Source organism: Rhizobium sp. BK181, from assembly GCF_014193305.1.
Classification (GTDB): domain Bacteria; phylum Pseudomonadota; class Alphaproteobacteria; order Rhizobiales; family Rhizobiaceae; genus Rhizobium.
In genome coordinates this window covers 55341-113011 of the sequence record NZ_JACHZA010000015.1, presented here as the reverse complement: position 1 = coordinate 113011, position 57671 = coordinate 55341, and the positions used below count along the sequence as shown (strand labels likewise).

48 protein-coding genes (2 of these 48 cut by a window edge) are annotated in these 57671 nt (G+C 60.5%); 29 read left to right on the top strand and 19 right to left on the bottom strand.

Annotation, left to right across the window (positions count from 1 at the left end):
- Window positions 1–1100, bottom strand: partial view of an NADP-dependent malic enzyme gene (locus tag FHT77_RS24885; protein ID WP_183757492.1) — the beginning only. Its footprint begins 1213 nt before the window's first position; only the first 1100 of its 2313 coding nucleotides appear in the window; its start codon is at window positions 1098–1100; its stop codon lies beyond the left edge, outside the window.
- A gap of 226 nt (window positions 1101–1326) precedes the next feature.
- Between FHT77_RS24885 and FHT77_RS24880 the strand changes: the two genes are divergently transcribed.
- A complete protein-coding gene (locus FHT77_RS24880) occupies window positions 1327–2151 on the top strand; it encodes a UDP-2,3-diacylglucosamine diphosphatase (RefSeq protein ID WP_114712829.1) in 825 nt (274 codons plus the stop codon).
- Window positions 2152–2311: 160 nt separating this feature from the next.
- On the top strand, window positions 2312–3532 hold the full coding sequence (locus FHT77_RS24875; protein ID WP_183757491.1) for an MFS transporter: 1221 nt from the start codon (window positions 2312–2314) through the stop codon (window positions 3530–3532).
- Here FHT77_RS24875 and dgcA read toward each other — a convergent pair.
- Window positions 3484–4467, bottom strand: coding sequence for an N-acetyl-D-Glu racemase DgcA (gene dgcA / locus FHT77_RS24870; protein WP_183757490.1), 984 nt, complete (start codon window positions 4465–4467; stop codon window positions 3484–3486). The genes FHT77_RS24875 and dgcA overlap by 49 nt on opposite strands.
- A 99-nt stretch (window positions 4468–4566) precedes the next feature.
- Here dgcA and FHT77_RS24865 point away from each other — a divergent pair, with 99 nt between their 5' ends.
- The 4 genes from FHT77_RS24865 to FHT77_RS24850 are packed head-to-tail and all read left to right on the top strand — an operon-like array spanning window position 4567 to window position 8602.
- Window positions 4567–5736 carry an MlaE family lipid ABC transporter permease subunit gene (locus tag FHT77_RS24865; RefSeq protein WP_183757489.1) on the top strand — a complete coding sequence of 390 codons (1170 nt, stop codon included), beginning with the start codon at window positions 4567–4569 and terminating at the stop codon, window positions 5734–5736.
- A gap of 9 nt (window positions 5737–5745) precedes the next feature.
- Entirely contained in the window at window positions 5746–6591 is an 846-nt protein-coding gene (locus tag FHT77_RS24860; protein ID WP_183757488.1) for an ABC transporter ATP-binding protein, read from the top strand.
- 9 nt (window positions 6592–6600) lie between these two features.
- Window positions 6601–7971 carry an MlaD family protein gene (locus FHT77_RS24855; protein ID WP_183757487.1) on the top strand — a complete coding sequence of 457 codons (1371 nt, stop codon included), beginning with the start codon at window positions 6601–6603 and terminating at the stop codon, window positions 7969–7971.
- A gap of 22 nt (window positions 7972–7993) precedes the next feature.
- Window positions 7994–8602, top strand: coding sequence for an ABC-type transport auxiliary lipoprotein family protein (locus tag FHT77_RS24850; RefSeq protein ID WP_183757486.1), 609 nt, complete (start codon window positions 7994–7996; stop codon window positions 8600–8602).
- A 179-nt stretch (window positions 8603–8781) separates the two neighbouring features.
- Here FHT77_RS24850 and FHT77_RS24845 read toward each other — a convergent pair whose 3' ends face one another.
- Window positions 8782–15447: a hypothetical protein gene (locus tag FHT77_RS24845; protein ID WP_183757485.1), complete on the bottom strand. Its 6666-nt coding sequence runs from the start codon at window positions 15445–15447 to the stop codon at window positions 8782–8784.
- A 468-nt stretch (window positions 15448–15915) separates the two neighbouring features.
- Between FHT77_RS24845 and FHT77_RS24840 the strand changes: the two genes are divergently transcribed.
- Window positions 15916–16284: an Hpt domain-containing protein gene (locus tag FHT77_RS24840; RefSeq protein ID WP_183757484.1), complete on the top strand. Its 369-nt coding sequence runs from the start codon at window positions 15916–15918 to the stop codon at window positions 16282–16284.
- Between the two features lie 204 nt (window positions 16285–16488).
- The gene (locus FHT77_RS24835) at window positions 16489–16809 is read left to right on the top strand and encodes a 2Fe-2S iron-sulfur cluster-binding protein (RefSeq protein WP_027511814.1); all 321 of its coding nucleotides are present in this window, start codon (window positions 16489–16491) and stop codon (window positions 16807–16809) included.
- Between the two features lie 290 nt (window positions 16810–17099).
- On the opposite strand, the gene FHT77_RS24830 is transcribed toward FHT77_RS24835, so the two are convergent.
- The gene (locus FHT77_RS24830) at window positions 17100–17726 is read right to left on the bottom strand and encodes a DUF922 domain-containing Zn-dependent protease (RefSeq protein ID WP_183757514.1); all 627 of its coding nucleotides are present in this window, start codon (window positions 17724–17726) and stop codon (window positions 17100–17102) included.
- Between the two features lie 98 nt (window positions 17727–17824).
- Here FHT77_RS24830 and folP point away from each other — a divergent pair, with 98 nt between their 5' ends.
- From folP to folK, 3 genes are read left to right on the top strand one after another with little or no spacing between them, the layout of a single operon-like run.
- Window positions 17825–18691: a dihydropteroate synthase gene (gene folP, locus FHT77_RS24825; protein ID WP_183757483.1), complete on the top strand. Its 867-nt coding sequence runs from the start codon at window positions 17825–17827 to the stop codon at window positions 18689–18691.
- Window positions 18688–19056: a dihydroneopterin aldolase gene (gene folB, locus FHT77_RS24820; RefSeq protein ID WP_183757482.1), complete on the top strand. Its 369-nt coding sequence runs from the start codon at window positions 18688–18690 to the stop codon at window positions 19054–19056. Before folP ends, folB begins: the two co-directional genes overlap by 4 nt.
- Window positions 19049–19567 (top strand): 2-amino-4-hydroxy-6-hydroxymethyldihydropteridine diphosphokinase, encoded by a 519-nt coding sequence (folK, locus tag FHT77_RS24815; RefSeq protein ID WP_183757481.1) that lies wholly within the window; start codon window positions 19049–19051, stop codon window positions 19565–19567. The genes folB and folK overlap by 8 nt, the downstream gene beginning before the upstream one ends.
- Before the next feature lie 52 nt (window positions 19568–19619).
- Here the strand turns inward: folK and FHT77_RS24810 are convergent, their stop codons facing one another.
- From FHT77_RS24810 to FHT77_RS24795, 4 genes are all read right to left on the bottom strand, one after another.
- Complete coding sequence (locus tag FHT77_RS24810) at window positions 19620–20171, bottom strand: hypothetical protein (protein WP_183757480.1); 552 nt, start codon at window positions 20169–20171, stop codon at window positions 19620–19622.
- 210 nt (window positions 20172–20381) lie between these two features.
- Window positions 20382–21461, bottom strand: coding sequence for a YcjF family protein (locus FHT77_RS24805; RefSeq protein WP_183757479.1), 1080 nt, complete (start codon window positions 21459–21461; stop codon window positions 20382–20384).
- Window positions 21458–22933: a YcjX family protein gene (locus tag FHT77_RS24800; RefSeq protein ID WP_183757478.1), complete on the bottom strand. Its 1476-nt coding sequence runs from the start codon at window positions 22931–22933 to the stop codon at window positions 21458–21460. Before FHT77_RS24800 ends, FHT77_RS24805 begins: the two co-directional genes overlap by 4 nt.
- Window positions 22934–23009: 76 nt before the next feature.
- Window positions 23010–23507 (bottom strand): SixA phosphatase family protein, encoded by a 498-nt coding sequence (locus FHT77_RS24795; RefSeq protein ID WP_183757477.1) that lies wholly within the window; start codon window positions 23505–23507, stop codon window positions 23010–23012.
- Window positions 23508–23780: 273 nt separating this feature from the next.
- Between FHT77_RS24795 and dksA the strand changes: the two genes are divergently transcribed.
- Window positions 23781–24200 (top strand): RNA polymerase-binding protein DksA, encoded by a 420-nt coding sequence (dksA, locus tag FHT77_RS24790; protein ID WP_007532954.1) that lies wholly within the window; start codon window positions 23781–23783, stop codon window positions 24198–24200.
- 71 nt (window positions 24201–24271) lie between these two features.
- On the opposite strand, the gene FHT77_RS24785 is transcribed toward dksA, so the two are convergent.
- Complete coding sequence (locus FHT77_RS24785) at window positions 24272–25297, bottom strand: flagellar biosynthetic protein FliO (protein WP_183757476.1); 1026 nt, start codon at window positions 25295–25297, stop codon at window positions 24272–24274.
- A gap of 286 nt (window positions 25298–25583) precedes the next feature.
- Between FHT77_RS24785 and cckA the strand changes: the two genes are divergently transcribed.
- Window positions 25584–28184: a cell cycle histidine kinase CckA gene (gene cckA / locus FHT77_RS24780; protein ID WP_183757475.1), complete on the top strand. Its 2601-nt coding sequence runs from the start codon at window positions 25584–25586 to the stop codon at window positions 28182–28184.
- A 30-nt stretch (window positions 28185–28214) separates the two neighbouring features.
- On the opposite strand, the gene FHT77_RS24775 is transcribed toward cckA, so the two are convergent.
- Window positions 28215–29141 carry a pseudouridine-5'-phosphate glycosidase gene (locus FHT77_RS24775; RefSeq protein ID WP_183757474.1) on the bottom strand — a complete coding sequence of 309 codons (927 nt, stop codon included), beginning with the start codon at window positions 29139–29141 and terminating at the stop codon, window positions 28215–28217.
- Window positions 29142–29169: 28 nt separating this feature from the next.
- A complete protein-coding gene (locus tag FHT77_RS24770; protein ID WP_183757473.1) occupies window positions 29170–30114 on the bottom strand; it encodes a carbohydrate kinase family protein in 945 nt (314 codons plus the stop codon).
- A gap of 240 nt (window positions 30115–30354) precedes the next feature.
- Here FHT77_RS24770 and recA point away from each other — a divergent pair, with 240 nt between their 5' ends.
- The 3 genes from recA to FHT77_RS24755 all read left to right on the top strand — a co-directional run bounded on the left by recA (window position 30355) and on the right by FHT77_RS24755 (window position 35247).
- Window positions 30355–31443: a recombinase RecA gene (gene recA, locus FHT77_RS24765; protein ID WP_016554154.1), complete on the top strand. Its 1089-nt coding sequence runs from the start codon at window positions 30355–30357 to the stop codon at window positions 31441–31443.
- Between the two features lie 156 nt (window positions 31444–31599).
- Window positions 31600–34260 carry an alanine--tRNA ligase gene (gene alaS, locus FHT77_RS24760; protein WP_183757472.1) on the top strand — a complete coding sequence of 887 codons (2661 nt, stop codon included), beginning with the start codon at window positions 31600–31602 and terminating at the stop codon, window positions 34258–34260.
- Window positions 34261–34395: 135 nt separating this feature from the next.
- Window positions 34396–35247, top strand: coding sequence for a GyrI-like domain-containing protein (locus FHT77_RS24755; RefSeq protein ID WP_183757471.1), 852 nt, complete (start codon window positions 34396–34398; stop codon window positions 35245–35247).
- 1 nt (window position 35248) lies between these two features.
- On the opposite strand, the gene FHT77_RS24750 is transcribed toward FHT77_RS24755, so the two are convergent.
- The 3 genes from FHT77_RS24750 to FHT77_RS24740 all read right to left on the bottom strand — a co-directional run bounded on the left by FHT77_RS24750 (window position 35249) and on the right by FHT77_RS24740 (window position 37712).
- Window positions 35249–35869, bottom strand: coding sequence for a glutathione S-transferase family protein (locus FHT77_RS24750; protein ID WP_183757470.1), 621 nt, complete (start codon window positions 35867–35869; stop codon window positions 35249–35251).
- A 102-nt stretch (window positions 35870–35971) separates the two neighbouring features.
- Window positions 35972–36418: a GNAT family N-acetyltransferase gene (locus tag FHT77_RS24745; RefSeq protein WP_183757469.1), complete on the bottom strand. Its 447-nt coding sequence runs from the start codon at window positions 36416–36418 to the stop codon at window positions 35972–35974.
- 82 nt (window positions 36419–36500) lie between these two features.
- Complete coding sequence (locus FHT77_RS24740) at window positions 36501–37712, bottom strand: NADP-dependent isocitrate dehydrogenase (RefSeq protein ID WP_113365402.1); 1212 nt, start codon at window positions 37710–37712, stop codon at window positions 36501–36503.
- A 186-nt stretch (window positions 37713–37898) separates the two neighbouring features.
- On the opposite strand from FHT77_RS24740, the gene FHT77_RS24735 reads away from it, so the two are divergent.
- The 12 genes from FHT77_RS24735 (at window position 37899) to FHT77_RS24680 (ending at window position 51115) form a co-directional block, all read left to right on the top strand.
- Entirely contained in the window at window positions 37899–38429 is a 531-nt protein-coding gene (locus tag FHT77_RS24735; protein ID WP_183757468.1) for a hypothetical protein, read from the top strand.
- 164 nt (window positions 38430–38593) lie between these two features.
- Window positions 38594–40558: an FUSC family protein gene (locus FHT77_RS24730; RefSeq protein WP_183757467.1), complete on the top strand. Its 1965-nt coding sequence runs from the start codon at window positions 38594–38596 to the stop codon at window positions 40556–40558.
- A gap of 58 nt (window positions 40559–40616) precedes the next feature.
- Window positions 40617–41447 (top strand): RNA methyltransferase, encoded by an 831-nt coding sequence (locus tag FHT77_RS24725; protein ID WP_183757466.1) that lies wholly within the window; start codon window positions 40617–40619, stop codon window positions 41445–41447.
- Complete coding sequence (gene murI, locus FHT77_RS24720; RefSeq protein ID WP_183757465.1) at window positions 41428–42228, top strand: glutamate racemase; 801 nt, start codon at window positions 41428–41430, stop codon at window positions 42226–42228. Before FHT77_RS24725 ends, murI begins: the two co-directional genes overlap by 20 nt.
- 114 nt (window positions 42229–42342) lie before the next feature.
- Window positions 42343–43470 carry an MFS transporter gene (locus FHT77_RS24715; protein ID WP_183757464.1) on the top strand — a complete coding sequence of 376 codons (1128 nt, stop codon included), beginning with the start codon at window positions 42343–42345 and terminating at the stop codon, window positions 43468–43470.
- 91 nt (window positions 43471–43561) lie between these two features.
- Window positions 43562–45076: an ATP-binding protein gene (locus FHT77_RS24710; protein WP_183757513.1), complete on the top strand. Its 1515-nt coding sequence runs from the start codon at window positions 43562–43564 to the stop codon at window positions 45074–45076.
- Window positions 45077–45229: 153 nt separating this feature from the next.
- Window positions 45230–46687, top strand: coding sequence for an alkaline phosphatase (gene phoA / locus FHT77_RS24705; RefSeq protein ID WP_183757463.1), 1458 nt, complete (start codon window positions 45230–45232; stop codon window positions 46685–46687).
- Between the two features lie 255 nt (window positions 46688–46942).
- On the top strand, window positions 46943–47560 hold the full coding sequence (rpsD, locus tag FHT77_RS24700; protein ID WP_183757462.1) for a 30S ribosomal protein S4: 618 nt from the start codon (window positions 46943–46945) through the stop codon (window positions 47558–47560).
- Between the two features lie 69 nt (window positions 47561–47629).
- The gene (locus FHT77_RS24695; RefSeq protein ID WP_183757461.1) at window positions 47630–48559 is read left to right on the top strand and encodes a glutaminase; all 930 of its coding nucleotides are present in this window, start codon (window positions 47630–47632) and stop codon (window positions 48557–48559) included.
- A 59-nt stretch (window positions 48560–48618) separates the two neighbouring features.
- Complete coding sequence (gene ttcA, locus FHT77_RS24690; RefSeq protein ID WP_183757460.1) at window positions 48619–49503, top strand: tRNA 2-thiocytidine(32) synthetase TtcA; 885 nt, start codon at window positions 48619–48621, stop codon at window positions 49501–49503.
- A gap of 30 nt (window positions 49504–49533) precedes the next feature.
- Window positions 49534–50358: an inositol monophosphatase family protein gene (locus tag FHT77_RS24685; RefSeq protein ID WP_183757459.1), complete on the top strand. Its 825-nt coding sequence runs from the start codon at window positions 49534–49536 to the stop codon at window positions 50356–50358.
- 157 nt (window positions 50359–50515) lie between these two features.
- Window positions 50516–51115, top strand: coding sequence for a LysE family translocator (locus tag FHT77_RS24680; RefSeq protein ID WP_246720158.1), 600 nt, complete (start codon window positions 50516–50518; stop codon window positions 51113–51115).
- A gap of 59 nt (window positions 51116–51174) precedes the next feature.
- Here the strand turns inward: FHT77_RS24680 and FHT77_RS24675 are convergent, their stop codons facing one another.
- The 3 genes from FHT77_RS24675 to grxD all read right to left on the bottom strand — a co-directional run bounded on the left by FHT77_RS24675 (window position 51175) and on the right by grxD (window position 54175).
- A complete protein-coding gene (locus tag FHT77_RS24675) occupies window positions 51175–52455 on the bottom strand; it encodes a multidrug effflux MFS transporter (protein WP_183757457.1) in 1281 nt (426 codons plus the stop codon).
- A 35-nt stretch (window positions 52456–52490) separates the two neighbouring features.
- Window positions 52491–53696 (bottom strand): multidrug effflux MFS transporter, encoded by a 1206-nt coding sequence (locus FHT77_RS24670; RefSeq protein WP_183757512.1) that lies wholly within the window; start codon window positions 53694–53696, stop codon window positions 52491–52493.
- A 143-nt stretch (window positions 53697–53839) separates the two neighbouring features.
- Entirely contained in the window at window positions 53840–54175 is a 336-nt protein-coding gene (gene grxD, locus FHT77_RS24665; RefSeq protein ID WP_016554134.1) for a Grx4 family monothiol glutaredoxin, read from the bottom strand.
- Window positions 54176–54460: 285 nt separating this feature from the next.
- On the opposite strand from grxD, the gene FHT77_RS24660 reads away from it, so the two are divergent.
- Complete coding sequence (locus tag FHT77_RS24660) at window positions 54461–55612, top strand: hypothetical protein (protein ID WP_183757456.1); 1152 nt, start codon at window positions 54461–54463, stop codon at window positions 55610–55612.
- A gap of 21 nt (window positions 55613–55633) precedes the next feature.
- Here FHT77_RS24660 and FHT77_RS24655 read toward each other — a convergent pair whose 3' ends face one another.
- Window positions 55634–55867: a BolA/IbaG family iron-sulfur metabolism protein gene (locus tag FHT77_RS24655; RefSeq protein ID WP_183757455.1), complete on the bottom strand. Its 234-nt coding sequence runs from the start codon at window positions 55865–55867 to the stop codon at window positions 55634–55636.
- 19 nt (window positions 55868–55886) lie between these two features.
- A protein-coding gene (purL, locus tag FHT77_RS24650; protein ID WP_183757454.1) for a phosphoribosylformylglycinamidine synthase subunit PurL crosses the window boundary here: on the bottom strand, window positions 55887–57671 show its 3' portion. It continues 450 nt past the right edge of the window; the window shows 1785 of its 2235 coding nt (coding positions 451–2235); the start codon falls outside the window, past its right edge; its stop codon occupies window positions 55887–55889.

Sequence of the window (57671 nt, the reverse complement as noted above, 5' to 3'; positions counted from 1 at the left end):
GCCAATGCCGCGATGGCGCGCACGGCGGCCATCTTCATTTCCTCGTTGATCGTGACTGCGCCGCAATCCAACGCACCGCGGAAGATATAGGGGAAGCAGAGAACGTTGTTCACCTGGTTCGGGAAATCGGAACGACCAGTGCAGATCATCGCATCGGGACGCGCTGCCCGGGCGAGATCGGGCATGATCTCCGGCGTCGGATTGGCGAGCGCCATGATCAGTGGGTTTTCGGCCATCTGCGCCAGCAGTTCCGGCTTCAGCACGCCGGCTGCGGAAAGGCCAAGGAAAACATCGGCCCCACTGATGTTTTCGGCAAGCGTGCGGGTGTCGCTTTTCTGGGCGTAAACGCTCTTCCATTCGTCCATCAGTTCGGTGCGGCCCTCGTAGACCAAACCTTCGATGTCGTGGACCCAGATATTTTCGCGCTTGGCGCCCAGCGTAACGAGCAGATTGAGGCAGGCAAGGGCGGCAGCGCCAGCGCCGGAGGCAACGATCTTGACCTCGTCGATCTTCTTGTTCGCCAGTTCGAGGCCATTGAGGATCGCCGCGGCGACGATGATGGCAGTGCCGTGCTGGTCATCGTGGAAAACCGGGATCTTCATGGTCTCGCGAAGGCGGCGCTCGATCTCGAAACATTCCGGCGCCTTGATATCCTCGAGATTAATGCCGCCGAAGGTCGGCTCGAGCGAGGCTACCGTCGAAACCATCTGATCGACGCTCGATGCCTCGACTTCGATGTCGAAGACGTCAATGTTGGCGAATTTCTTAAAGAGGACGGCCTTGCCTTCCATGACCGGCTTTGAGGCGAGCGGGCCGATATTGCCGAGCCCGAGAACGGCGGTGCCGTTGGATATGACCGCTACGAGATTGGCGCGCGACGTGTAGTCGGCGGCCGTCTCCGGATTGTCGCGGATTGCGAGACAGGGTGCTGCAACACCGGGGGAATAGGCCAATGCCAGGTCGCGCTGGTTGCCAAGCGGCTTGATCGCCTGGATCTCGAGCTTGCCCGGACGCGGATAGCGATGGAAATAGAGCGCCTGCTCATCGAGGCTTCCACCTACCAAATTCTTTTCCGTCTTGGACTTTTCGTGATGATCCATCATCGCCTCCGGGCTGCCGCATGCTGTCTTGAAGTGTTTTCAATACATCAAACGGCATGGCGGAACAGTCGGAATTTCCATCGAAATGCGAAAACAACGCGAATCTCTCCTGACATCCGCGCAGGTCGACAGGAGCCGGGAAAATCAACCGGGAAAGCGGCATGTCATCTTCCTGAAACACGACTCTGGTTTTGGAGAGGCAGGTGAACGATGGGACACGAGCAGGATGCTTGTGAGGGACAACATGGATACGCGGCACTTCCGTACGCTTTTCATTTCCGATGTGCATCTCGGCTCCAAAGCCGCGAAGGTGGACTTCCTGTTGGATTTTCTCAAGCATCACGACGCGGACACGATCTTTCTTGTCGGCGATATCGTCGATGGTTGGCGGCTGAAGCGAAGCTGGTACTGGCCGCAGGATTGCAACGACGTGGTGCAGAAGCTGCTGCGCAAGGCGCGCAAGGGCACGCGGGTTATCTATATCCCGGGCAATCACGACGAATTCCTCCGTGACTTTCCAGGCACCCATTTCGGCGGCATCGAGGTTGCCGAGCGGATGATGCACGAAACGGCCGACGGCAAGAAATACCTGGTCCTGCATGGCGACGAGTTCGACGTCGTCGTCCGCAATGCGCGCCTTCTCGCCTATCTCGGCGACTGGGCTTACGACATGGCGATCATGATCAACATCGGCCTGGCAGCGATCCGCCGCAAGATGGGTATGCCCTACTGGTCGTTTTCGGCGTGGGCCAAGCTGCAGGTCAAGCACGCTGTCAATTTCATAGGCGAGTTCCAGCGCGTCGTCGCCGACGAAGCCCGCAAGCATGGCGCAGACGGGGTGATCTGCGGTCACATCCATCATGCCGTGATGGAGGACATGGATGGCATCCGCTATATCAATACTGGCGACTGGGTCGAAAGCTGCACGGCGATCGCCGAACATCAGGATGGCACCTTCGAATTGATCGAGTGGCGTTCAATGAGCGGAATACAGCCAATCCCGATGGCTATCGGTCACCGCGAAAAGGAAGTCGCGCCGCAGGCTGCCTAGTCGCGGCCTTTGCTCCCGCAATTCACAGTATGAATTTAGCCCGTTGTGTCTTTGCGACAGGCCCTATTTATTTTCTAAAACGTTTTCGATGGGCAAGTTCTTGCCATAGTCGCCCTTAGGTTGACGTGCTAGGCAGCGTTCAGTTTCCTGCAGGTCCATCATGATTCCCGCTCAAAATCCTCCGGCAAGTGAGGGCGCGCCACCGCGCTTTCGGCTTCTCAGTGCCTTGTCTTACTGTGCACCTTTGCTTGTCAATGGCGTTGCCTTGCCCTTCTTCCCGATGTGGCTTGCGCTGCACGAGTTCAACGATCATCAGATCGGCGTCATCCTGGCAGTGCCGATGGTCGTACGCGTGCTCGTTGCACCTATTGTCGCCATGTATGCCGACCGCATGAAGGAGCGGGCGGATGTATTGCTGTTTTCCGGAAGCCTGTCGCTGCTGACGGCGATTGCGCTTTACTGGACAAATACGTTCTGGCCAGTGCTGATCGTCTATACCATCCAGGGCGCGACTTTTGCCTGTTACGTCCCGGTCGTGGAATCGATCGTGATCTCGGGTGTAAGGCGCTGGGGGCTGGACTACGGGTCGATGCGGGTTTGGGGCTCGATCGCGTTTATTGTGTCCACCCTGATTGGCGGGCAGTTGATTGGGCATTGGGGCGGAGAGATGGTGCTGCCCGTGATGACCTTTGGTTTCGTCACGACAGTGGTCATGGCGATCTATTGTCCGCGGATTGGTCCGACACGCAGACGTGGCACGCCTGTCGATATTTCGGCGGCGACCGGGAGTTCGTTGCGTCAACCGCATCTGCTGGCCTTGCTGATCGGAGTCGCCATCCAGCAATCGAGCCACGCGGTTCTGCAGGCTTTTGCGTCGCTCTACTGGCGTGAACTCGGTTTTTCCGGCACGCAGATCGCCGTGCTGTGGAGCGCCGGTGTCGCGGCCGAGGTGACGGTGTTCTTTCTCTCGCGCCGGCTGAACCGTCGGTTCAGCGCCTGGACCTTGATCCGCTTCGGTGCGGCCGTCAGCGTCTGCCGCTGGATACTGTTTCCGATGCACTGGGGCTTCTGGGGCTTCTTTCTGCTCCAGTGCATGCATTCCTGCACTTATGCGTTCGTGCATACCGGCGTGCAACGACGGATCGTTGCCACCGTCCAGGAGACCCAGGAATCGTCGGCCCAGGGCGCCTATTTCTTCTACAACGGCATGTTCCTGGGGCTGATGACAATTGCCTCCGGCTACCTCTACGCCTGGCTCGGCCTCGCCAGCTATTACGTCATGGCAGTGGTCGCCCTAATGGGCCTCTGTCTTGTAGTCGCGGCTTATTATCTTCAGCCCCAGAGGGTGATCTCCGGCGGCCAGACGAGCGAGGCCGTGTAGCGCAAACCCGGGTCGCGGTCTCGAGCGAGAAGCAGCGGCCCGTCAAGGTCAACGAACTCGGCATCCTGCGCCAGCAGCACGGCAGGCGCCATTGCCAGTGACGTGCCGACCATGCAGCCGACCATGATTTTGAAATCAAGGCGTTGCGCCTCTTTCTTCATGGCCAGCGCCTCTGTCAGTCCGCCGGTTTTGTCGAGCTTGATATTGATCGCGTCGTAGCGGTCACGAAGGCTCGCAAGATCGCCGGTGTGGTGGACGCTCTCATCCGCGCAGACGAGGACCGGCCGGCGAATCTCTGCAAGAAGTTCGTCCTTGCCTGCCGGCAGCGGTTGTTCGACCAAAGCGATACCCGCTTCGGCAGCAATGCGTAAATGGTGCTCCAGCGTGACTTCCGGCCAGCCTTCATTGGCGTCGAGGATAATTGCCGTATCCGGCGCAGCGGCGCGAACAGCGCGGATTCGGCTTTCGTCGTCACCAGTGCCGACCTTGACTTTCAAGAGCGCGCGGCCGGCATTTGCGCGCGCCTGGTCCGCCATCACGTCGGGCTCGCCGAGGGAGATCGTGAAGGCGGTCGTCAGCGATTGGGGCTTGATCAGGCCGAGGCTCTTGGCGACCGTGTTGCCCGAACTCTTGGCCTCAAGGTCCCAGAGGGCGCAGTCCACTGCATTGCGTGCGGCTCCTGGCGGCATGGCGCGCTGTAGCTCCAGGCGCGTCAGGCCAGCCTCGATCAACGGCCTTGCCGCTTCGATCTGTGCGGCAACACTCTCCATCGTCTCGCCGTAACGGCGATAGGGAACGCATTCGCCCCGGCCGGCGATCAGGTGCTCCCGGATTGTGCAGAGGATCACGTCTGCTGACGTCTTGGCGCCGCGCGAGATCGTAAACGTGCCTGAAATGGGGAAGGATTCCGTCTGAATTTCAAGTGACCGTGGCATATTTGCAATCCTGCGCGCATGGAAATTTGGTGTGGCTTGGGTATATTGATCCGAAGCGGCGAACCGTCAGTTCGCGAGTCGGCAATGTCGCCGTAAGCCTTGAAAGACACAAGCGTTTTGAAGTCCGAAACCCGTAACGCCGCCTCACTGCATGTGGACGACCAAACCCATGGATCGGGTCAGCTCGTTCACATCGAGGGGAACTGGCGGAGCGCGAACCTGCATCTCGTCTTGCGCGACTTCGAGAAGCTTACCGCCGCTCGATCCGGCGAGGTGACCCTCGATCTGTCGGGCGTAACGGATATCGACACGGCGGGTGTCTGGCTGCTCTGCCGACTGAAGAAGCAAGTTGAGGGCGCGGGCGGCACCGTGCGCTTCGAAGGCAGCAACGAACATATCGACGAAATGATCGCGGAGTTTTCCGAGGAGCCGCCGCCGCCCGACCAGGAGCCGCAACGACGTCCGGGCTTGGCGGAACGTATCTTCGCACCGATCGGCAAGATCACCTTCGATATCTGGAACAACCTCGCGGCCGCTATGTATATCCTCGGCTCCGCCGTGCGCGGCGCCCAGATGAAGTTCGGGCGGGGTAGCGGCGTTTCGCCAGCGTCGATCGTCAACCAGATCGACCATATGGGCGTACGCGCGGTCCCGATCATATTGCTGATGTCGTTCCTGATCGGCGCGATCATCGCACAGCAGGGCGCCTTTCAGCTCCGCTACTTCGGCGCCGAAGTCTTCGTCGTCGATCTGGTTGGCATTCTGCAGCTTCGCGAAATCGGCGTGCTTCTGACGGCGATCATGATCGCCGGCCGTTCCGGTAGCGCCATTACCGCCGAAATCGGCTCGATGAAGATGCGCGAGGAGGTTGATGCGCTGAAGGTGATGGGGCTCAATCCCGTCGGTGTTCTCATTTTTCCGCGACTGGTTGCCCTCACTGTGGCGTTGCCGCTGCTGACCGTGATTGCGAACTTTGCTTCGCTCGCCGGTGCAGCCGTCGTCGCCTGGGCGTACTCCGGCATCACCTTCGCGAACTTCATCTCGCGCCTGCATGAAGCGATTACGCTGTCGACGGTCCTGTCCGGGATGATCAAGGCGCCGTTCATGGCGCTGGTTATCGGTATCGTAGCGGCGGTTGAAGGCTTAAAAGTAGGCGGCAGCGCCGAGTCGCTTGGACAGCACGTGACCGCTGCGGTCGTGAAGGCGATCTTCGTCGTTATCCTCATGGACGGGCTTTTTGCCATGTTCTATGCGGCCATCAATTTCTAAGGATTGTACGTGGACGGACAGCCTACACAGACCGGGAACAATGAAGGACGGGATGTCGTGCTGTCGGCGCGCGGCGTGACGGTCGCTTTCGGGTCCAAGGTCGTTCTCGACAATCTGAACCTCGATATCTATCGCGGCGAAATTCTTGGCTTTGTCGGCGCCTCGGGGACGGGCAAGTCGGTGCTGATGCGGACCGTGCTTCGGCTGCTGCCGCGCCGCTCGGGAAACATCAAGATTCTCGGCCAGGATTTCGACGAGCTCGACGAGCCGCAGCGCAATGCACTCGATATGCGGCTCGGCGTGCTCTTTCAGCAGGGAGCGTTGTTTTCGTCGCTGACCGTGAAGGAGAACATCCAGGTGCCGATGCGCGAGTATCTGGACCTGCCGCAGTCCCTGATGGACGAACTGGCAAAATTGAAGATTCGACTGGTTGGGCTCGCGGCGGATGCTGCCGACAAATACCCGTCGGAGCTTTCGGGCGGCATGATTAAACGTGCGGCGCTGGCGCGCGCCTTGGCGCTCGACCCAGAACTGGTGTTCCTCGACGAGCCCACGTCAGGGCTCGACCCGATCGGTGCCGCGGAATTCGACGAGCTTATAGCGAGACTTAGGGACACGCTCGGGCTGACCGTCTACATGGTCACCCACGATCTCGACAGTCTCTTCTCGGTCTGTGATCGCATTGCTGTGCTTGGCAAGAAGCGGGTACTGGTCGAGGGAACGATCGACGACATGCTGGCCTACGACGATCCGTGGGTTCAGGCCTATTTCAAAGGCAAGCGGGCGCGTTCGATCGTGCCGCAGAGTGGCCACGCCGGCGAGAACAGCCTGGCGCAAGATAGCCGCGGGAAGTGAGCGGATACCATGGAAACAAAAGCGAACTACACGATTGTCGGCTTCTTCACGGTGCTCGTTATCGCAGCGGCGTTCGGTTTCGTGTATTGGATGGCCGAATACGGGCGTGGCGGTCCGACGGCGGAGCTGATCGTCCGCATTCCGGGCTCCGCGAACGGTTTGAGCGTCGGCTCGCCGGTGCGGTTCAACGGCATTCAGGTCGGCTCGGTCAAGTCGCTATCGATCGACGCCGATGATCCGAGCTTCTCACTCGCCTTCACCGAGGTGCGAGTCGACGCGCCGATCTATCCATCGACAAAAGCCATCCTGGAAATCCAGGGCTTGACGGGTGCGGCCTATATCGAACTCTCGGGTGGCAAGATCGGCGAAAAAAACATCCTTCAGCAATCGATCGATAGCGGCAAGCGAGCGGTGATCGTGGCGGATCAGTCGAGTGTCACGAATCTGCTGGCGACAGCGGATAAGATTCTGGACCGCGCCAACGATGCCATCGGGCAGGTTCAGGGGTTTGTGAAGGATGCGCGCGGGCCGCTAACGAAGACATTGCAGAACGCCGAGACGTTCTCCGACGCCTTGGCCAAGAACTCCGGCAACATCGACTCGTTCCTGCAAAGTGTCGGGCAGCTGTCCGATACCATTCGCAAGGTCTCGGGTCGCGTCGACTCGACGCTTGAGGCAATCGAGGCGCTTGTGAAGGCCGTCGACGCGAAGAAGATCGATACCATTCTCAGCAATGCCGAGAAAGTTAGCCGCGACGTCGCGGATGCATCTGGCAACTTCAAGGGAGCGATCCAGAAGTTCCAGGAAACGGCGACGACCTACAACGACCTCGGCAAGAAGGCACAGGCGACACTCGACCGCGTGGATACGCTTGTAGCACAGATCGATCCGGCCAAGGTCAAAGGGTCCGTCGACGACATCTCGCAGGCGACCAAGGATGCGCGCACCGCTGTCGCCTCGATCAAGGACGTCGCGAATACGGTTGCTGCGCGACAGAAGGACATCGATCAGACAATCCAGAACGTGTCGCAAATGGCGAACAAGCTGAACTCGGCGTCCACGCGCGTCGACGGAATTCTAGTCAAGCTGGATGCGCTGCTCGGGACCGACAACACGCAGTCGCTTTTTGCGCAAGCGCGTGACACGCTTACCTCCTTCAAGAAGGTGGCCGACAACCTCAATTCTCGCATTGGCCCGATCGCCGACAATCTGCAGAAATTTTCCAGCGGTGGACTGCGGGATATGCAGTCGCTGATCAACGACACACGCTCCACCGTACAAAACCTTAGCAATGCGATCAGTGACTTCGACCGCAATCCGCAGCGGCTGATCTTCGGCGGCGATACTGTAAAGCAATATGACGGCCGGACGCGGCGTTAAAAGGGACATTAGGGGAGCGCATATGGCCGTATCGGATCTGGTTCAGCGTCGTTCGTGGCTATCGACAACCGCGATCGCGCTGCCGCTATTGGCAGGCCTTGCCGGCTGCGGAACCTCTGCAAAGAACGACACCTACGATCTATCCGGGTCGGTGACCGGCAGTGGACCAGCGGCGAAAGGCCGGCAAATCCTGGTGCAGCAGCCGACTGCACTGAAGGCGATCGACAGCGAGCAGATCGTCGTTCGGGTCGCTCCTTCGCAAATACAGTATCTTTCCAAGGCGCAATGGGGCGACAAGCTGCCGCGCATTGTTCAAGCGAAGCTGGTCGAGGCCTATGAGAACTCGGGCAAGGTCGGTGGCGTCGGTGTACCGGGCCAGGGGCTGGCTATCGACTACCAGCTCGTGACGGATATCCGGTCCTTTGAGATCGACACCACCAGTGGTAGCCGCGCGGTTGTCGAGATCTCAGCGAAGATACTGAATGATCGCAACGGTACCGTACGCACTCAGAAGGTGTTCAGACAGGTCGTGCCTGCCGGTGGCTCCAACGATGGCCTGGTGAAGGGCCTTGATCGTGCATTCTCGGCCGTAGCCGCTGAGATCGTCGCGTGGACGCTGCAGTCGATCTGATTCTTGCGTGGGCGCGGACGGCAAGCGCCGCAAGCCCATGGAGGCGTAGCCGCGACAAATAGACGGACTGTGCGGCTTGGCCTGAAGTCTAAAGAAGGTCTTAGCCGAATCTTTGCAAGGGCAACTTCCGGAAATGCAAATGGCCGCCAAAAGGCGGCCATTTTTGATTTCCGAGCGCCTTACTTCAGCCGTCCGGCTGCGTGGGCGAGCATCGTATAGACCTTGCCGGTGTCCGAGGTCAGATAGGACTGGGTGATCGTCTTGTCGCGATCGCCGCGGGAGACATCGGCAAGCAGCTTCTCGAAGTCAGCGATATAGCGATCGACGGCGGTGCGGAACTCCGGCTCGCGATCGTACTTGCGCTTGATCTCGTCGAAGGTCTGCTGGCCCTTGAGCGTATAAAGCCGGCGGGTGAATACATCACGCTCGCCACGCTGATAGCGACGCCACAGATCGACCGATGCGTCATGATCGATCGCGCGGGCGATATCCACGGAAAGCGAATTCAAGGATTCGACGACGTGGCGCGGGTTGCGGCTGTCGGACGTGCGGGCCGGCGCCGGAGCGGGTGTCTCTGCGCGCGGTGCCGGTTGCCGTGCTGGAGCCTCATCGGCTGCCTCTTCACGCGAGGCTCCGCGCAGGAGGTCGCTGATCCAGCCGCCGGTTGCCGGGGAGGCCGGAGCCGGTGCGGCCACAGGTGCCCGCTGCGGTGTTGTGGTGGCAGGCGCCGGCGGTGTCAGCGAGCCGCGTAGACCGAAGTTTTCGATCGGCGAGGGTGTCACGGCAGGAGTCGGAGCCGGGACCGCCGGAGGAGCCGGTTGGGGTGCCTGCTGGGCAACAGCGGGCTGGGCCGGACGCGGGGCAGGCTGAGGTTGCGGCTGCGGAATGGCACGCGGCGCAGGCTCGGAAATCTCCAGTTGCTGGGTCGAACGACCAACGATGTGGGAGATATCCTGCAGCGCCTTGATCTGCTCGGCGACGGCTCGGCGCATTGCGGCAGCGCTCTCCTTGGCTTCCTCGGGAAGGTCGAATGCACCGCGCTTCAACTCGCTGCGGGTCATATCGAGTTCCTTGCGGATATCGCCGGCGGAGCGGCGAATTTCCTCGGTAGCACCGGAGAAGCGGGCCACAGCCTCGTCGACTGCTTCGCGAAGCGATTCGCGCATCTGCTGGGCCGCGCCGTCGGATTGGCGACCGGCTTCGCCAAGCATGCGCTCGACTTCCGAGAGAGATGCTGTCAGGCCGCCGCGCAGGCGGTTGGAAAGCTCTCCGGAACGGCGCTCGGCATTGCCGAATGCACCGTCGATTGTTGCGTTGGCTTCCTCTCCGGCCTTTTCCAGCGCTGCACGCATGGTCGCGGCGGCTTCCTCCGCACGCTTTTCGGTTTCAGAGAGAACGCGGCCTATGTCGGAGAACGAAGACTGCACGCTTTCACGCAGCGTCCCGCTGACCTGGTTGGAGCGCTGCTCGGCGCGGTCAAAGGCGGATTCGACCATGCCACCCAGAGAGCGCATCGTCTTTTCGATTTCCTCCGAGCGCTGGACGAGACCAACAGAAAGGTTCTGCAGCGCGGTTTCGCGATCCTCGAGGGTCGAGACGAGATTCGATTGAGCCGCCGCAAGCAGCCCGGATGCCTGGCTGAGGACCTTCGAATGCTCGTCGAAGCGACCGATGATCCCACCGACCTGGGCAAGCGTCTGGCCGGAGATATCGGAGAGACGATCGACCTTGCCCTCGAGCAGACGCGTCGATGCAGACACCATCTCAGCGGCCTTCGATGCGGACTCGGTGAAGCGCGAGGTCGTATCGCCGAGGCGGCCATCGACCGCGGCCAGATTCTCGGTCGCACGGCTCATCATCTGGCCCATGGCGGAACTGTTGTCCGACAGGCGCTCGATCAGCTGGTTGACGTTGGTAAGCAGGCTGCTTTCCATCGCATCGACGGCGGAAGACGCACTCTCGGTGCGTGCGGCAATCGCGTTGATCAAGGCTTCGTTTTCGCTGCGAAGGCGCTCGGTGCTCCGTTCGGTTGCCGCAGTGATGCGAGCGGCGGCGTCCTTGCCAGCCTCAGCGTAACGGTCGATCAGTGGGCGTGCGGTCTCGTCGAGGATGCGGGACAGCTCGGTGGAGCGGCCGGCAAGCATCGAGTTGAGTTCGCGCGTACGGTCGTCCAGGGTCGTGCGGATGGCGCTGCCGCGTGCCTCGAGCGCCTTTTCGACGTCCGTCAACGTCGAGTCGATTTCGCGTGTGCGATCTTCCAGGCTTGAGCGGATCGCGTTCCCGCGCGCTTCCAGGGCGCGTTCCACTTCAGCCATAGTCGAGGCGATTCCCTCGCTTGCGTCGGAAATCGTCGTGCGGATGCCGGCGCCATGGCTTTCGAAGGTCTCCTGGGCGTCGCCCAGGGCACGGGAAATGGCACCAACCTGGCCACTGACCAAGGTCTCGGCTTCCGCGACTTTCTTGATGATTGCGTTGCCAGCTTCCGAGAAGGTTTGAGCGACGGCCGCTGCCTGGCCGGCGAGGCGGTTCTGGGCTTCCGAGACGCGACCGACGATCTGTTCGGAGCGTTCTTCGATTGCGCGGCTGAACTCGTTGCTTTTGCCTTCGAGGCTTTCGGCAAACTGCTGCCCCGTACGGCCGAGGTTTTCGGCGGCCCGGGCGGCTTCGTCATCCATTCCCTGTGTCGTTTCAGCGACCGCGCTACGCAGCGATGCAGCAAGGCCGGCGGCCTTGCCTTCAATTGTCCGGTTGACCGCGTCCAGGCCGACCGTCAGGGCTCGGTCCATGGTCGACAGGCGTTCTTCGATACGCGCACTGCCACGTTCCATTGCCTCGCCGATGCTTGCCGTGCGGGTGTCTATGCCGGAGGTCAGATTGGCCGTGCGGCTGTCGATTTCCGTCGTGAGGTTGGCGGTGCGGCCATCAAGCGTTTCGGCAAACTTTGCGGCGCTGTCGTTGAGCGCCGCCGCAATCCGGTCGGTTGCTTCTTCGCCAAGCGTTCCGAGGCGGGAGATACCGTCGGACAATGTGTCGGACAGGCGACCGCCAGCAGCATCGACCTGCTCGGCGACACCGCCGACGCCGTCACGAATGCGATTCTCGAGAGCGGCAAGGCCGGCTTCGACACGAGAGCCCGTTTCCGCAAAGCGGCCGGTCATGCCCTCGATGGACTGGTCGAGCTGCGAAGAGAAGGTTTCCGCCGACCGCGAGATCTCGCTAGCGGACTCCTGGAACCGACCGGCAATGTGGCCCGTGCTGTCGCGCAGCCGATCTTCGAGCGCCCGGGCGCTGTTGTCGATCGTCTGGCGAAGCGAGACCTCATGGTCTTCCAGCGACATTTCCAGCATGCCGACACTGGTCGCGATCGATGCGCCAATCGTCGTCGCCTGATCGGAGAGCGTGTCACTGATGCGGCTGTGCGCATCGCTGAGCGCCAGATTGATCGCCTGCTCGCGATCAGCCAGCGTCGAACGAATGCGCTCATGGGCCGATTCCAAGCCCCCTTCAATGCGCGTCGCGGCATTGCCGGTCAGAGCCTCGAAGCGATCGTGGGCGGCGGCAAGGCCTCCTTCGATCCGGGATGCGGCGCTGCCGTGCAGTGTCTCTAGTCGCTGATGCGCATCGCTCAAGCTGTATTCGATGCGGCTGGCGGCGCTGCCGGTGAGTTGCTCGATACGGTCTCCGCCGGTCGAAAGCGTGCCGGCCAGCGTCGCTGCGTGATCGCTCAGCGAACGCTCGAGGCGTTCCTGGCTCTCGGTGTAAGCGCTCCGAATTGCGTCGGACTTGTCCACGAGGGCGCCGGCAACGCGAGATTCTGCGCCAGCCACTGTGTCGAGCAACGCATTGGTGCGCGCTTCCAGCGCGTCGTCAAAGCGGCTCTGGCTTTCGCTGAAGGAGATCGCGAGCGCCATGGCCTTCTCGTCGAGCGTATCGGAAAGACGGTCCTGAACCGTGGCAATCGAATTGGCGATGGTATCGACGCGCCGCCCAAGCGCGTCCTCGATGCGGCTGTGACCCTCGTTCAATGATACGGCGAGCGCCATGACGCGATCATCGAGCGCTTCGGTGATCCGGTCATGACCGCCGGTGAGTGAATGGCTGATCGCGTCAGCATGATGACCGAGCGTGTCTTCGAGACGGGTCTGGCTCTCGTTCAGGGAAATGGCGAGCGCCATTGCCCTATCGTCGAGAGCTTCCGTGAGCTTCTCGTGGCCGCCGGCGATCTGGTTGGAGATCGTTTCGACATGGTGACCGAGTGCGTCGGCAAGGCGGGATTGTCCCTCGTTGAGGGAGATGGCGAGCGCCATCGCCTTGTCATCCAGAACGTCGCTGAGCTTCTCGTGGCTGCCGGTGAGCTGGTTTGCGACCTTCTCGACATGGTGGCTGAGCGTGTCGGCGAGGCGGGACTGCCCCTCGTTCAACGAGATGGCGAGCGTCATCGCCTTGTCGTCGAGGACTTCGCTGAGTTTGTCGTGGCCACCTGCGAGCTGGTTTGCGACGGTCTCAATATGGTGACTAAGCGTATCGGCGAGGCGGGATTGGCCCTCATTGAGCGAAATGGCGAGCGTCATCGCCTTCTCATCAAGAGTGTCGGCGAACCGTTCGTGGCCGCTGGCCATCGAAGCCGCGATCGAGTCGGCACGCTTGGCGATCGTATCCTCGAAGCGGTTCTGGCTTTCGTCGAGCGAGATCGCGAGTGTCATCGCCTTGTCGTCGAGCGTATCGGCAAGGCGCTCATGGCTGCCCGCGACGGCGTTGATGATTGCTTCGGAACGGCTTGCAAGGGTGCTCTCGAACCGTTCCTGGCTGTCGGCGAGGGCTGTCGTCAGCGCGCCACCGCGATTGGCCATGACGCCGTCGATCCGTTCGTGCGCCGAGTCGAGCGCCTGCGTGATATCAGCGGCGCGCCTCGAGATCATCGTGTTCAGATCGTCGGCACGGCCAAAGGCCGAAGTGATCTGCTCGGTACCGGCGGATACCGCGGAACTCAGGTCGGAGGTCGTGGACAGCAGCGTGTCGCGGAACTCCGTCGCCCGCGCCGAGAGGTTGTTGTGAAGTTCCGACGTGCCGGATGCCAGCGCTAGCGAGATTTCGGAGGTTGCGTGGCTTAACGCCGACGTCATACCCGTCGTGTGGGTATGGATCGCTTCGGTAACCTCGGAAACCTTGCCTGCCAGCGAGCTTTCCATGACTTCCTGGCTGGTCGCGAGGGCCGTTGCCAGTGCGAAGGACTGGTCGGTCAGCGATGCGCCAAGCCGGTCGATGCTCGAGCTCAGAATGCCGTTCAGGGACTCCGAGCCACCGGTCATCGTCTCGTTGATGCGATTCAGGCTCTCCATGAGCTTCGTATCGAGCGAGCCGGCCCGCTTGTCGAAGGCGTTGGCGAATTCAGCAACGCGTTCATCGAACGAGGTCGACAGCTGCGCGACCGTCGCCTGCAGTCTCTCGTCGAAGAAGCCGGAGCGCAGGTCGAGATCCATGATAGTGTCGTCGACACTGGATTGCAGGCTTTGGCGGAAGCTCGAACCCTTCTCGTCGAGAGCACTGTTCAGCTTGGAGAGGACGTCATCAAGCGTGGTGCTGATTGTGCGTTCGCCGCCCGTCAGGCTCTCGTTAATCTCGCGGGTGCGGGCAATCAGGATCTCGTTCAGCTGTCGGGCACGATCGTTCAGCGCCGCGTTCAGCTTCTCGGCGTTGCTGTCCATCGTCGACGCACGCGTCTCGAACTGACGAAGGATCTGATCTCCGTGTTCGCTCAGGCTCGACGTGAGAGAGTCCAACCGTGTGTCGAATTCGTTGGTGAGCGCGAAGCCGGAGGAGGTCAGCGTTTGCAGCAGCGAATCCGTCTTAGCCGCGAGCAGCGTGCCCAGCGACTGGATCGCCGACTCCGATTTTTCAGTGATCGCCGCGGCGCGGGTGTCGATCATCGACGCGAAGGCTTCGCCGGAGGTTGCGAGGCGTACCGCGATTTCCTCTGTCGCAAGCGACAGGTCTTCCTTGAGCTGATCGTGGACGCCTGAGATCGACGTACGAATGCGCTCGGCGTGGTTGACGATCGCTTCGCGCTCCGAGCCAAGCTCGTGTACGAGGCCGCGCACGCGCAATTCGTTGTCGGCGTAGCTGCGCTCGAGCGCGTTGACCTCGGAGTGGACGAGGGTTTCCAGTTCGGACGCACGGGCAATGGTGCGCTCGATGCCCTCGTTCATTGCCGAGACTTCGCGGCGAACCGCCTGGCCGACCGTCATGATGCGTTCGGAGGCAACGGTCTCAGGCTCCGAGAGGCGGAGCGCAACTTCGGCCATGGAGCGTGCGGCGTTGCGCATGTCCTGGGCGCGGGCCATCATGACCGCGAAGGCATAAAACAGCAGCACCGGCACGATAATGCCGATAAAGCCGGCGATGACGCCGGGCAGTCCCAAAAGATCGGCGATCGAGCGGATCTGCCAGATCTGCGGCGAATAGAGCAGGGCCATCAGGCCGAGTCCGCCGACGATCCACAAAAGCGACACGAGGGTTGCATTGCGCATAGCCGATCGGCTGGAGCCGTTCTCGAGGGACTTCAGAAGCGAAGCCGGCGATATCCGGTTGGCGTCGTTGGCGGCGAAGGATGGAGCACGTGACGGCTGTTCGGGCTGGCGAGGCGTGCTAGCAGCGCGGGCGCGCTTGGCATCGGTCTGGTTCTGCTGATTGCGGGCACTTGGTGTTTCGGACAATTTGGCCTCCGGGGCGTCGGTCTTGCCGTTGCGAGACAGCGTATCGTCTTCTCCGAAGTCGATCTGGAGCGCTTCGTCCAATGCCTTGAACGCCTTGTCCTCGATCGACTCGTTGTACTTGTTGTTCGCCATTTACGTTACGCCTCGTTACATCCCAGCCGGTTCAACAACGCATCCGGGCTTCCCGCCGAGCCCGAACAAAACCTTAGCCTCTGAGCCCGCCCGTCCACGCTGCCGAGGACGGATAAGCATATCATTTCAGAGTGGATAGCTGCTTTTTCATACAGACGGTATCAAAACATTACCATTATCCACTTGGCGAGCAAAGGCAGGGACCGGAGAGCTCGCCCAGTAGTATCGTAGTGACACATCCGGGACTGCTAGACAATTAACGCAACCAGTCAATTCCCCCGATATTAAGGTCCTGTTAACATCATTTAACAAACGTGCGCACTTAAAAACCAAAGGGTTAACGAGGTTTAGTCGATGTTAACCATATCCTGAGAAATCCGCCCTGAATGTGCCGGAATTTAACGCGATGCCCACATGGCGCCCGCACGATCATCTAACAGCGGGGCTAGACGACCGGAGAATTGGCACATGGCAGCAGTCAGTATTGCGTTTGCGGCACCCGACAATTGCAAGGGTCCACGCCCATCGCAGGAGCGTCCCGTGGATCTTGTGCATTTGGCAAACCAGACAATGGGCGACAAGAGCCTGGAAATCGAAGTTCTGCAGATGTTTGCGCGGCAGGCGCGCGCTTGCCTGCACGAAATATCTTCAGGCGACATCAAGACGATTGAAGCTGCGGCGCATCGCCTGAAGGGCGCTGCCAGCGCGGTCGGCGCGTTCCGCGTTCATGCGGCCGCTGAGGCGCTCGAGGGCAATTGCGGCGACGCTGCAACTATGGCGGCGGTTGGCATTGCGGTAATCGAGGCCGAGAATTTCATTCTCAAGCTTTGCCGTTGAGCGACGCAAGTCGGCCGCAGAAACCGGCCCGCTGATCCATTTCGGAGCAGCGGGTCTTTTTGTGACCGTCGGCGTGACGCATTTTGACAAGCGCGTCGCTTCCCAATCTGTGATGAAGGGTATCAGCGGTCGATGTTGACTGCCTCGACGATTTGTTGGAAGAAAAAATCCAGACCCTCCCATTGACGACTACCGGAAATCACTATGCCCAAACTGACTATTGTCGCCTTCGACGGCACGCGCTTTGATCTTGATGTCGACCAGGGATCGACCGTTATGGAAAATGCCGTGCGCAATTCGGTGCCGGGCATCGAGGCCGAATGTGGCGGCGCCTGTGCGTGCGCGACCTGTCACGTCTACGTCGACGACGAGTGGACGGAGCGCGTCGGTCCGCCTGAGGCGATGGAAGAAGACATGCTCGATTTCGCGTTTGACGTGCGTCCGACGTCGCGCCTCTCCTGTCAGATCAGAATGAAGGCCGTCCTGGACGGACTCATCGTCCACGTGCCCGAGCGTCAGGCCTGATCGCCACTCCGCACAAAAAAAGCCTCGCTGGCCGTTAGACGAGCGAGGCGAGGTAGGCGCATTACCTACGGACGAGGGAGGATCGTCCGCGGCTTCGCAACGCGCCAGGAGAACCCAGGAGCGAAAGTTCGGGCTTACGAACCTGAACTTTCGAATGTCTGAATATTAGCGCGTTGTAGTTGATTTAGCTAGACCGAGAAATAACCAGTAAATCACTGGGGCGACTGCAGTTTCACACAAGTTTCGTTACGCGGCTAAACTTCTGTGATCGCCTTAGGCTTGAGAATCGGCTATCTTTCGCCGCCGGATGTTTTCATCCGATTGTTCAGAAGTCTTATCATCCGGTTCTGAAAGTTGACGGCCTCGATTCGGTCGAATCGGGCCTGCAGCCTGTCGTGTTCGTCGATTCCGCGTGTCGAGACATCGGTGACGAGTTCCTGCATGCGTTCGCAAGTGGACTGTGGTGGAAGGGCGAGGATCTGCCTTTCCATGATGCGCGCCTGGTTTCGAGCGATCTCCGCATGGCGTTCTTCGTGTCGTTTGATGTCGCTCGACAGAGCGTCCCATATCATCGACAACTGCTTGCTCGCGCCCTTGCGGTTGCTCCAGCGGGGAAGGATAATCTGTGTGTGGACCGTGACCTTGGCGCTGCTTACCCGGCATCGCCCTCCCGCCTGGACATAGGTGGCGTCGCCGCCAAAGCGAATCTTGGTGGCTCCTGGGTGACGAGCTGACGAACCGCTCGCGGTCGGTCCGTTGCTGCTCAGTTGCTGATCCAGTTGGTCGGCGGTTTTGCCCTTGATGGTGAAGTATGAGTAGCTTCGCGTCGCGATGACGGCAGCGGCAGCTGGACCGCAGGCGGCTATGGCCATGGAAAACCCGAGGAGGAGCGGCATATAACGCGGTACGAAAAGCATTCTGCAGATACTCATGTTGAAGTTTGCCGGAGCTTGGGGCATAGCCACGACCAGCGCAATATCGCTGGCGCTTTTTTCGATCGATAGGATGAATGCCGTTGACACAGCTTAGGAGCAGTTTCTGGCGCGTCGGGCATGGTCGTGAGGTCGAACTGGGCGCGCGTTCCGTGCTCATGGCGATCGTCAATGTCACACCGGATTCCTTTTCCGACGGCGGGCGATATAAGAGCGTCGAAGCGGCCGTCGCACATGCGCTCGAAGCTGCGCACCAGGGAGCTCACATCATCGATATCGGCGGGGAGTCGACACGCCCGGGCGCTGCCGCCGTTACTCCCTGTGAAGAGCAGGCGCGGGTGCTGCCGGTCATCGAGACGCTGCGTGGTAAGACTGACGCGCTGATTTCGATCGATACTTATCGCGCCGAGACCGCGCGGCTTGCCGTCGGCGCCGGCGCGCACATCATCAACGACGTATTCGGGCTCCAGAAGGAGCCGGAAATCGGAAATATTGCTGCCGATACCGGTGCGGGGCTGTGCCTGATGCACACCGGTCGCGACCGGGACAAGCTTCCGGACGTGATTGCCGACCAGTTTGCTTTCCTGGAGCGCTCGCTCGAAATCGCTTCCGCCGCTGGGGTCCTTAAGGATCACGTGGTGCTGGACCCCGGCTTCGGCTTTGCGAAGGACACGCAGGAAAACATCGAGCTGATGGCCCGTTTCGGCGAACTGCACCGCTTGGGATTTCCGCTGCTTGCCGGAACCTCGCGCAAACGGTTTGTCGGCGCCGTCACCGGCAGGGAAGCCGCCGATCGAGACGTTGGGACGGCGGCGACGAGCGCGCTGCTGCGTCTGGCGGGAGCCAGCATTTTTCGCGTACACGATGTCGCAATCAACAGGGACGCTCTGGCCATCGCCGATGCTATGCTTGCGGCGCGCTGTAGCTTCGAGCAGGGAACCTTGGCATGAGCACCACCTATACCATCACGCTTCAGAACTGTGCCTTCTTTGCCCGGCATGGCGTTCACGACGAGGAGGAGTTTCTCGGTCAGCGTTTCTTCGTGGATGCCGAACTCGACGTTGTCGCCGGCGATGCACTGCAGAGCGATTCGATCAACGATACCGTCAACTATGGGATCGCATTCACGGTGATCGAGGAGATTGTCACCGGCAAGCGTCGGTATCTGATCGAAGCGCTTGCGCTTGATATCGCCAAGGGGCTGTGCTCGACATTTCCGCAGATCAAGCGTGCAAAAATCACGGTCCGCAAGCCCAACGCGCCGGTGCCGGGCGTTCTTGATTTCGTTCAGGTGAGCGTCGAACACTTTGCCTGAGGCTACTTTCAATACCGCCACGCTCGGACTTGGCGGCAATCTCGGCGATCCCGTCCACGCCATGGCCCTCGCGCTGAGGTCACTTGACCAGAGGCGCGACTGTCACGTTGTCGCTGTCTCGCGGCTTTATCGCACCCCGCCGTGGGGAAAGACCGACCAGTCCTATTTTTTCAATGCTTGTGCTGCGGTCAAGACGACGCTTGGTCCCGAGGCGCTTCTCGATGTCTGCCTTGATATCGAGCGGGGCATGAAGCGCGAGCGCATCGAGCGCTGGGGGCCGCGGACGCTGGACATTGATATTCTGACCTACGGCGATGTGGCACAATCGGCGCCGCGGCTGGAGCTTCCGCATCCACGCATGACGGATCGTGGATTCGTGCTTATGCCGCTCGCTGATATTGCCCCGGATCTGCGCGTCAGCGGCGCGACCGTTCGTCAATGGCTGGCAAAGGCAGATGTGCAGGGGATCGAAATAGCTGACCAGACCGGCGAGTGGTGGCATACGGCCTGAAACAGCAAAGCGGCGGAAAATCCGTCGCTTTGCAAAGACTTATCCTGACGCTCTATTCGACAGAGCCGACGGTGATTTCGTCGACCTGACGCGTCAACGTAAGGCCGATCACCGGGACCATTTGGCTTTCGACCTTCACCGATACGGTAACGTTCATTGTCTTGTCGTCGCGGACGCGGGCGATCATCGCGCCGTTGAGCTTGGAGCGGTTGAGACCGACAACCACAGTATCCGGCGTCACCGCACCCGAGACGACGTCAAGCCCCTTGCCCTCGGCGCCATCAAGGAACTTGCCCTTGTAGGAATTGCCGGACTGGGTGATCAGCGCCGTCATGGGTTGCTTGAAGACACCGACCCTGCAGCTCCCGTCGAGCTTGATCCCCGTGCCGCCGGCGCTTACCGGTTCGCCAACGAGGTTGCAGGTGAATTTCGTACCCTTGTACTTGCCAGCGACGATCTCGCCGGGACCTCGCCAGGTGCCGGCGATTGACTCGAAGAAGGCCTTATCCCGTGTTGCCGCCGTTGCGGACGGAGCCATGTCGGCGACCGGTGACAACGCCACGGCAGCGAGCCCGAAAAGAAGAAGAAACTTGCGCGAATACATGGATTTTCCCTAGCGACACCATCGCTTAACTGGTTCCAAGTTTTGCCGCAGAATGGTTAATGGTTGGTTTCTTGCGGGCCGAAAAGCGCTGAATTTCAGGGCGTCTCGCAGGTGCCGATCGTCCTGATCGGGACGCTACCCTGTTGAATTCGTAGCAAGTATTTTCCCACGCCGTTCAGCGCCTGGCAAGCGTTAGAAAACTGTCAATTCTCAAGAATTCTTGTCGCGCGACGTCATGGACGGGGTTAGATCGCCGATGAAGTCGCCGATTCCCGGACGCTTCAGTGCGTGGAAGGAAAGCGGACGGCAGAGATCCATCGCGGCGATCCCGATGCGGGCGGTCATAAGCCCGTTGATGACGCCTTCGCCGAGTCGCGCGGACAGTTTCGATGCCAGTCCGTGCCCAAGCACCTGCTGCACCAGACTATCGCCGACGGCGATCGAGCCGGTCACGGCAAGATGCGCCAGCACGTCCCGCATCAGTCGGATCATCCCAAGCGTCCCCGGTCGTCCACCATAGAGCTCCGCCATGGCTCGGACCAGCCGAGCGGCCTCATAAAGCACGTACAGCAGGTCGACGATCGCGCGCGGGCTGACGGCGGTGACGATGGAGACGCGCTTCGATGCGTTGACGATCAACGCGCGTGCCTGTCGATCGAGCGGCGCCAGAAGCTCCCGTTCAGCGAGAGCGATCAGATGCGGTGCGTCGATAATATCGCCCTCTGCCGCCGTCAGTGTCGCTCTGCCCTTGGCAGTTTCAGGTTTGCTGGAAAGCAGGGTCTCGAGGCGCTTGACCAGTGCGCGTGCCTTCGCCGGCTTCGGCTCAACAATGGCGGCCTCGGCCTCCGTCTTGATTTCCTGCACGGCTGCTAACCGCATCAGGCCGGCTGTTTCACGGATAACAATGGCGATCACCGCCAAGAGGCCTATTCCGAGCGCAGCAAGCGCCGCATAGCCCAGCCAGTCGGCGCGACTGAAGAGATTGCGGATAAGGCTATCGGTCCAGAGGCCGAAAGCGAGCGAGAAAAGAATGCCGAACGCGGCAGCCGCGATTTTCCCAAACGACGCGCCACGCCTGCACGGGATTGCGACCGGAATTGGCGCGACATCCTTTTCGGGACTAAGGAATGGGTCATCCTCGTCGGCGGTCAGCACGACATCGTCGGTGAAGCTGCCGGGCCGCCGCGGGCGGTGTTTGGTCTCGATCGCTGGTCGAGCCGGTGTATCCTCTTCATAAGAAAAGGCGGCCGGCGCGCGAGGTGTGGGGTGTTCGGACGGTGGCTTGATCATGCGAGGCGATCTCCGAACAGAAATTGCATGGCACGGTCCAGGCGGATATGCGGAACCGAGAGCTTTATGCCGCCACCCGTTTCCTCAAGGTGGGGCGGACGGAAACGCACTACGCTCACATCGGGCAGGGAAACATCGCTGTCTCCCGATTCGATCCGCTCGAACAGGCTCTCGGGATCCGCGGGCAGGTCGCCGGGAAAGATCGCCGTCTTCTTTTGACCGTAAAAGCGCTCTCCGCCGATGGTTTCGCCCTCGATTGGTGTTCCAACGATGACCGGGAGGTCATGGCCGTCGCGTTTAACAGTGGCTTCGCGGGTGGCGCGGACCGATGCAAGCGCCATGACATCAATGCCGGCGCCGGCCATGCCAATCCGGTGCACCGCGCGATCGACCAGGCGGCGGGTGAGGGCGTCGAGCCTGTCATGGCTCTCGTGATGCAGATGGTCGGCCTTCGTCGCCGCGACGAGGACACGGTCGATCCGGCGGCCGAGCAATGAGGATAACCAGGAATTCGTGCCTGGGCGGAAGCAAGCCAGAACGTCCGTCAGGGCTCGTTCGAGGTCCTGTACCGCCTCCGGGCCACGGTTGATGGCCTGCAAGGCATCGACGAGCACGATCTGCCTATCGAGGCGGGCGAAGTGCTCGCGAAAAAAGGGCTTCACGACGACGGACTTATAGGCCTCATAGCGTCGCTCCATCATTGCCCAAAGGGACCCCTTTTGGGGCTTAGCTTCCGGCGGAAGTGCGAGCGGTGCAAAGGTTAGGGCCGGCGAGCCATCGAGATCTCCCGGGAGCAGGAAGCGGCCCGGCGGAAGCGTCGAGAGCGAGCGTTCGTCGGCTTTGCAGGCCTTGAGATAATCAGAAAAGGCGGTGGCGAGGTCGCGCGCGCGCATCTCGTCGGCCGAAGCAGTGACGTCGGTGGCGTGAGTGAGCGCCAACCAAGCTTGCGAAAGCTCTGCGCGAATGCCGGCTTCCGCCAAGCCGATCGTCTCTTCGCTGAATGTCCCGTAGTCCTTGGCGAGCAGCGGCAGATCGAGGAGCCACTCGCCGGGATAGTCGACGATATCGATTGATAGTCTGCCTGGCGAGAACAGCCGGTTCCAGCCGCTTGCGCTCTGATAGTCCAACGTGATGCGCAGTTCGGAGATCGCCCGCGTCGAGTCCGGCCATACGCGATCCTTGACGAGGGAGCGAATGTGATCCTCGTACTGGAAGCGCGGCACTGCATCGTCCGGTTGCTGCTCAAGCCGCACCGCCGAAACACGACCGGACTGGACGGGTTCGAAGAGTGGCAGACGACCGCCGTGCAGAAGGTTGTGGACCAGAGATGAGATGAAGACCGTCTTGCCGGAACGCGACAAGCCGGTCACGCCGAGGCGCACGGTGGGATTGATCAGGCCCGACGCCCGGTCAGCAAGATTGTCCAGGGCAATGCGCGCGTCGTCGGAAAAGGAGGTCAGGCTGGGCGGCAAGGCGGAATTCCGGTGGATCGTGACAAGCCATATAGGGACCGCAGGTCGACGCGAAAAGACGTTCCGCGAAAAGACCTTAGTCGATCACAAAATCAACGAGACGCCAGCCTGGCAACCCGCCGTCATAGTCCAGAACCGCAAGGCCGGCCGTCGGAAAGCCGGTCGGCAGCGCCTGACAGAGCGCCTCGTGCCCAATCAACGCTTCGAGCGTCTGTTCCATCGTTGGGTTATGGCCGACAAGCATTACTGAATTGATGGCTTCTTGTGCGTCGATGATCTCAAGGTAGACCTCCGGCGAGGCATTGTAGAGGGCGTCGACAAACCGGAGGTCAAGCGTAGAGCCCATGGCCCGATGCACGGCATCAGCAGTGTCCCGGCAACGCGCAGCTGTGGAGCTCAGAAGCAGATCCGGCCTGTAGCCTTTGTCGGCAGCCTTGTCGGCGACGATCTCAGCGTCCGCATAGCCCTTGTCGTTCAGCGGGCGGTCGAAATCACGTTGTCCAGGTGCGGCCCAGGCAGCTTCGGCGTGCCGTAGCAGATAAATCCGGGAGGGCGGAGGCGTGATTGCAGCCATAGGAAAATCCACGTCGAAGGGACTTTTTCAGTAGCGGGTGAGCGGCCCGCGCGTCAACCGTGCCGGCAGGAGTCGCCGCTAAATCCAGGGTAGGAAAGTGTGGGGTTACCGGGAGCGAAACACGTGCTCGGCGGAATAGTGGTGAGAAAATAGTCTGTTAGCGTAAAAATATGACAGATTTAAAAAACTGTTTACCTAGCGTATTTGGCTTGAATCAACCGCAGTGCTCGCGATATACACCCGCCAGATGAGATGTTCTTCAGGAGAATCGCGTTGAGTGAGAAGATCGATCTTAGCAACTACGTACCCTCGGAAGAGGAAGAGTTCATGAACGGTAATCAGCGGGCTTATTTCAGAGCCAAGCTGGTGGCTTGGAAGAATGATATCCTCAGAGAGGCGCGCGAAACCCTCGACCACCTGGCAGAGGAAAGCGCAAACCATCCGGACCTTGCTGACAGGGCATCGTCTGAAACCGACCGGGCCATCGAACTTCGAGCCCGCGACCGCCAGAGAAAGCTGATTTCCAAGATCGACGCAGCACTGCAACGTATCGAAGACGGCACCTACGGCTATTGCGAGGAAACCGGCGAACCAATCGGCCTCAAGCGGCTTGACGCTCGACCGATCGCAACGCTCTCGATCGAAGCCCAGGAACGGCACGAGCGCCGGGAAAAGGTCTACCGGGACGAATAATCCCGAAATGCCGACAAGAAAAAGGGCACCACGGTTTCCGCGGTGCCCTTTTTTATTTGTGCGTCGATCGACTATTTGTCGCGATTGACGCTCATTTCACCGAAGATGCGTGCGACTTCGTTTTGAAGAGCGGCATCCGCACCGGTAATCGGGGCCATTTCAGGATCGCGGCGAGGTTGGTTGCCCGGTGCTGGACTGGGCCGCGGCGCAGGTGCCTGCGGTGCCGGTACGATGCGCTCAGCGGCAAGCGTGCTGGTCATTTCCTCCTCGAGAATGCGCTGAAAGTCGCTCGGCTGTACTGCTGGCGCTAAGGTTCCCACTTCAACAAACGCCGACGAGGGCTGCACGGGCGCAGGAGCGCTTCGGATGGGCGATGGGGTGATCTGCGGCTCGATGCGCTGTTGCGGCAGCACACGCTGGCGGGCAGAATCAAGGATATCAGCGGCGGCTGAGGCTTCGATCGGGGCAGGTGTTGGTCGTGGTTCGAACGAGGGTGCCTGACGTGGTTCGAACGACGGTGCTGGACGCGGCGCGCGCTCACGTTCGGCAGCAACCGGCGGCGGCGAGGGGGGCGTTGGCGTGGGAGCGATAACCGGTTCAGGCTGTGCTTCGATTGGCGCGCGCTCGCCGAGAGAAGGTTCGGTCGGCGTGTGACGAAGGACCGGCGGTGCATTCTCGACTTCGGCAGGCGCAATGCGAGCGGGCGCTACCGGTTCAGGCGCCATCTCGATCTGCGGAGGCGCCAACTGCGCCGGGGCCGGAACGGCGGCAGATTGATTCGTTATCTCGACCGATGCGGGCTTGTCTACAACTTCGCCAATGCGGCTCTCGATCACGATATCGGTCGGACCGCCGATCATGATCAGATGCTCGATATCGTCACGGCGAACGAGGACGAGGCGCCTGCGCGCATCGACGGCGGCGGCATCGAGAACCTGCAGCCGTGGTTGGCGATTGCGACCACCACGGACGAAGGGCGAAGGCGCGCGGCTACGGACGATCCAGAGTACGACAATCAGCAGCAACAGAGCTAGGCCGACGCCGCCAGCGGCAAGAAGGAAGCGGCTTCCGTAAGCTCCCATGAGATCATCGAACATCTTGGTTTACTCCCTTCGCGGTTTTGCACCACATCGCGATATTACCACTTCGTAGACAAGTCGCGACGGCCTTGTCCAGTCATCCCAACCCGAAGTGGAATTCGAACATGTTTTCTTAACAACGCATTTTAATGGCGAAATTGGCGCTCTTCGCTGTGAATTCAATCAGTCTTCATGGAGACCAGTGTTTTTGCGGAGACCGCAAATTGGTAAGAAGAAAAGGCGCCTGATTCCTGCTTTGTCTCCCTGTTACGACCGAAGCCCGGCAGGCCATGCGAGGGAATAGATGACGAAACCGCGTCAGGCCGAAGACTTTAACGAACCGCTCTTGGACCGCGGGGGGCGCACGGGCACGGCTTTGCGGATCATTCTGCTTGCGCTTGTCTTGATTGGCGCAGCCGCCGGGTTCGTTGTCTTCAAACGCTCACTAGACAATGAGATGGTGCTCGGTGTTCTCGGCGTGCTAGCCATGGTCGGGATCTTCTTCCTGGTGTCCTCGGTGATCGGTTTCATCGAGGTCATGCCGCAGCGGCAGTCGGACAGCCTGGCGCGGGCCTTCTTGAACAGCCACCCCGACGGGTCGCTGATTACCGACGAGAAGGGCCGCATCGTCTATGCGAACGCGGCCTATGGTCAATTGACCGGCGCGCGCAAGTCGACGGAGGTTCAGACGCTTGAAGCCCTGCTGTCGCGACATCGGGAATCGAACGAGGCGCTTTATCGCCTCTCCAACGGACTGCGTGAGGGCCGCGAGGGCAGCGAGGAATTCCGCCTTTTGCGGTCGCTCGGCCCTGCAACAAGTGGCGCGGGAGCGCATTGGTACCGTCTGAAAGCGCGGAGCCTGCGGAGCGAGGAGATAGGACGCAAACCTCTTCATATCTGGCAGATCAGCGACATCACATCAGAGCGCGACGATCAGGAGCGGTTCTTCAAGGAATTGCAGAATGCCATCGACTATCTCGACCATGCGCCGGCTGGGTTCTTCTCGGCAGGGCGCAAGGGCGAGATTTTCTACCTCAACGCGACGCTTGCCGAGTGGCTCGGCATCGATCTCACCAAATTCGTGCCCGGTTCGGTAACGATTGGCGACTTTGTCGCGGGCGAGGGGCTTGCGCTGATCCAGTCGGTGCAGGCGGATCCCGGCCTGAAGAAGACGGTGACGCTCGATCTCGACCTAAAGAAGATGAACGGTCAGAGCCTGCCTGCACAGATCGTTCACAGCGTCACGTCGATGCGTGACGGCGCGCCCGGAGAAAGCCGGACGATTGTGCTGACCCGCCAGAAGAGCGGAGAAAGCGACCAATCCGCCTCGGCCGCGGCGATGCGGTTTACGCGTTTCTTCAACAACACACCGATGGCGATCGCCTCGGTGGACGGCGAAGGCCGCATCCTGCGCACCAACGCGCCTTTCCTGAAGCTGTTTTCCGGAATCGTCTCCCGCAATGACGTTGAGAACGGTGCCTTGCTTGAGGTCATTGTGCAGGACAGCGACAAGGCAAGGCTGCAAGACGCGCTTGCGGCTGCCAAGGACCGGCAGGGCGATATCCCGCCGATCGATTCGCGCACGCCGACGGATGAAGCCCGCCACTTCCGCTTCTACGTCAATGCGGTGATAGACCAGAGCGACGAGGCGCCGGAAGAGGCCGCGATCGTCTATGCCGTCGAGGTGACCGAGCAGAAGGCGCTCGAGGCGCAGATGGCCCAGACGCAGAAGATGAATGCGGTTGGCACGCTGGCAGGTGGGATCGCGCACGACTTCAACAACGTTCTGACGGCGATCCTGCTGTCCTCAGACCATCTGCTGCTGCAGGCACGGCCTGCCGATCCAGGCTTTGCGGACCTGATGGAAATCAAGCGCAACGCCAATCGTGCCGCCGTGCTCGTGCGGCAACTGCTGGCGTTCTCGCGCAAGCAGACGATGCGACCGACCGTGCTCAATCTGACCGATGTGGTGGGCGACCTCAGGATGCTTGTCGATCGCCTGCTGTCGGGTACGAATGTGAAGCTCGACGTTGAGTATGGTCGTGATCTCTGGCCCGTGAAGACGGACCTTTCGCAATTCGAGCAGGTGCTGATCAACCTCTGCGTCAACGCGCGCGATGCCATGCCGCAAGGCGGCAAGCTGACGCTTCGCACGAAGAACGTGACGGCGGACGAGGTGGCCGCGTTCAACTATTCCTACATGCCGCATGAGGACATGGTGCTTGTCGAGGTCTCGGACAACGGGACGGGCATCGCGCCTGAGATCATGGACAAGATTTTCGAGCCCTTCTTCACAACGAAGGAAGTGGGCAAGGGAACGGGGCTTGGCCTCGCGATGGTTTATGGCATCGTCAAGCAATCGGGCGGGTTCATCCAGCCCGAGTCCGAAGTTGGCAAGGGGACGACGTTCCGGGTGTTCCTGCCGCGCCATATTGTAGAGCCGGCGGTTGCAGCAGAGGTGGACGCCGTGACGCCAGCGGCTGGTACACCGATCGAAGCCGTGCCGGCAGCTGTGGAGCAACCTGAGGATTTGACCGGATCCGCCGTCATTTTGTTGGTCGAGGATGAGGAAGCGGTGCGTCGGGGCGGCAAGCGCATGCTCGAGACCCGCGGCTATACGGTTTACGAGGCGGGATCCGGCGTCGAGGCGCTGGATATCATGGACGAACTCGAAGGTAAGGTCGACATCGTCGTTTCGGATGTCGTGATGCCGGAGATGGATGGTCCATCGCTGCTGCGCGAACTGCGCAAGAATTATCCGGACCTGAAGTTCATTTTCGTTTCGGGTTATGCCGAGGATGCGTTTGCGCGCAACCTGCCGCCGGATTCGAAGTTCGGCTTTCTGCCGAAGCCGTTCTCCCTCAAGCAGCTTGCCGTCGTCGTCAAGGAAACGCTTGACAGCTAAGGGGCGCCTTGGCGCCCCTCCTTCAAACAATCAACCGGCTAGCGCGACGGCAATTTCTGCTGCCAGTCGCGCATTGTTCTCAACGAGCGCGATGTTGGTCTTCAGGCTCTGGCCGTCGGTCAGGTCAAAGATCGTGCTGAGCAGGTAAGGCGTCACTTCCTTGCCGGTGATTTCGTCGCGCTCGGCGCTGTCGAGCGCGCGCTCGATGTAGATTTCCATTTCCTCGCGGGGGATCTCGTCTGCCTCCGGCACCGGGTTGGCAATCAGCATGCCGCCGTCGATGCCAAGTTGCTCGCGCACCGTCTGGAAGTTGGCGATGGCCGCCGGGCTGTTCAGCGTCAACGGGCTGCGCAAACCAGAAGCGCGCGACCAGAAGGCCGGGAATTCCTCGCTTTCATAGGTGACCACAGGCACGCCAGCGGTTTCCAGCACTTCCAGAGTTTTCGGAATATCGAGGATTGCCTTGGCGCCGGCGCAAACGACGATGACGCCGGTGCGGCCGAGTTCTTCGAGGTCAGCGGAGATGTCGAAGCTTTCTTCCGCCCCGCGATGGACGCCACCAATGCCACCGGTGGCGAAAACCTTGATGCCGGCGCGTTCCGCGGCGATCATCGTGGCTGCAACAGTCGTCGCACCGTGACGGCGCTCGGCAATCGCGAAGGCAAGATCGGCGCGCGAAACCTTGAGGACGTCCTTCGCCTGCGCCAGTTGCTCCAACTGATCGGACTCTAGGCCGATATGCAGCGTGCCGTGGATGACTGCGATGGTAGCCGGAACCGCACCCTGTTCGCGTATGAGCGCCTCGACGCTGCGCGCCATCTCGATATTGCCGGGGTAGGGCATGCCATGGGTGATGATGGTCGATTCGAGAGCAACGATCGGCGCGCCGCGCTGCTTGGCGCTTGCGACTTCCTTGGAGTAGGCGATCGGCAGGAGGGGGGAGATCGGTTTCGTCATTGTCTCTTCCATTTCGTCGGTAGTGGCTTCAATGCAAAATTCTCGCTGGCGGAACAAGGGCAAGTGTCTCCCTCACCAAATCCGGAGAAAGATTTTCATTGACCGCGTGTGGGGACTGCACAGTCAGGGCTGCCGCGGCTGCACCCTCGCGCACGGCATCGGCCAAGGGCATTCCGCGCATAAGCCCTGATATGACGCCTGCTGCAAGCGAGTCGCCGGCGCCGGTGACATCGGCGACGCCCTCGAGATTTACGGGCTGCAGGGCAACAACACGGCGACCTGCAAACGCGATCAGCTCGCGTTGGCCGCGCGTGACGACGCCTCCGCGCAGACCGATGTCACTCAACAGTGACGGCCAGTGGGCCGGGTCGTTTGGCCGTTCGCCGGTGAGCGCGGCGGCCTCGGCTTCATTGAGGAATAGATAGTCGATTCCGTGGATGCATGGTTTCAGCTTGACGGCCTTCGCCGGCGAGATCGCGATCGCGCCCACCGGCTTGCCGAGAGGCTTGGCGCGCTCGACGATCGATGCCAGCGTTTCTGCAGGCAGGTTGGCATCAAAGAGGATGAAATCAGTCGCGGCAAAGGTCTCGCGGACAGCGCGGATCGACAACCGGCGCGGCACGAACATGCGATAGAGATCCATGTCGGCAAGCGCAATCACCAGGTTTCCGTCGTTCTCGATGATTGCGGTGTAGCTCGGCGTCTTCCGGTCGAGAAAAACAAAGGGGCGGTCGTGAACGCCCGCAAAATCGGCTGCCTCGCTCACCATCTCACCGATCGGATCGCCGCCGCGGGGCGAAATCATGGTCACCTCGAACCCCAATCGCGCCAGATTGCGTGCGGCATTGAAGCCGCCGCCGCCTGGCTCCTCAAACCATGAGCCTGGATTGCTGGCACCGGCAACGGTGTCGCCGGAAATGCGTCCGCGCCTGTCGATATGAGCTCCGCCAAGGACCAGAATCTTCTGTTTCATCTCATTGTCCCGCAAGGTCGGAAGATGCGAATCGTCCCGCTGCCGCTACCCGGCTGGCCGGTAGCGCCCTATCTCTAAGCTGTTGCTTTCCATCACTAAAACAAATGCAGAACACAGGCCGTTTTACCTTTTTCTTTCAGTCATTTGAAGGCGGCTTGCGCAATGAGAACAAATGCGGTACAAAATCCGCATTGGCGGCGACATTGCTTGAGCGGCTTCAATAACCTAAAGGTGGATCGAATGTCACAGAATACATTGCGGCTTGTAGAGGACAAATCGGTGGACAAAAGCAAGGCACTTGAAGCGGCACTCTCACAGATCGAGCGGTCGTTCGGCAAGGGCTCAATCATGAAGCTCGGCTCGAACGAGAATGTCGTCGAGATCGAAACGGTTTCGACGGGTTCTCTCGGGTTGGATATCGCGCTCGGCATCGGCGGCCTTCCGAAGGGTCGTATCATTGAAATTTACGGACCCGAGAGTTCGGGCAAGACGACGCTGGCGCTGCAGACGATTGCGGAATCGCAGAAGAAGGGCGGCATCTGCGCCTTTGTCGATGCAGAGCACGCGCTTGATCCGGTCTACGCCCGCAAGCTCGGCGTCGATCTGCAAAACCTCCTCATTTCGCAGCCGGATACGGGCGAGCAGGCGCTCGAGATCACCGACACTCTGGTCCGTTCTGGTGCCGTCGACGTTCTCGTTGTCGACTCCGTCGCTGCGCTGACGCCGCGGGCGGAAATCGAAGGCGAGATGGGCGACAATCTGCCGGGCCTCCAGGCTCGTCTGATGAGCCAGGCACTGCGCAAGCTGACGGCTTCGATCTCGAAGTCGAACACCATGGTTATCTTTATCAACCAGATCCGCATGAAGATCGGCGTCATGTTCGGCTCGCCGGAAACGACGACTGGCGGTAACGCGCTGAAGTTCTATGCGTCCGTTCGCCTCGACATCCGCCGCATTGGCGCGGTCAAGGAGCGCGAAGAGGTGATTGGCAACCAGACCCGCGTCAAGGTCGTCAAGAACAAGATGGCGCCTCCGTTCAAGCAGGTCGAATTCGACATCATGTATGGTGAGGGTGTTTCGAAGACCGGCGAGCTCGTCGACCTCGGTGTCAAGGCGGGTATCGTCGAGAAGTCGGGCGCCTGGTTCTCCTACAACAGTCAGCGTCTCGGCCAGGGCCGCGAAAATGCGAAGCTGTTTCTGCGCGACAATCCGGATCTCCTGCGCGAGATCGAGACCGCGCTTCGTCAGAATGCCGGTTTGATTGCCGACCGCTTCCTGCAGAATGGTGGTCCTGATGCAAATGACGGTGACGAGGCTGCAGACGGCTAATTCTGCCTGACGGTTGCCAGAAGTTCAAAACCGGCCGCATTCCTCGATGAGAATGCGGCCGGTTTTGTTTGTCTGCTGGACAGTGGTTAAGGCGAGCGATAAAAGCCACTGGATTTAAGTTTTGACCTGCCTCCCGGCAGCATTGAAGGGCATAGCATGAGCGGTGTGAATGATATCCGGTCGACCTTCCTCGACTACTTCAAGAAGAACGGCCACGAAATCGTTCCGTCGAGCCCGTTGGTGCCGCGAAACGATCCGACGCTGATGTTCACCAATGCCGGCATGGTGCAGTTCAAGAACGTTTTTACCGGCTTGGAGCAGCGGCCGTACAAAACCGCCTCGACGGCGCAAAAGTGCGTCCGCGCCGGCGGCAAGCATAACGACCTTGATAACGTCGGCTACACTGCACGCCATCACACCTTCTTCGAGATGCTTGGGAACTTCTCCTTCGGCGATTACTTCAAGGAGCGGGCAATCGAACTTGCCTGGAACCTGATCACCAAGGAATTCGCCATCGACGCCAAGCGCCTCCTGGTCACCGTCTATCACACGGACGACGAAGCCTTTAATCTCTGGAAGAAGATCGCCGGCCTGTCCGACGACAAGATCATCCGCATCCCTACCAGCGACAATTTCTGGGCGATGGGCGATACCGGCCCGTGCGGGCCATGCTCAGAAATCTTCTATGACCACGGCGATCATATCTGGGGCGGTCCTCCCGGCTCGCCGGAGGAAGATGGTGACCGCTTCATCGAGATCTGGAACCTCGTTTTCATGCAGTACGAGCAGGTCACGAAAGAAGAGCGCGTGGATCTCCCGCGCCCGTCGATCGACACCGGTATGGGACTTGAGCGCGTCGCTGCAGTGCTGCAGGGCAAGCATGACAACTACGATATCGATCTTTTCCGCGCCCTGATCGAGGCCTCGGAAGAGGCGACCGGCGTCAAGGCCGAAGGCGAGCAGCGCGCCAGCCACCGCGTCATCGCCGACCACCTGCGCTCGTCTGCCTTCCTGATCGCCGACGGCGTGCTGCCCTCGGCCGAAGGCCGCGGTTACGTCCTGCGTCGCATCATGCGCCGCGCCATGCGTCATGCCGAACTGCTCGGCGCCCGCGAGCCGCTGATGTGGAAACTCCTGCCGACGCTGATCCAGCAGATGGGTCGAGCCTATCCGGAACTCGTGCGCGCCGAAGCGCTGATCACCGAGACGCTGAAGCTTGAGGAAACCAAGTTCCGCACGACGCTGAAGCGCGGCCTGTCGCTGCTCTCCGACGCGACGACAACGCTCGGCAAGGGCGACATGTTGGACGGCGAGACCGCCTTCAAGCTCTACGACACCTACGGCTTCCCGCTCGACCTGACGCAGGATGCGCTGCGCGCTCGCGAAATCAGCGTCGATCTCGCCGGCTTTACCGATGCCATGGAGCGCCAGAAGGCGGAGGCTCGTTCGCATTGGGCCGGCTCCGGCGACAAGGCTACGGAAACCATCTGGTTCGAGCTGCGCGACAAGCACGGGGCAACCGAATTCCTCGGCTATGACACCGAGACGGCTGAAGGCGTGGTACAGGCAATCGTCAAGGACGGTGTTACCGTCGATGCGGCCGCCAAGGGCGACAAGGTGCAGATCGTCGTCAACCAGACGCCGTTCTACGGAGAATCCGGCGGCCAGATGGGTGATGCCGGCATCATCTCCTCCGACACAGCGAAGATCGAGATTTCCGACACACAGAAGCGCGGCGAGGGCCTTTTCGTCCACACCGGCACCGTCATCGAGGGCAGCGTCAAGGCCGGCGACGCGGTTGCCATGACCGTCGATCACGCCCGTCGTTCGCGCATCCGCGCCAACCACTCGGCGACCCACCTGCTGCATGAAGCGCTGCGCGAGGTTCTCGGCACGCACGTGGCGCAGAAGGGCTCGCTGGTTGCGCCGGAACGCCTTCGTTTCGACGTCTCGCATCCGAAGCCGATGACGGCGGAAGAGCTGAAGCGCGTCGAGGACATGGCCAACGAGATCATCCTGCAGAATTCGCCTGTCACGACGCGCCTGATGAGCGTCGACGACGCGATCGCTGAAGGTGCGATGGCGCTGTTCGGCGAGAAGTACGGCGAGGAAGTGCGCGTGGTCTCGATGGGCCGCGGGCTGCATGGCGCCAAGGCGGGCAAGGCCTACTCGGTCGAGCTCTGCGGCGGTACGCATGTGTCAGCGACCGGTGACATCGGCCTTGTGCGCATTCTCGGCGACAGCGCGGTGAGCTCCGGCGTGCGCCGCCTCGAAGCGGTGACCGGCGAGCCGGCGCGTGCCTATCTTGCCGAGCAGGACGAACGCGTGAAGGCGCTTGCCGGCGCGCTCAAGGTCCAGCCGGGCGAGGTTCTGTCGCGCGTCGAGGCGCTGATGGACGAGCGCCGCAAGCTCGAAAAGGAATTGGCGGACGCCAAGCGCAAGCTTGCCATGGGCGGCGGGCAGGGCGGCTCCGATGACGCTGTGCGTGAAGTCGGCGGCGTGAAATTCCTTGGCAAGGCGATCTCGGGCGTGGATCCGAAGGATCTCAAGGGGCTCGCCGACGACGGCAAGGCAAGCCTCGGCTCCGGCGTCGTTGCTCTGATCGGCGTATCCGACGATGGCAAGGCAAGCGCCGTTGTCGCCGTCACGCCTGACTTGACTGGCCGTTTCAGCGCTGTCGATCTCGTCCGCATCGCGTCGGCGGCTTTGGGTGGAAAGGGCGGCGGCGGCCGTCCCGACATGGCGCAGGCCGGTGGGCCCGACGGCGCGAAGGCCGATGAGGCGATCGAAGCCGTGGCGCTCGCGCTCGCAAGCTGAGCGTACCGAGTTCCTTCGAGTTTTGGAAAGGCGGGTTGATCCCGCCTTTTTCTTTGCGTGGTCGTCGAAGTCCGCAGGATTTGTCAAATCACGCTATGGTTCTGTGTGGCCGATCGGTTTGCAAGAGGTTCTGACATGAATGGCGCAACGGCTTGGACGCTCTATGAAGCTCGGCTTCGCCGGGTATCCGCCCATATCCACAATCACCTCGACGAAGAACTGGATATGGACAAGCTTGCAGTGATCGCCTGCATGTCGAGCTATCACTGGCATCGGGTCTACCGTGCCATTCACGGCGAGACGCTTGCCGCGACCGTAAAGCGGTTGCGGTTGCATCGTGCCGCAGGCGATATCGTCGGTACGCATCTTCCAGTTGGGGAAATTGCAAAGCGATCAGGCTATCCCAACCTCCAGTCATTCAACCGCATTTTCAAGTCGGTCTACGGCATGCCGCCGGCGCAATACCGGACGAAGGGTAGTCACACAGCGTTTGAACCTTCACCTAACGGAAAGATCGCAGCGATGTTTGATGTTACCATACGCAAGATTGAGCCAATTCAGTTGATTGGCGTACCGCACCTCGGCTCCTACATGCAGATCGGCCAGGCATTCGAGACGCTGTTCGGCACCCTGCATGTCCGCGGATTGGCGAAGCCAACGATGCGGATGATCGGTGTGTACTTCGACGATCCCGATATCGTGCCCGCCGACAAGCTGCGCTCCATCGCGTGCGTGAGCACTGACGGCGAGATTGCCATCGCGCCGCCGCTGCAGGCCCAGATGCTTGATGGCGGCGAGTATGCCGTCCTGCGTCACAAGGGGCCTTATGCCGACATGCACAAGGCTTACCAGTGGCTTTATGCGGAGTGGTTGCCCGCTTCCGGTCGGCAGCTGCGCGACAGTCTGATGTTCGAGGATTATCTGAACAACCCTCGCGATGTACCGCCGACCGAACTTCTGACCGACATCTACATGCCGCTTTGCTAGCTTATTCGGCTGCCTTCATGGAAGCGTCGTCTATTTCTGACGCCCGCTTGTAGCCGGGACGTTCCATCAGGCGGCCGAAGTAATCGACGAAAGCCTGGCGCTTCTCGATCGTGCCGAAGCTCATGCCCCAGCCGATATGCGAGCCGACATAGACGTCGGCCGCAGTGAAGCGATTGCCTGCTATGTAGGTCGAGGCACCGACGGCCTTCTCCAACGTGTTCATGACATCCGAGAAGCTGCCGTAACCAGCCATGCGGCTCTTGTCGGCGGGCGTATCGAAGCCCAGCGCCTTGTTGGTCGCTGCGGCTTCGAGCGGCCCGGCTGCAAAGAACATCCAGCGATAGTAGTTGCCGCGCTCATCCGGTTTCGGGGCAAGCCCCGCTTCCGGGAAGGTGTCGGCGAGATAGGCGCAGATCGCGGCGCATTCGGTGACAACGGTCTTGCCGTGGCGGATCGCGGGCACTTTTCCCATCGGGTTGACGGCGAGATATTCCGGCGACTTCATTCCGCCGTCGAAACCGATGATCTTGGTTTCATAGGGAGCGCCGGTCTCCTCCAGCATCCAGCGGGCGATGCGGCCGCGTGACATGGGGTTCGTGTAGAGTATCAGTTCCTCAGCCATTCAATTCCTCCTCCTGTTCGGTTTTCGTCGGTCCCCCTCGACGCAGCTATCCACTGCCGGGAAATAGGACAGTGCTGGTTGAAGCAAAGTCTTCCGGTTTGATCAGAGAGCCTTGCGATACTGGATGAAGCCGGAGCGCGCGGCGATGCGGTCGTAAAGCTTTCGCGCGGTCGCGTTGGTTTCATGCGTCATCCAGTAGAGCCGCCCGGCGCCATTTTCCCGCGCAAGGTCGGCGACCGCATCGATCAAGGCAGCACCGGTGCCGAGGCCGCGCTGATCGCCTTCCACGTAGAGGTCCTGAAGATAGCACGTCCATTTCGGCAACCAGGTCGAGCGATGGAAGATGGCATGGACGATGCCGACAAGTTTTCCCTCGGGATCGAATGCGCCGAGCGCATGCATGTCCTCGGCAGGGTCGTGGAACCGGCTCCATGTCAGGTCGGTCGTCTCGTCGGGAATGACGACTTCGTAGAAGCGCTGGTAGGCAAGCCACAGCGGTTCCCATGCCGCGCGCTCGGAAGGCTGAAGTGGTCTGATAGTCGCGGTCATTCCAGTTGTTCCCTTGTTATGTTGTCCTGAAACGAAAACGGCGGGGAAATCCCCGCCGTCCATTCTGATATTTGCGTCTGGCTTATGCCATCGCCTTCTGCAGGTTCTCGTCGATCTTGTCGAGGAAGGCGGTGGTCGAGAGCCAAGGCTGATCGGGACCGATGAGCAGCGCCAGGTCCTTGGTCATGAAGCCGGCTTCAACGGTGTCGACGCAGACCTTTTCGAGCGTTGCCGCGAACTTTGCGAGTTCGGCGTTGTCGTCCAGCTTGGCGCGATGCGCGAGGCCGCGGGTCCAGGCGAAGATCGAGGCGATCGAGTTCGTCGAGGTTTCCTGGCCCTTCTGATGCTGGCGGTAGTGACGCGTCACCGTGCCGTGCGCAGCTTCAGCTTCGACGGTCTTGCCATCCGGCGTCAGCAGAACCGAGGTCATCAGGCCGAGCGAGCCGAAGCCCTGGGCAACCGTGTCGGACTGGACGTCGCCGTCGTAGTTCTTGCAGGCCCAGACGTAGCCACCAGACCACTTCAGAGCGGAAGCAACCATGTCGTCGATCAGGCGGTGCTCGTAGGTGATGCCGATTTCGTCGAACTTCGCCTTGAATTCGGTCTGGTAGACTTCTTCGAAGATGTCCTTGAAGCGGCCGTCATAGGCCTTGAGAATGGTGTTCTTGGTCGACAGGTAGACCGGCCACTTGCGCATCAGGCCGTACATCATCGAGGCGCGGGCGAATTCGCGGATCGACTCGTCGAGGTTGTACATGGCCATGGCAACGCCGGCGCCGGGGGCGTCGAAGACTTCCTTTTCGATGACCTGACCGTCTTCACCGACGAACTTGATCGTCAGCTTGCCCTTGCCCGGGAATTTGAAGTCGGTGGCGCGGTACTGGTCGCCGAACGCGTGACGGCCGACAACGATCGGCTTGGTCCAGCCCGGAACGAGGCGCGGAACGTTCTGGCAGATGATCGGCTCGCGGAAGATAACGCCACCGAGGATGTTGCGGATCGTGCCGTTCGGGCTCTTCCACATCTGCTTGAGGTTGAATTCCTTGACGCGATCTTCATCAGGCGTGATCGTCGCGCACTTGATGCCGACGCCATGCTTCTTGATGGCGTTGGCGGCGTCGATCGTCACCTGGTCATTGGTGGCGTCGCGGTTTTCGACGGAAAGGTCGAAATAGTCGATTTCGAGGTCGAGATACGGATGGATCAGCTTATCCTTGATGAGCTGCCAAATGATGCGAGTCATTTCATCGCCGTCGAGATCGGCGACGGGATTGGCGACCTTGATCTTCTTCATGTATCTGCCTCGTTTAAGCTTGGAGGGACGGGCGTCCCGGGTGGGTGATATGAAATCCCGAGCGCTATAGCATTGTGGGCCGGGAGTGCAAAGCCGGAAGCAGAAGGGGACGGTGTTTTTGCGGCCATTGCCAAGCGGAGGAAAATGGCTAGTCTCCGGCGCAAAACCATTGCCCGGATGCTCGTCATGAAGAAGACTTCCCTTGCCTTAGCGGTCCTGCTCGGTTCAGCCTCGCCGATGTTCGCCGCCGACGTTACGGCGCCTGTGAAAGAGATCATGGACGCGACCATCAAGAACTGGTCTGGCGCAGACAGCGACTGGATCGACATCTTCGATCCAAGCAGGCTTTCGCGGCTCTACAGCAAAGACTTCGTGACGAAATACCAGGCGGCCATTCAGAACCCGGCTGCCGACGAGGACGGTGTCTCGCCGTTCGACTACGATGTGATCGTCAATGGCGAGGATGCATGTCCGCTTGAGGATCTGACCTACACGCCAAAGCCCTCCGCCGACAGTGCAACGGAAGTTGTCGTCACCTTCAAGAAGGCGACCTGCATGGACGACGGATCGGACAAGCAGGCGATCACGACCGTCCGCTTTGAGATGCTCGAGGAGGCCGGCAAGCCGGTCATCGACGACGTCGTCACCGAAGGCGATCCGGGCCAACCACCGAACTCGCTCAAAAACACCATGGTGCAGATCGCCAAGGGACAATGATGGCTTGGATGGCTCCGAACAGCACTTTCCCGGGCTGACGAATGCGCTAGTTTCCACCTGCCGAATGGCGGTTGTGCGAGGGATGGCGGGGCCGTCCCGCGAAGGAATACGAGGCTTCCCTCGATCAATGACTGCTCGACGTCACGAACAAGGGGCGGGGATGCGTGCTTTCCGGTTTTGACTTCCGTGACTGGTTGCTCGCGCACGACCCGGCGCTGTCGCGTCTGCGCATCGCGTCGCGGGTAACGCTAGCGATGGTTCTCTCGTTTGGAGCGCTATTGGCAATCCACCATCTGCTGGTTCCGCTCCCGGCGGCGGCCTACGGTCTCGGCATTGTCCTCTCGATCGAAGGCGGGGTTGCGGTAAAGGACAAAGGCGGTGCCTCCCAGCTCGTCACGCGTTTATTGGGCTGCGTGGCAAGCGTCTGTGTCGTCGGCCTCGCCGCGGTCCTTGAAACAAACCGCTATGTGTCGGATGCAGCGTTCCTGCTCATCATCTTTCTTGCCTCGGCCGGACGTGTGTTCGGGCCGCGTGGGCATGCGATCGGCATGTTTGCCTTCACCTCCTATTTTCTCGGAGCCTACTTCCGCCCGCACATCGCAGACCTTCCGCTGATTGCGATCGGGCCGGTCGCTCCGGCTTTGATCGGGCATGCCGTACGTTCTCTGGTGCTTCCCGACGATTGGCGTCGGGATCTCTTGCGCTCGCTGGAAAGCGTGCGCGGCCGGATCAACCAGATTTTGTTCAAGATTGCTGCCCTCGCGTCCGTGGGGCGAATGGCGGACAAGGATGCACAGGAATTGAGGCAGCTGGAGGAGCGGCTGAAGGAAGTCGTGTTGATGGCCGAGGGTTTCATACCACGACCGCCGGCGGGCGTCTTCGAGGGCACTGAGCCGGCGGCGGTGTTGGCGATCCGCCTGTTCGACGCCCATCTTGCCGCCGAGAGCGCCATTGTGCTCAGTTCGCAAAGCCTGCCGCCATTTCCTCTCGTTCACGCGATCATAAACGGCTCTCCGCCGCCGGAAATGCTGGAAACACTGGACGAATTAGAGGCAGAAACAAGCCAGGCTTTGATCCGCTTGGGAGAGGCAAGAGCGCTGCTCGCAGAGACGATCGAAAGGGGCTATGCGACAGGATTTGCCGAGGTCGCTGCCGTGACAGATGAAGTTGCCGCTCCTGCGAAGATCGACTTTTCGCTCAACAATCCGCTGATCCGCTCCGCGCTGCAGATAACGCTGGCATCGGCGATCGCGATGACATTCGGACTTATGATTTCGCGAGAGCGTTGGTTCTGGGCGGTGCTTGCCTCGTTCCTGGTGTTCACGAATACCAATTCCCGTGGTGATACCGCTATGAAGGCGCTGCAGCGTTCACTTGGGACGCTTCTCGGGATCGCCATGGGGCTGGTTTTGGCGACCGTTCTCACGGCGCATATGGTGGCTGCGCTTGCCGTCACGACGATCACCATTTTCCTCGCCTTCTACTTCTTGCAGACATCCTACGCGACGATGACCTTCTTCGTGTCGATCGCACTCTGCCTCGTCTATGGAATGATGGGATCGCTGACAGTCGATCTTCTGTTGTTGCGCATCGAGGAAACCATGCTGGGCGCAGCGGCCGGCACGTTCGTTGCGTTTGTCGTCCTTCCGTCGCGGACGCGGGGAGCGTTGGACATGGCAGTTGGCAAGTGGTTCTCGGCTTTGGAAGAACTTCTTTCTGCCGCTGGTGCGAAGAACGCGACGGACTCGTTGATCGCCTTTTCTCAGAAGCTCGACGCCGCATATCGGGATCTGGCCACCGCGGCACGTCCTCTCGGTACCTCCTGGTCGATTGTCACCAAGCCGGGACATATTCGGCAAACGCTGGCAATCTTTCTCGCCGCGACCTATTGGGCACGGGTTATGGCCAGAGACCAGGAAGCAGCCGCCAGCGATGTGGAGAGCCCGAAGTTGATTGACGCAGAGCTTCAGCGCGTAACGCTTCTGGCAAAGCGTCAGTCGGAGTGCTTCTTCGTCGATAGAAAGACCGGCGGCACGCCCGGACGGCATTTGCCGCTCTCGCGTCCCGGCTCTCGCCTTGGGTTGGAGATGATCGGTTCTACCTTGGAGAGACTCTACGCTGGTGCTTGACCCTTGCCGTTTCGGTCCGGCTTGGCTATTCCCGCGCTTAGCAAAAGGATCCAGCGTTATGGCAGGCACGAACAGCGAGCGGCAACTTCTCAGCGAAGGTCCGGTTATCATCCTCGTCGAACCCCAGATGGGTGAGAACATCGGCATGGTCGCGCGCGCCATGGCGAACTTCGGCCTGGCGGAACTGAGGCTCGTCAATCCGCGCGACGGTTGGCCGAACGAGAAGGCACAGGCTGCCGCTTCGAAGGCAGATCATGTGATCGAGGGCACGAAGGTTTACGAGACGCTGGAACAGGCGGTTGCCGACCTGAATTTTGTCTATGCGACGACGGCGCGGCAGCGGGATGGCTTCAAGCCCGTACGCTCGCCTGTGGCGGCGGCAGAAACGCTGCGAGCGAAGTTCCGCGCAGGTGAGGGCACCGGTATCCTCTTCGGCCGCGAACGCTGGGGACTCAACAACGAAGAGGTAGCGCTCGCCGACGAGATTGTGACCTTCCCTGTCAATCCCGCCTTTGCCTCACTCAACATCGCCCAAGCGGTGCTCTTGATGTCGTACGAGTGGATGAAGTCAGGCATGGAGGATGTCGCGGCCGTTCCCTTCCAGGCGATGTCGCAGACGCAATCCACGAAAGAGCAACTTTTCGGTCTCTACGATCAGTTGGAAGAAGCGCTGGACGCACGCAATTATTTCCATCCGCCCGCGAAAAAGCCGAAAATGGTGGACAACCTGCGCGCAGTCCTTTCCCGCCGCGCGTTCACGGAACAGGAAATCAGTGTACTGCGCGGCGTGATTTCCTCCCTCGACCGCTTCTCGCGGAAATATCCGCGCGGTAGCCGGCCGCCCGTAGACGCCAAGGAACAATCGAAAGATGACAGCAGCGCGGAATGAGCTGAAACCGGTTCTGGTCTTCGATTCCGGTATCGGGGGGCTGACTGTGCTCCGCGAGGCGCGCGTGCTGATGCCGGAGCGCGGGTTTGTCTATATTGCTGACGATGCCGGCTTTCCCTATGGGGGCTGGGAAGAACAGGCGCTCAAGGAACGGGTCATCGGCCTTTTCGCCAAGCTGCTTGTCGACTACGATCCCGAGGTCTGCATCATCGCCTGCAACACTGCCTTCACGCTTGTCGGGGCGGACTTGCGTGCGGCGTTTCCCCGGATGACCTTTGTCGGCACTGTGCCGGCGATCAAACCGGCCGCCGAGCGGACGCGCTCAGGGCTGGTCTCTGTGCTGGCGACACCGGGGACCGTCAAGCGCGCCTATACGCGCGACCTGATCCAATCCTTCGCGCAACAGTGCCACGTGCGCCTGGTCGGGTCCGAAAACCTGGCGCGGATGGCAGAGGCGTATATCCGCGGCGATGCTGTGTCTGACGAGGCTGTGCTTTCCGAGATAGACCAGTGCTTCGTGGAGAAGGACGGTTCGAAGACCGATATCGTGGTTCTCGCCTGCACGCATTATCCCTTCATGGCCAACGTGTTCCGTCGGCTCGCACCCTGGCCCGTCGATTGGCTCGATCCGGCGGAGGCAATTGCCAGACGTGCCCGAAGCCTCGTTCCGCATGTCGCCGATGCCGTGCATCCCGATAACTTCGACTTTGCGGTCTTCACCTCAGGCAATCCTGATTTTGCAACGCGGCGGCTGATGCAGGGATTTGGGCTGAAGGCTTGACGTACGGCGCTGTCGCGCGACGCGGGATCGATCTTGATGCAATAGGGGCTATCGCAAGGCCATGCGACTGCGCAAACTGGGGTTGTGATTCGCATCGATCCCGCCGAGCTCCGCATGTCCTTTCAAAAGCTTGTAATGGCTATCTTTTTCCTGCAGCCGATAGCATTCGGCAGTTGGCTGCCGCGCATCCCCGAAATTCAGGCCCGGCTGGAGCTTGGTCCAGCCGATCTTGCGTTGGCGCTGCTCGGCATGCCGGTCGGGATTCTCGTGACGCTGCCCTTTGCCGGGCGAGTGGTGGCGCGGATAGGGGGTAAGACCACCGTTCTAGCCGGGTTTGTCGTCTTCTCGGTGATCGTCTGCCTTCCCGCTTTCTCTCGAACGTCGATCGAGCTGTTCATCGCGTTGGCGTTGCTTGGCGTTGCAATGTCGACGTTGGAGCTGGGGCTTAATGTCGAAGCGGACCGCGCCGAAAAGGATACTGGCTCCATCATCATGAACCGCTGCCATGGCTTCTGGAGCCTTGGTATCATGGCGGGCAGCCTGCTTGGTTCGGGAATGGTCGCGATTGCTGCCCCTGCCGAATGGGCGATCATGGCAGCCGCCTTCGTCGTTCTGCCGTTTGCCATCGTCGCGAGCCTTCGTCTGCCGCCCGATCGCGAGGCGGGCTCGGTTCCGCCGCACATGCCGTTCAAGCTGCCGAGCAGCGCGCTTCTCGGCATCTGCGCCTTCGTCTTCGGGATCACCATGACCGAGGGCGCGATTGCCGACTGGTCCGCCGTCTATCTCAAGGACGTTTTCCAGACAGACGGCATGATGACGGGTATCGGATACACGATTTTCGCGATGATGGTGGCGACCGGACGCTTCAGCGGCGACCACCTGAAGCAGCGTTTCGGGGCAATCGCGCTGGCCCGTGGTTGTGGGGTGGCGGCTCTTACAGGAATGCTGATTGTCGTCTTTGCTTGGCATAGCCTGGTGACTCTGGCGGGGTTTGCTTTGGTCGGGATCGGCGTGTCGGTCGGTTTCCCCCTGGCTGTCACTGCCGCGGCGAGCCTCAAGGACCGACCGGCGGCAGCCAACGTCGCGATCCTGTCCTTCATGGCTCTCACAGGTTTCCTGATCGGACCTCCGTTGATCGGCTTCATCGCCGAGGTCTTGGGGTTGCGCGTCGGGCTTGCCATTTTGCTGGTTCCGCTGCTGATCAGCTTGGTTTTCACACGGATGCTGAAGCCCAGGTTCTGACGTTTTCTCCTGTGGGTTTGTGTTGCCGTGTTGCCAAAGACACGGTCTGATCTGCTACGACGCCGTGTTTGATTGAAAGAGGAATGTGACATTGCAGGTTGGTATCGATATGGGATCGGCGTCGGGAGGCAATCCGGCCACGCTCGATATCGAGGAGCTTTTGGCTACCCGTCTTCTGGTGCAGGGCAATTCCGGCTCCGGCAAGTCGCATCTGCTCCGTCGTCTGCTGGAGCAGTCCGCGCAGTGGGTGCAGCAGGTCATCATCGATCCCGAGGGTGACTTCGTCACCTTGTCGGACAAGTTCGGTCATGTCGTCGTCGATGGTGAGCGTACCGAAGCGGAGCTTGCCGGCATTGCCAACCGCATTCGGCAGCACCGCGTTTCCTGTGTGCTCACGCTCGAAGGGCTTGAGATCGAACAGCAGATGCGCGCGGCTGCGGCCTTCCTCAATGGCATGTTCGATGCCGATCGCGAGTTCTGGTATCCGGTTCTCGTGGTCGTCGATGAAGCGCAGATGTTCGCGCCGTCGGTCGCTGGCGAAGTTTCCGACGACGCGCGGAAGATGTCGCTCGGCGCCATGACGAACCTGATGTGTCGCGGTCGTAAGCGCGGTCTTGCAGGGGTGATCGCGACGCAGCGCTTGGCAAAGCTTGCCAAGAACGTGGCCGCCGAAGCCTCGAACTTCCTGATGGGCCGCACCTTCCTTGACATCGACATGGCGCGTGCGGCCGATCTGCTCGGGATGGATCGGCGGCAGGCGGAAATGTTCCGCGATCTGAAGCGGGGCAATTTCGTTGCGCTCGGGCCAGCTCTGTCACGTCGCCCGCTGCCAATCCAGATCGGCAATGTCGAGACCTCTGCGCGTTCCTCGAGTCCGAAGCTCATGCCGCTGCCGGATGCCCCGCAGGACGTCGAGGACCTGATCTTCACGCCGGATCCAGAGGAGTTCCAGAGGCCGATCGTGCGCCGTGCTCCGCCGGCGCCACGACCGACCACCGACATCCTTGCCGAACTGTCGCGGTCCGCGCCTGCTGCCTCGGCGCCCGTCTCGGAGGCGCGTTCCTCTCAGCCCGAATTGTCCGCCGAGGAGCGCGAGGAAAGGCTGACGGCGGTGCTGCACGAGATACTCGACGATCCAAGCTCGGGATTCCGAACGGATTCCGTGCTTTATCAGGACTTCCTTGTGCGCCTACGCATGCGCCGGGTTCCGGGCCCTCCGATGTCCCTGCCGGAGTTTCGGCGCCGCGTGGCGATTTCGCGGTCCGGTGTGGATGCCGCCACGGCAGAGACCGAGGCCTGGGCAACGGCATTGTCGCTCTCTTCGGGTGTCACCGACGATCTGCAGGGTGTTTTCCTGATGCTGGCAAAGGCGGCCGTCTGCGGCGAGCCGTGCCCATCCGATGCGCGGATTGCCCGCGCTTATGGCACTCATTCGGCCCGGCGGGCGCGACGCCTGCTCGGCTATTTCGAGGAGCAGGGGACGGTCGTGGTCCACACGGATTTCGCCGGCAAACGTATCGTCGCGTTCCCCGATATGAATTGCCAGACGGCTCCCGGCGATGCCAACGCGCCCGATGCGGATGAAATGCGCTCCGCAGCGGAATGAAGACTGGACCGAGCGGGAACAGCCAACTCGGTCTATAGTCAATCTCTAATGTCACACGAGGAAGTTGCTTTTGTCACAAGAGCTTCATCCGGGTGGTGGATAAGGCGCGCGACCCATGTGGTCGATGCGGATTATCAAAAGGAGATCTCGATCATGAGAAACAACGTTCGTCACCAGCTGCTGCGCCTTGTCGTCGGCGGCCTGCTTGCAACCGTCGCCATCCAGCCAGGCTATGCCGACGACGCAGCGAACAAGCTTCTGCAGCGCGCGGCAAGCGCCGATCTGAGTGCTCCTGGTGGTGCACGCCGCCTTTCCGGCGATATTACCGAAGCCTATCGCGCGGCGCTCAGCGACACACGCCCGAAGAACGTCATCCTGCTGATCGGTGACGGCATGGGCGATTCCGAAATCACCATCGCACGCAACTATGCTGTTGGCGCCGGCCAGTATTTCAAGGGCATTGACGCGCTGCCGGTCACCGGCCAGTACACGCATTATTCGCTCGACAAGAAGACGGGCAAGCCGACCTACGTCACCGACTCCGCTGCCTCGGGCACCGCCTGGGCGACCGGTGTTAAGTCCTATAACGGCGCAATCGGCGTCGACATTCACGAGAAGGCGCACGAAACCCTGCTCGAGAAGGCAAAGGCTGCCGGCATCGGCACCGGGAACGTCTCGACCGCCGAACTGCAGGACGCCACACCCGCGGTCCAGATCGCGCATGTGACGCAGCGCAAGTGCTACAGCCCTGCATCCACGACCGAGAAGTGCCCCACGAACGCGCTTGAAAACGGTGGCAAGGGTTCGATCAGCGAGCAGCTGCTGAATGCCCGAGCCGACGTGACGCTCGGCGGTGGCGCCAAGAGCTTCGCCGACACCGCAAAGGCCGGCGAATGGAAGGACAAGACGTTGCGTCAGCAGGCCGAGGAGCGTGGTTACAAGATCGTCTCGAATCTCGACGAGCTTCAGGCGGTCAAGCAGGCGAATGACAGCGCGCCAGTGCTCGGTCTGTTTGCCGAGGGCAACATGCCTGTTCGCTGGGAAGGTCCGAAGGCCAGCCACTACGGCAATGTCGAGAAGGAGCCTGTCGTCTGCAAGCCGAACGAGAAGCGCACGGCGGCGACCCCGACGTTGGCACAGATGACGTCGAAGGCGATCGAGTTGCTTCGGACAAATGAGAAGGGCTTCTTCCTGCAGGTCGAAGGCGCCTCGATCGACAAGCAGGATCATGCCGCCAATCCGTGCGGACAGATCGGCGAAACCGTCGATCTCGACGAAGCCGTTCAGGAAGCGCTGAAGTTCGCTCAGGAAGCCGGCGACACGCTCGTTATCGTCACCGCCGACCATGCGCACGCCAGCCAGATCGTCGATGCCGATACGAAGGCTCCGGGCCTGACGGAAGCGCTGATGACGAAGGACGGCGCTGTCATGGCCGTGAGCTACGGCAACTCCGACGACGCTGACGATCAGGGTCACACCGGCTCGCAGCTGCGTATCGCTGCCTTTGGACCGCGTGCCGCCAATGTCACCGGCCTGACGGACCAGACGGATCTGTTCTATACGATCAGCGACGCACTCGGCCTGAAGACCGAAACGGCGAGCGCCAAGTAAGCTCCCAAGCCTGGCACATCGGGGTTATTGAGGGGCGAGGGCGTGGAATTGTGATTGACATTCCAGCGACTTCGCCCTAAAGACCGCGCAGCACCGGGCAGAGATGTCCGGTGTTTCATTTGACATGTCCCGTGGATTTGTCCTGTTCGCGTAATGGGATGATCCTGTCGGATCCTCGAAAGAAGATCAAAGGAGGGCGTGTTTCCTTCGAGCGGTTTGGCAACAAACCGCCGTAACACTCTGAAAGGAAATACGATGAGCAAGCGCGAATCGTCCAAGTACAAGATTGACCGCCGTATGGGCGAAAACATCTGGGGCCGTCCGAAGTCCCCGGTGAACCGCCGCGAATACGGCCCGGGCCAGCATGGTCAGCGCCGCAAGGGCAAGCTTTCGGACTTCGGTGTGCAGCTGCGCGCCAAGCAGAAGCTCAAGGGTTACTACGGTGACCTGCGCGAGAAGCAGTTCCGTGCAATCTTCGCTGAAGCCTCCCGCCGCAAGGGCGATACCTCTGAAAACCTGATCGGTCTTCTGGAGTGCCGGCTGGACGCGATCGTCTATCGCGCCAAGTTCGTTCCGACCGTTTTCGCTGCCCGCCAGTTCGTGAACCACGGCCACGTGACTGTGAACGGCGTCCGCGTCAACATCGGTTCCTACCGTTGCAAGGCTGGCGATGTCATCGAAGTTCGTCAGAAGTCGAAGCAGCTCGTTTCCGTTCTGGAATCGATTTCCCTGGCTGAACGCGATGTTCCGGACTACATCGAAGTCGACCATAACAAGATGGTTGCGACCTTTGCTCGTGTTCCGGCGCTCGGCGACGTACCTTATCCGGTCGTCATGGAGCCGCATCTGGTGGTCGAATTCTATTCGCGTTAATCGCGAGGCGTTTTCGCTTACGGAAAAGCCGCCTCTTGGGGCGGCTTTTTTGTTATCTGGGGAGATACGATGACGGACTTGCAGGCAGTTCTCGACAGCATCCATAAGGAACTGGCGCCCCGTATCGGCGAAGGCAAAGTTGCGGACTATATTCCAGAGCTTGCCAAGGTGGACCCGAACCAGTTCGGCTTGAGCGTGATGACCGTGGACGGCAAGGTCTATAACGTCGGCAATGCAGACGTGCCGTTCTCCATCCAGAGCATTTCAAAGGTTTTCATGCTGACGCTTGCGCTCGGCAAGGTCGGCGAGGGCTTGTGGAAGCGCGTCGGCCGTGAGCCTTCGGGCTCGGCGTTCAATTCGATCGTCCAGCTCGAGCACGAGCAGGGCATTCCGCGCAATCCCTTCATCAACGCCGGTGCAATTGCGGTGACAGATGTCGTCATGGCCGGCCATGCGCCGCGCGAGGCGATCGGCGAGTTGCTGCGGTTCGTCCGCTATCTGGCGGATGATGAGTCGATCAGCATCGATGATCGCGTTGCAAAGTCAGAGACGCAGACGGGCTACCGCAATGCGGCGCTCGCCAATTTCATGCGTTCCTATCGCAACCTCGATCATCCCGTCGATTACGTGCTTGGCGTCTATTTCCACCAGTGCGCTCTATCGATGACTTGCGAGCAACTGGCGAAGGCAGGGCTCTTCCTTGCCGCACGTGGCAGCAACCCGATGACCGGCCATTCGGTTGTATCGCCGAAGCGGGCCCGGCGCATCAATGCGCTGATGCTGACATGCGGCCACTACGATGGTTCCGGCGACTTCGCCTACCACGTCGGCCTTCCCGGAAAGAGCGGCGTCGGCGGCGGTATCTTTGCTGTGGCCCCCGGCATCGCGTCCATCGCTGCGTGGTCACCGGGCCTGAACAAGGTCGGCAACTCGCAGCTCGGTGCCGTCGCGCTCGAGATGCTGGCCGCACGCACGGGCTGGTCGGTTTTCGGGGATTGATGCTGGGTTGTCTTGGCGCTTTCTGCTAAGGCGGAGGCAGTGACTGATTGGAAGAGAGAATGAACATCGCAGCCAACATTGCCGATGAGCTTGAAACGCCGAACGCGGACGGCGCGATCGCGCACGCGCTCTTTGCCGAAGCTCCGAACTCGGTATCGTTCAATAAGCTGCGCAAGCGGCTGCTGCGAAACGTCAGGCAGGCATTCGACGATTTTGCCATGCTGAAGGGGCAGAAGCGTTGGCTGATCGGTGTCTCCGGCGGCAAGGATTCCTACGGGTTGCTCGCCCTTCTCCTCGACCTGCAGTGGCGCGGTCTTCTGCCGGTGGAACTGATCGCCTGCAATCTCGACCAGGGCCAGCCGAACTTCCCCAAGCATATCTTGCCTGAGTATCTTACCAAGGTAGGGGTCAAGCATCGCATCGAATATCGAGATACCTATTCGATCGTGAAGGAGAAGGTTCCGGAGGGGGCGACCTATTGCTCGCTCTGTTCGCGCCTGCGCCGCGGCAATCTTTACCGAATTGCCAGGGAGGAGGGGTGCGACGCATTGGTGCTTGGTCACCACCGCGAGGACATTCTCGAAACCTTCTTCATGAACTTCTTCCACGGCGGGCGGCTCGCCTCGATGCCGGCGAAGCTGCTCAATGACGAGGGCAACCTGATGGTACTGCGCCCGCTCGCCTATTGCGCGGAAGACGACATGGCGAAGTTTGCGGCTGCGATGCAGTTTCCGATCATTCCCTGCGATCTCTGCGGCTCCCAGGACGGGCTGCAGCGCAATGCGATGAAGGACATGCTCGCCGATATCGAGCGGCGCATGCCCGGCCGCAAGGACACGATGCTGAGGGCACTTTCGCATGTGAACCCATCGCATCTGCTTGATCCAAAGCTTTTCGATTTCGCCGGTCTGATGGCTGGAGAGACCGCGCCGAAAAGCGAATAGTCGGCCCTCACGCCAAAAGAAGGAAAGTCCATGAGTTCCACGATAGATGTAACGACGCTTGCCGATCTCCTGAGGCGGGCGGCGAAGGCAGAGATATTGCCCCGGTTCCGTCGACTTGGGGGCGATGACGTCCGGGCCAAGAGCGAGGCGACGGACCTGGTGACGGAAGCCGACCTGCACGCGGAGCGGATGATCAAAGCGGAAGCCGGCGCGCTTTGGCCAGATGCGGTGTTCATCGGGGAAGAGTCGGTCGCTGCGGATCCTGACCTGCTTGGGAGGCTCGAGGGAGCGGACTTTGCCATCGTCGTTGATCCGGTGGATGGTACGTTCAATTTCGCGTCCGGGATTCCGGCTTTCGGTGTCATGGCCTCCGTGGTGTTCAAGGGTGAAACCGTTGCTGGCATCATCTACGACCCGATGGGTGACGATTGGGTGATTGCGGAGACAGGCGGCGGCGCATGGCTTCGACGTCCTGACGGGGAGGCAGAACGGCTCTCCGTTGCGGCGCCTGTCGCGCTGGAGGACATGGTCGGCATGGCATCTACCGGCTTTCTGCCGAAGCCGAAGCGCAGTGAAATCCTTGCGAATTTGGCCAAGGTTCGATTTCTTGCCAACTATCGCTGTGCCGCTCACGAATACCGCGCCTTTGCTGGCGGGCACGTGCACTACCTGATGTATAACAAGCTGATGCCCTGGGATCATCTTGCGGGCACACTTATCAGCATCGAGGCCGGCGCCCATGCGGCCCGTTTCGACGGTTCGCCCTACCTCCCGCATCACACCAGCGGCGGCTTGCTGATTGCGCCTGACCAGGACAGCTGGGACAATCTGCGGCGTGAAGTCTTCACCATCTGATGTCGAGGCGGCCGCCTCACGCGGACTGCCACCACTAACTTGCGCTTCGTGGGTGCGATATTCGCGCTCCCAACAGAACGCCGTGCGCACAGACGTACAATACGGATAGGCACGCCTATCGTAGATATCCTCTCGCTTTTGCAATGACGAGGAGGGAATGATGGATATCGCGCAGGCGCTGGCTTTCTTGCTGTTTGCGTTTATCGCGGCCGTTACGCCGGGACCCAGCAACACCATGATCCTGTCCACCGGTGCCGCTGTCGGCACCTTGAGAGGCATCGGCTGTCCGCTCGGCGCATCGCTGGGCATGGGCGTGATGATCGTTCTAAGTGCTTTTGGCGTCGGAGAAATTGTCGCCGCCGCACCGGCCATCGTAATAGCGTTGAAGATGGCGGGATCTCTGTTTCTGCTGTGGCTGGCTTGGAAGATCGCCAATGCCGGTACGGTCGAAGCGAATGGACAGAGGCGGGCGGTCGGATTTCGGCAGGCTTTTCTATTCCAATGGCTGAACCCGAAAGGCTGGCTGGTCGCGCTGAGCGCAGGTAGCACCTTCCTTGTATCCTCGCAGCAGGCTCAGACTAGCGGCGCTATGTGGATGGGTGTGCTGTTTGCAGCAGCCGCGTTTCCGGCTGGGTTCCTTTGGCTCGTCCTGGGTGCTCTCGTGGCCCAGGTTCTGCGGACCTCACGCGCGGCGAGGTTCTTCAATATCGCCATGGCGTTTGCGCTGGCTCTGTCGGTTGCTCTTGTGTGGCGCTAACTCCTGAAAGAATTGCGCCCGCAACGACGTGTCGCGGGCGATAAGGAACGCTCTACGCGTTAGAAATGACCGCCGCCCGCATCGAGTTGCGGGCTGTCGCCCGGATGCGTGAAGAGCTTGCCGCCTTCCGCCCAGAGCGTCGCCGCGATACTGATCGCACCGAACACGGCAAAGCCACCGAAGAGCGGCTGGACAGTGCCGTTGAAGAGCTGGCCAACCGTGCCGCCGAGGATCGCGCCGAACGTCGTCGACACGAAGCCGGTGATGGCGGTTGCTGTGCCCGCGAGGTTACCCATCGGCTCCAGGCTGATCGCTGTGAAGTTGGTCGCGATGACTGCGAACATCATCAGCAGGATCGTAAACAGCGCATAGGCGAAGGCGAAATCGGGCCGTCCGCCCAGCGCTTTGACGTAGCCGATTGCCGAAACAATGGTGAAGACGATCATGGCGACATGCGAGATACGCCGCATGCCGAACTTACGCACGAAGAAGCCGTTGGCGAAGTTTGCGACCGCGATGCCGCCAGCCGTTGCCGCAAAGGCAATCGGCAGCCAATCGCCAAGGCCGTAGACTTCACCGAAAACCTGCTGGACCGAAATGACGTAGGCGCTGATGACAGCCGTGAACATCGTCAGGCCGATCATGTAGCCGCACGTGATCTTATTCGTCAGAACGGTCTTGAAGCCATCGAGAACGGAGCCGACCGATAGCGGAATGCGCTCTTCCTTCGGAAGCGATTCCTTCAAGCGCAGTGATGCCCAGACAAACAGGATCCCACCAACGAGACCAAGCAGGATGAAGATCCAGTGCCAGTTGGCATAGGTGATGATCAGCTGACCGACGGAGGGCGCCACGATCGGAACGATCATGAAGACGATCATCACGTAGGACATGACCCGCGCCATCTCGCGGCCGCCGAAGCAGTCGCGAACGATCGCCATGGTGGTGATGCGGACAGCTGCGCCGCCGAGGCCCTGGACGAAGCGCATGATCAGCAGCATTTCGAAGCTGCCGGTGGCGGCAGCAGCGAACATGGCGAGCACATAAACGGCGAGGCCGCCAAGCAGGATGTTTCGGCGTCCGAAGGTGTCAGACAGGCTGCCGAAAATGATCTGCGAGACGCCGAAGCCCAGGAAGAAGACGCCGATGACCAGCTGCGCATCGTTGGCGTTGGCGACGCCGAGCGAATGGCCGATTGCGGGCAGGGCCGGCAACATGCTGTCGATCGCCATCGCGACACTGGCGGTCATGATGGCGATGGTGATGACAAATTCGACGAAGCCCATGCCTATTCGGCGGGAGCCTTGATTCTCAACATGAGGTTTATGTGGTGGCGTCATAATGGAAATCCTGAAATACGGGACGGGCGACCCATTCAGACCGCGGGATTATGCGGTTGAAAGAGGCGCCCTTTTTCTGCGATCAAAACGAAGATCAGACCGATGATCGAGACGGTGAAATAGCCTGCGACCATCGGCAGTGCGGTGCCGTTGAAAGCCTGTCCGATGCCGGCGCCGATCAGAGCGCCGCCGACGGTGCTCATGAAGCCCAGCACGGACGAGGCCGTTCCCGCAACATGACCAAGCGGTTCCATGGCAAGCGAATTGAAGTTCGAGCCGATCCAGCCGAACTGGAACATCGCCAGGCCGAAGAAACTGATAAAGAGGAAGAATGGCATCGGGTGCGGCCCGAGGAGGAGCGCTGCGAGCCAAATGGTGTTGACGGCGATGAAGCCGGTCAGTGCACCATGCGACAGGCGCCGCATCCCGAACTTGCCGACGAGCCGCGAGTTGAGGAACGACGACAGCGACATGAAGACGGCGACACCGGCGAAAGCGAGCGGAAAGTAGGCGCCGAGATCATAGATCCCCACGTAGATCTGCTGGGCGGAATTGATGAACCCGAACAGCGATCCGAAGATGAAGGTGGTAGCGATCGTGTAGCAGAGCGCGATGCGGTTCGTGAGAACAAGCTTGAAGCCGCCGATGACGGAGCGCGCCGTGAACGGCCGCACGTTCGAAGGATGCAATGTCTCGGGAAGGCGCATGTAGGCCCAACCCGAAATCAACGCCGCCATCACCGCGATAAACACGAAGATCAGGTGCCAACTGCCGAAAAACATGATGATCTGACCGCTCCCCGGCGCGATGACGGGGACGATCATGAAGACCATCATGATCAGCGACATGACCTCTGCCATCTGGCGACCGCCGTAGACGTCTCGCACGATGGAGATGGTGATGACGCGTGTAGCTGCGGAACCAATACCCTGGATGAAGCGAAGCACGAGGAGGCCGGTGAAAGTCGGCACCAGTGCGATCCCAAGGGCGGAACAGATATAAATCGCAAGACCGATCAAAAGCGGCAGGCGGCGGCCAAAGCGGTCGGAGAGGGGCCCGTAGAACAGTTGCGCCGAACCGAAGCCGAGGAGATACGCAGAAACGACAAACTGACGGTGATTTTCACTCTCAACGCCGAGGCTTGCACCGATCTGCTGCAGCGCCGGAAGCATGATGTCGATCGCGAGCGAATTGATCGCCATAAGGAAGGCTGCGAGCGCAATGAACTCCCCTTTGCCCATGGGCAATCGGCCCGCGTGCACGGCTTGTGATGAATCTGTCACAATGAAATTCCCAAAAACAGGCCAAGGCGCTGTTCAGCACAGCGCCTCGGACTCAAAATACAGATTTGGAAACCGGGCGAAGCGTCCGGTGACCGGGCAGGTCAGGCGGCGCCGCGAACGGTGACGCCGTGTTCCTGCAGGTGCTGCTGCAACTCACCGGCCTGGAACATTTCCCGGACGATGTCGCAGCCGCCGACGAACTCGCCCTTTACGTAAAGCTGTGGGATCGTCGGCCAGTTGGAATAATCCTTGATGCCCTGGCGGATTTCGGAGTCAGCGAGCACGTTGATGCCCTTGTAATCGACGCCGATGTAATCGAGAATCTGCACGACCTGGCCGGAGAAACCACACTGCGGAAACTGCGGCGTGCCCTTCATGAAGAGGACGACGTCGTTGCTCTTGATCTCGTTGTCGATGAATTCGTTGATACCGCTCATAGGGACCTAATCCTTTCCACAGGCGAGTTAAAGGCCCGCCGTTTCAATCGTTAAGCTTAGATAGCATGTGATCGCCGGAATTCCAGCAGGCGCCGGCAAAAAAAGAGCACCCTATCGGTTTGCGGGAGGCGGATTGTTGCGCTTGCGTTACGCCAGTTGCTGAACCGGCGCGAGAAGGCATTCGGCGCAATCGGTCTCGGGGTAACTTACCCGGATTTCGCCACAATTGTCGCGGAATGCGTCGCAGCAATTTATCGGCCGCGTGCGCGGCAACGAAAGAAAATAATGACATTGATTTCGAAGAGGGTGGTTCTCCATTTTCCGGGGTTCGAGCCACTTGACGGGCGTGCTCACAGAGCACGCTACGAACGATCGGCAAAGCAAAGTGCCGCGGTTTGGGACTGTGGAGTTACCATCGGCGAGCCCAAATGCATGTCGGATTCGACAAGTTTCAAGGTGACGTCGATTGCGGATGGTTGGGAAACCAACAGCCATATTCATGTCTTTGATCACAATGCTCTGGTGGAGCGGCTTGGAGCCGGCAGCCGGGCGTGGCAAATTCTCGCGGGCTTTTGGGCCGCTCTGCAGGTCATCGGTTACGGCGGGATGGCCGGCTATTTCAAGTATGCATGGCGATTTGGACTGTTCTTCATCTTCCCGTTTCTGATGATGATCCTCGGATTCTCGCTCAGCGCAACGATCGCCGTCATCCCGGTTGGAATGGAATTGCCGGCCCCTCATCTCTTCTGGAGCGTGGGGTTGGCGTCGTGCTTCTTCGTCTTCGCGTTCCTGCCCTTTGCCGAGCGCTTCTACACATTGCATCTCTTCGCGGACTGGCGCATGGCGGTAGCGCTCGCTCGCATGAGCCATTCGGAATTCAATGAATGGCTCGATCGCTGTGCTGTGGCAGCGCGTGCCGCTTTGTCGGAATCGGCGGATGAATACGTGATCTCGTCTCACAGCATGGGTTCGAGCGTTGCCGCGCATGTGATCGGGCGCCTTCTCGAGGAACAACCAGATGTCTTCAGCGATAAGAGAGTGGTGTTCGCAACGCTCGGGTCGGCGCTTCTGCAATGTGCGCTGTTGCGTCCGGCGAAATTGCTGCGCTCACGCGTGGGCCTGATCGCGCGATGCGAAAACGTCTGCTGGCTCGACGTCCAGTGCCTGACGGATGCAATTCACTTCTACAAGGTGCCGGTCGTGGCCGTTTGCGGACATCGCGATCTACGCCCTGCCAAGATGGTGTTCATCCGCGTCAAGCAAATGCTGACGGTCGAACATTACCGCAAGATCAAGAAGGACTTTCTGCGCGTGCACCGACAGTATGTCCTGGGGTCGGATCTGCGGGCGCCGTTTGATTTCACGCTGCTGACGGCCGGCCCACGCTCGGCACTCGTGCTTGCCAAGGCCGGCTACAGCAAAATGCCCGGCTTCTAACCGGGCATTTTTCGTTCGATATCAATCAGGCGCCGATGTCTGCAGGGCCAGGGCGTGCAATATGCCGCCCATGTTACCCTTAAGAGCCTCGTAGACCATCTGGTGCTGCTGCACGCGGCTCTTGCCGCGAAATGCTTCGGCGACGACCTCGGCAGCATAATGGTCGCCGTCACCAGCGAGATCTCGGATGGTCACCCTGGCGCCGGGGATGCCGGCTTTGATCATGTCTTCGATATCACCGGGTTTCATAGGCATGATCGTTACTCCTTGCGCATTATTCCGTGGCAGCGAGTGTGCCATGGCCTTCCATGTAATCAGGGAACCATGATTCATGGGCGTCGCGCAATTGCTGAATCGGCAGCGACAGCAGATCGTCGACCACGAGCTTGTCGCCTTCAACCGTGCCGAGGCGGCGGAACGGGACACCCGCACCTTCGGAATTTGCGCAGACGAAGCTCGCAACGTCCGCCGGGACGGTCAGGACATAGCGGGCCTGATCCTCGCCGAACAGCAACGCGTGTGGTGCACCCCTGCATTCATTGAGGCTAATCTTGAGGCCCTTGCCTGACGCCATCGCCATTTCGGCGAGAGCAAGGACGAGGCCGCCGGAAGAGATGTCGTGGCAGGCGGTTGCCTGGCCATTACGGATGACCGAGCGTACGAAGTCGCCATTGCGGCGCTCCGCAAAGAGATCGACTTCAGGGGCCGGGCCTTCAATGGTGCCAACGATATCCCGCAGATAGGCCGACGAGCCGAGATGGCTGCCGTCCGTTCCGATCATGATGACCTTGTCGCCATTGGAGGCGCTGCCGATACGCGCCATCTTCTTCCAGTCAGGCAGAAGACCGACGCCGGCGATCGTCGGGGTCGGCAAGATCGCAACGCCATTGGTTTCGTTATAGAGCGAGACGTTACCCGACACGATCGGGAAATCGAGGACGCGGCAGGCTTCGCCGATGCCTTTTACTGCCAGGACGAACTGGCCCATGATTTCCGGCTTTTCAGGATTGCCGAAGTTCAGGTTGTCGGTGGCCGCCAACGGCTCTGCCCCTGTGGCGGTGATATTGCGCCAGCACTCTGCGACTGCCTGTTTGCCGCCTTCAAAAGGATCGGCCTCGACATAGCGCGGTGTGACGTCAGAGGAGAACGCGAGGGCTTTGGTCGGATGGTTCTCGACGCGAACGACGCCGGCATCGCCACCCGGAAGTTGGAGCGAATTGCCCTGGATCAGGGTGTCGTACTGTTCGTAGACCCAGCGGCGGCTTGATTGATTCGGAGAACCGACAAGCTGCAACAGCGCCTGACCGTAGTCTGCCGGTTCGGCCACGAGATTTGCGGGGAGGGGCGCGCGCTTATCCGACTCGCGCCACGGACGATCATACTCAGGCGCCTGGTCGCCGAGATCCTTGATCGGCAGGTTTGCAACTTCCTCGCCCTGATGAACCACGCGGAAACGAAGGTCGTCGGTCGTCTTGCCGACGATCGCGAAATCGAGGCCCCACTTGACGAAGATCGCCTTCGCGACGGCTTCCTTTTCCGGTTCCAGAACCATGAGCATGCGCTCCTGGCTTTCCGATAGCATCATTTCATAGGCCGTCATCTGCTCTTCACGCACCGGCACGGTATCGAGATCAAGGAGAATACCCAGATCGCCCTTGGCGCCCATTTCGACGGCCGAGCAGGTGAGGCCCGCAGCACCCATGTCCTGGATGGCAATAACGGCGCCAGTCTGCATCAGTTCGAGGCAGGCTTCGAGCAGGCACTTTTCGGTAAAGGGGTCACCGACCTGGACGGTCGGGCGCTTTTCCTCGATCGACTCGTCGAATTCGGCCGAAGCCATTGTCGCCCCGCCGACGCCATCGCGGCCCGTCTTTGCGCCGAGATAGACGACCGGCAGGCCGACGCCCTTGGCTTCCGACAGGAAGATCGCGTTCGACTTTGCGAGGCCAGCCGCGAAGGCGTTGACCAGGATGTTGCCGTTGTAGCGGGCGTCGAATTCGACTTCGCCGCCGACCGTGGGCACACCGAAGGAATTACCATAACCGCCGACACCCGAGAC

Coding starts and splice junctions, on each gene's coding strand:
- dgcA (WP_183757490.1), bottom strand. CDS start 4,467: ATGCCACGGTCACTTGAAATTCAGACGGAATCCTTCCCCATTTCAGGC.
- phoA (WP_183757463.1), top strand. CDS start 45,230: ATGAGAAACAACGTTCGTCACCAGCTGCTGCGCCTTGTCGTCGGCGGC.
- FHT77_RS24845 (WP_183757485.1), bottom strand. CDS start 15,447: ATGGCGAACAACAAGTACAACGAGTCGATCGAGGACAAGGCGTTCAAG.
- folB (WP_183757482.1), top strand. CDS start 18,688: ATGAGCACCACCTATACCATCACGCTTCAGAACTGTGCCTTCTTTGCC.
- FHT77_RS24855 (WP_183757487.1), top strand. CDS start 6,601: ATGGAAACAAAAGCGAACTACACGATTGTCGGCTTCTTCACGGTGCTC.
- FHT77_RS24755 (WP_183757471.1), top strand. CDS start 34,396: ATGAATGGCGCAACGGCTTGGACGCTCTATGAAGCTCGGCTTCGCCGG.
- FHT77_RS24850 (WP_183757486.1), top strand. CDS start 7,994: ATGGCCGTATCGGATCTGGTTCAGCGTCGTTCGTGGCTATCGACAACC.
- rpsD (WP_183757462.1), top strand. CDS start 46,943: ATGAGCAAGCGCGAATCGTCCAAGTACAAGATTGACCGCCGTATGGGC.
- murI (WP_183757465.1), top strand. CDS start 41,428: ATGACAGCAGCGCGGAATGAGCTGAAACCGGTTCTGGTCTTCGATTCC.
- FHT77_RS24875 (WP_183757491.1), top strand. CDS start 2,312: ATGATTCCCGCTCAAAATCCTCCGGCAAGTGAGGGCGCGCCACCGCGC.
- FHT77_RS24835 (WP_027511814.1), top strand. CDS start 16,489: ATGCCCAAACTGACTATTGTCGCCTTCGACGGCACGCGCTTTGATCTT.
- FHT77_RS24680 (WP_246720158.1), top strand. CDS start 50,516: ATGATGGATATCGCGCAGGCGCTGGCTTTCTTGCTGTTTGCGTTTATC.
- FHT77_RS24830 (WP_183757514.1), bottom strand. CDS start 17,726: ATGCTTTTCGTACCGCGTTATATGCCGCTCCTCCTCGGGTTTTCCATG.
- FHT77_RS24785 (WP_183757476.1), bottom strand. CDS start 25,297: ATGTTCGATGATCTCATGGGAGCTTACGGAAGCCGCTTCCTTCTTGCC.
- FHT77_RS24725 (WP_183757466.1), top strand. CDS start 40,617: ATGGCAGGCACGAACAGCGAGCGGCAACTTCTCAGCGAAGGTCCGGTT.
- FHT77_RS24675 (WP_183757457.1), bottom strand. CDS start 52,455: ATGACGCCACCACATAAACCTCATGTTGAGAATCAAGGCTCCCGCCGA.
- FHT77_RS24735 (WP_183757468.1), top strand. CDS start 37,899: ATGAAGAAGACTTCCCTTGCCTTAGCGGTCCTGCTCGGTTCAGCCTCG.
- FHT77_RS24795 (WP_183757477.1), bottom strand. CDS start 23,507: ATGGCTGCAATCACGCCTCCGCCCTCCCGGATTTATCTGCTACGGCAC.
- FHT77_RS24750 (WP_183757470.1), bottom strand. CDS start 35,869: ATGGCTGAGGAACTGATACTCTACACGAACCCCATGTCACGCGGCCGC.
- FHT77_RS24715 (WP_183757464.1), top strand. CDS start 42,343: ATGTCCTTTCAAAAGCTTGTAATGGCTATCTTTTTCCTGCAGCCGATA.
- ttcA (WP_183757460.1), top strand. CDS start 48,619: ATGAACATCGCAGCCAACATTGCCGATGAGCTTGAAACGCCGAACGCG.
- FHT77_RS24805 (WP_183757479.1), bottom strand. CDS start 21,461: ATGATCAAGCCACCGTCCGAACACCCCACACCTCGCGCGCCGGCCGCC.
- FHT77_RS24880 (WP_114712829.1), top strand. CDS start 1,327: ATGCTTGTGAGGGACAACATGGATACGCGGCACTTCCGTACGCTTTTC.
- grxD (WP_016554134.1), bottom strand. CDS start 54,175: ATGAGCGGTATCAACGAATTCATCGACAACGAGATCAAGAGCAACGAC.
- FHT77_RS24775 (WP_183757474.1), bottom strand. CDS start 29,141: ATGACGAAACCGATCTCCCCCCTCCTGCCGATCGCCTACTCCAAGGAA.
- alaS (WP_183757472.1), top strand. CDS start 31,600: ATGAGCGGTGTGAATGATATCCGGTCGACCTTCCTCGACTACTTCAAG.
- FHT77_RS24670 (WP_183757512.1), bottom strand. CDS start 53,696: ATGGGCAAAGGGGAGTTCATTGCGCTCGCAGCCTTCCTTATGGCGATC.
- FHT77_RS24685 (WP_183757459.1), top strand. CDS start 49,534: ATGAGTTCCACGATAGATGTAACGACGCTTGCCGATCTCCTGAGGCGG.
- FHT77_RS24810 (WP_183757480.1), bottom strand. CDS start 20,171: ATGTATTCGCGCAAGTTTCTTCTTCTTTTCGGGCTCGCTGCCGTGGCG.
- FHT77_RS24840 (WP_183757484.1), top strand. CDS start 15,916: ATGGCAGCAGTCAGTATTGCGTTTGCGGCACCCGACAATTGCAAGGGT.
- FHT77_RS24745 (WP_183757469.1), bottom strand. CDS start 36,418: ATGACCGCGACTATCAGACCACTTCAGCCTTCCGAGCGCGCGGCATGG.
- FHT77_RS24770 (WP_183757473.1), bottom strand. CDS start 30,114: ATGAAACAGAAGATTCTGGTCCTTGGCGGAGCTCATATCGACAGGCGC.
- FHT77_RS24660 (WP_183757456.1), top strand. CDS start 54,461: ATGACATTGATTTCGAAGAGGGTGGTTCTCCATTTTCCGGGGTTCGAG.
- FHT77_RS24655 (WP_183757455.1), bottom strand. CDS start 55,867: ATGCCTATGAAACCCGGTGATATCGAAGACATGATCAAAGCCGGCATC.
- FHT77_RS24695 (WP_183757461.1), top strand. CDS start 47,630: ATGACGGACTTGCAGGCAGTTCTCGACAGCATCCATAAGGAACTGGCG.
- cckA (WP_183757475.1), top strand. CDS start 25,584: ATGACGAAACCGCGTCAGGCCGAAGACTTTAACGAACCGCTCTTGGAC.
- recA (WP_016554154.1), top strand. CDS start 30,355: ATGTCACAGAATACATTGCGGCTTGTAGAGGACAAATCGGTGGACAAA.
- FHT77_RS24740 (WP_113365402.1), bottom strand. CDS start 37,712: ATGAAGAAGATCAAGGTCGCCAATCCCGTCGCCGATCTCGACGGCGAT.